Here is a 51,443-nt window from a genome sequence, read left to right as displayed (position 1 = left end):
CCGCGAAATCAAGGAAAGGCCAAAGGGGTTAACAAAAAACCCCCAACCCCCATCCAGACCAACAAAAAACCAAAGCCGGCCCGCAGGGCCCAAAAACCAGAGATAGCCCGCATTAACCCTTCTGTTCGACCCATCGCGCCGCAGGCAAATCAACAACAATCACTATCACCAGCACTAACGGCAAGCACAGCAAACCTCATGGCTACCACTCCCGCAAATCAGCAAGTCGCGCCCGCTTCCCCGGGCCCCATGAAACGCATCATCCTGATCGCCCTCATCGCTGTCGTCGCCGCGGGCGCGACCGGCGCAGGCGTGTGGTTCTTCATGTCGAAGCGCGCTCCGGCCGCCGCCACGGCTGCCGCGCCGGCGCCCGCTCCGGCACCCACGTTTTTCCCGCTCGAATCGATGACGGTCAACCTCCAGTCGGACGACGGCCAGCAGCACTTCCTGCGCATCGGCCTCACGCTCAAGCTCACCGATCCGAAGACGACGCCGGAGCTCACCGAGCACATGCCGGAAATCCGCAGCCGCATTCTGCTCGCGCTGTCGAACCATCATCCCGATGAACTGGCGCCGCTCGAAGGCAAGCACGCGCTCGCCACCGAACTGCGCACGCTGATCGAGCAGCCGACCGACAAGGGCGCGGCGCCGATCCACGTCCAGGACGTGCTGTTCACCGAATTCGTCGTGCAGTGACGCGCTTGCGCACTGCCATCATCCAACGTCACGGTATGCACGAGGAATAAGGAATGGGCCACGAAGAATTCATGTCCCAGGAGGAGGTCGATGCCCTCCTCAAAGGCGTAACCGGCGAGTCCGACTCTGAAGCCGAGCAAAGCGAGCGTGTAGGCGTACGTCCCTACAACATCGCGACGCAGGAACGGATCGTCCGCGGCCGGATGCCCGGCCTCGAAATCATCAACGACCGCTTCGCGCGACTCTTGCGCGTCGGCATCTTCAACTTCATGCGGCGTTCGGCGGAAATCTCCGTCGGTCCGGTGAAGGTGCAGAAGTACAGCGAGTTCACCCGCAACCTGCCGATCCCGACCAACCTGAACCTGGTCCACATCAAGCCGTTGCGCGGCACGTCGCTGTTCGTGTTCGACCCGAACCTGGTGTTCTTCGTGGTCGACAATCTGTTCGGCGGCGACGGGCGTTTCCACACTCGAGTGGAAGGCCGCGATTTCACGCAGACCGAGCAGCGCATCATCATGAAGCTGCTGAACCTGACGTTCGAACACTACGCGGCGTCGTGGAAAAGCGTGCGTCCGCTGCAGTTCGAATACATGCGCTCGGAAATGCACACGCAGTTCGCGAACGTCGCGACGCCGAACGAAATCGTCATCGTCACGCAGTTCTCGATCGAGTTCGGCACGACGGGCGGCACGCTGCACATCTGCATGCCGTACTCGATGATCGAACCGATCCGCGACATCCTGTCGTCGCCGATCCAGGGCGAGGCGCTCGAAGTCGACCGCCGCTGGGTCCGCGTGCTGTCGCAGCAGGTGCAGGCGGCGGAAGTCGAACTGACCGCCGACCTCGCGCAGGTGCCGATCACGTTCGAACAGATCCTGAACATGCGCAAAGGCGATGTTCTGCCGATCAACATCCCCGAGCACATCACGGCGAAAGTCGACGGCGTGCCGGTGATGGAATGCGGTTACGGAATTTTCAATGGTCAATACGCGTTGCGCGTGCAGAAGATGATCAGCGCAGCCGACACGATGAAGGAAGGTGGATATGAGTGATCTGAACGCAAAGCCCGAGGAAGCGCTGAGCGCCGCCGCGGCGCAGGTTGCCGCCGACGCGGCGAGCGCCGAGGACGAAGCGGCGCTCGCCGACTGGGCAAGCGCGCTCGCCGAGCAGAACGACAACACTAGCGAAATCAGCGCGACCACGGCCGGCGTGTTCCAGCCGCTGTCGAAAGTGGCGCCGACCACGACGCGCAACGACATCGACATGATTCTGGATATTCCTGTCCAGATGACCGTCGAACTCGGCCGCACCAAGCTCGCGATCCGCAACCTGCTGCAACTCGCGCAAGGTTCGGTCGTGGAACTGGACGGCATGGCCGGCGAACCGATGGACGTGCTCGTCAACGGCTGCCTGATCGCGCAAGGTGAAGTCGTGGTGGTGAACGACAAGTTCGGTATTCGCCTGACCGACATCATCACGCCGTCAGAACGTATCCGGAAGTTGAATCGATGAAACCGGCAGTCGTTTGTGCCGTGTTGCCTGTGTCGCGTCGCGTATCCAGCCTGGCAATGCGCGCGGTGCTGTCGGCAACGGCCTGCTTCGGCGCGCTCTGCGCTCCGCTCGCCGCGCACGCGGCCGACATGAACGCGGTCAACAACGCAGCGAAGATGGCGTCGACGGTCGGCGCGGGCACTGCGGTTCCGGCGCTCGGCGTCGGCGCGGTATTGCAAACGATCGTCGGCCTCGTGGTCGTGATCGGTCTGGTGTTCGGCTGCGCGTGGCTCGCACGCCGCTTCGGCTTGCAGCCGGGCAGCCGCAGCGGGCTCGTGAAAACGGTCGGCGGCGCATCGCTCGGCGGCAAGGAGCGCGTCGCGGTCGTCGAGATCGGCGATACGTGGCTGGTACTCGGCGCGGCGCCGGGCAACGTGCGTCTGCTTCATACGATGCCGGCCGGCTCGGTCGCGATCGATACGGTCGGCAACGCGCAAGCGGGCACGCCGGGCGGAACAGGCAGCACCGGCAGCACGGGCGCGAACGGCACCACATTGTCTGGCAGCTTCGGCCAGCGCTTTCGCGACGCCTTGAAAGGCGAAGTGAGCAAACGTTTCAACGGGCAAGGCAACGGGGTTCGGTAATGCAGTTCAGTCTTCAATCGGCGCAGTGCGCGTCATCCTCGAGCAACTCATACACGTCGATGACCTCCCGCGCCGCCCGGGCAGCAGTTCGCGGCTTGCGCCGCGCGACACCCGTCGCGTTGCCCGTGGTGTTGCCCGCGATAATGCTCGCGCTGCCCACGCTTTCGTTCGCGCAAACCGCCGGCTTGCCGGCCTTCAACACGAGCCCTGGTCCGAACGGCGGCACCACGTATTCGCTGAGCGTGCAGACGATGCTGCTGCTCACGATGCTGTCGTTCCTGCCCGCGATGGTGCTGATGATGACAAGCTTCACGCGAATCATCATCGTGCTCTCGCTGCTGCGCCAGGCGCTCGGCACGACGACCACGCCGCCTAACCAGGTGCTCGTCGGCCTCGCGCTCTTTCTCACGCTGTTCGTGATGTCGCCGGTGCTCGACAAGGCTTATACCGACGGCTACAAGCCCTTCTCCGAAGGCACCGTGCCGATGGAAACGGCCGTGAGCCGCGGCCTCGCGCCGTTCAAGACGTTCATGCTGCGTCAGACGCGCGAAAGCGATCTCGCACTGTTCGCACGCATCTCGCACGCCGCGCCGATGCAAGGTCCGGAAGATGTGCCGCTGTCGCTGCTGGTGCCGTCGTTCGTCACGAGCGAACTGAAGACCGGCTTCCAGATCGGCTTCACGATCTTCATTCCGTTTCTCATCATCGACATGGTGGTGGCGAGCGTGCTGATGTCGATGGGCATGATGATGGTGTCGCCCGCGACGATTTCGCTGCCGTTCAAGCTGATGCTGTTCGTGCTTGTCGACGGCTGGCAATTGCTGCTCGGCTCGCTCGCGCAAAGTTTTGTTTAAACAACGCGCGCTCGCGTTGTTGTTCACGTCCCTTACGTTGTCGATGCTTCCGGTTGAATCGCCATGAATTCAGAATCCGTCATGACACTCGCGCACCAGGCCATGTATGTCGGCCTGCTGCTTGCCGCGCCGCTTCTGCTCGTCGCGCTGGTGGTCGGTCTCGTGGTGAGCCTGTTCCAGGCCGCCACGCAGATCAATGAATCGACGCTGTCGTTCATTCCGAAACTGCTCGCGATCGCGGTCACGATGGTGATCGCCGGTCCGTGGATGCTCACCACGATGCTCGACTATCTGCGCCAGACTCTCACCAACATTCCGACGCTCGTCAACTGAGCGCCGCGTTGTCCTTCCTGCATCGAGCTACGACGCCGCCATGTTTTCCGTCACCTACGCGCAACTGAACGCCTGGCTCACCGCGTTTCTGTGGCCGTTCGTGCGCATTCTCGCGCTGGTCGCGACCGCGCCGGTGCTCGGCAACCGCTCGCTGCCGCTGCGCGTGAAGATCGGCCTGGCGGCTTTCGTCACGATCATCGTCGCGCCGACGCTCGGCGCGTTGCCGCAAGTCACGGTGTTTTCCGCCGAGGGCGTGTGGATCATCGTCAACCAGTTCCTGATCGGCATCGCGCTCGGCATGACGATGCAGATCGTGTTTCAGGCGATCAGCGCAACGGGCGATTTCGTCGGACTGGGCATGGGGCTCGGCTTCGCCACTTTCTTCGATGCGCAAGCGAGCAGTTCGAGCCAGGTGCTGTCGACCTACATGTACACGATCGCGATGCTGGTGTTCCTCGTGATCGACGGTCATCTGCAGATGATCAGCGCGCTGCTGGCTACTTTCAATACGCTGCCCGTGTCGGCGAATATTCTCGGCTCGCCTGGCTGGCGCACGCTCGCCAACTTCGGCAGCACGATTTTCTCGGCGGGACTTCTGCTGTCGTTGCCGGTGGTCGCCGCGCTGCTCATCACCAACCTCGCGCTCGGCATTCTGAACCGCGCGGCGCCGCAAATCGGCGTATTCCAGATCGGCTTTCCGCTCACCATGCTGATCGGTATGCTGCTTCTGCAACTGATGACCCCCAACATGATTCCGTTTTTTGCGCGCCTCTTCACGGTGGGCATCGATCAGATGGGACGCGTCGCGCTCGGTTTCCGATAAGCCGGGCTTTTCGCGGCAACGCAGCGTAAAAGCAGCACGTCAAATCAACGCGCCAAAAACAGAAAGGGCGGAACCGGCTCACACCGGTTCCGCCCTTCTTCTTTGAGCGGCTCGCCGCCCGCGCGATCAGTTCAGGTACTGGAACAACGAAAAGTTCTGAATCTTCACGAACGCCTGCTGTGCCGTGTCGAACGCGTTCTGCGCCAGCGTGTATTTGCCGACGGTCTTGATCATGTCCGTCTGCGTCAGATCCGACAGGTTGCTCGCCGTTTGCAGCGTATTGTTTTGCGTCACCTTCTGCAGCGCCTGCACTTCCTGCGAGCGTCCGCCCACGGTCGCCGTCGCGGTCACGACGTTGTTGATCGTGTTCTCGAGCTGCGTCATGCTGGTGACGAGCGCGCTCTGGTAGCTCGCCGTCGACGCACCGCCCGAGATCGGCGATTGCAGCGTGCTGATCAACTGGCTCAGGTTCGCGAACACGTCCATGCTGCCTTGCGTGGCTGGCGTGACGGAGAAGCTGTCGCCCGCATTCGGCGCGCCGCTGATCGTCACCGACTGGCCGCCGAGCGTGATCGCCGAGCCTGCGGTGAAGGCTTGCGGGCCGCTCGTCGTGACCGCGCCGGTCGCCGGATCGGTCTGGCTGACGGTGTAAGTCGTCGACGACGAAAAGTTAATCGAGTACGTGTTGTTGTTCGTCGGATCGGTCGGGTTATTGAGGCTCACCGTGCCGATGACGCCCGTGCCCGTGTTAGCCGCGGCCCCCGCCGGAACCGAACTCGTGCCGATGGGCGCGACGCTGCTGAAGATCGAAGTGCCGTTGTCCGAGGTCTGCACGAGGTGCGAGTCGGTGATCTGCACGGCTGGGATGCCGGTGTCGCCCGAATAGGTGACCACGCCGGCCGAGTTCGTGTTGTACGGCTGCGCGCTGCTTTGATAACCGGCGAACAGGTAGTTGCCCTGCGGATCGGTTGCGTTGGCGAGCGTCATCAACTGGCTGCGCAAGCTTTGCAGTTCCGTTGCGATGGAGCCGCGGTCGCCGTTGTTCAGCGCACCGTCGCCGGCGTTCAGCACGAGCGTGTGGACTTTTTGCAGCACGTCGGTCACGCTGCCGAGCGTCGTCGATTCGAGCTGCAGCGACGCGAGCGCCGTGTTCTGGTTGCTCGTGTACTGCGCGAGAGTCGTCGCCGTCGAGCTCAATTGCACGGCCTGCGCCGCGCCGAGCGGATTGTCCGACGGCGTGGAAAGGCTCACGCCGCTCGAGATCTGCGCGTAAAGCTGCGACAACTGAGCTTGCTGATCGCTCATCGTCGCGACGTTCATGGTGAAGTACTGCGTGCTGGAGATGCGCATGTTCAACGCCTCACTGGAAGATGCCGAGCAGCGTCTGGAACAGGGTCTGCGCGGTCTGAATGACTTTGCTGTTCGCCTGATAGAGCTGCTGATACTGAAGCAGATTGGCTGCTTCTTCGTTGATGTTGACGCCCGACACCGACTGCTGCGCGGTGGTGATCTGCGTCACGAGCGAAGCCTGCGCCGTGCTCGAAGTCTGGATCTGATTCGTCTGGTTGCCGATGTCGTTGACGTAGTTCGCATACGCGCCCGTCAGCGTGACCGTGCCGCCGTTCATCGATTTCGCCGTGGACAGGTTCGACAGCGCAAGCGCGTTGCGGCCGTCGTTGTTCGCACCGCTGTTCGGGCCGATGGTGAACTTGTCGCCGGCAGAAGGCACGCCGCTGATCGTCACCGAGACCTTGTCCATCTGGCCGGCCGTCGTGTTGTTGATCGTGAGACTCGCGCCGGTCGCCGACGAATACGGCACGACGGTCGTCGCGCTCGTGATCGGATAGGTTGTTGCCGGTGAACCGGCCACCGTCACCGTCGAGCCGACCGGGAAGCCGGTGAGGCCCGTGCCGTTGTAGGTGAGCGTGGTGGTCGAACTCGGCATCGTGTAGCCGGCCGTGACCGTGCCTTGCGAGATCGCGCCGGTGCCGGTGTTGGTCGACGCGGCCGAGCCCAGAACCGGCGATGCGGCTGCGATTGCGGAGCCGTCCGTGGTCACGGTCGCGAAGCTGTTCAACGCGCCGCGGGTCGGTTCGACCGTGAACGAATCGCCGGGATTCATCGTGCCGGTGGTCGAAAAGTTCAGGCCGTTGATCGGCTGGCTCAGGTTCGCCGCGGAACCGACCACGGTGCCCGTCGAATTGTCGGTCAGCGTGTAGCCCGTGCCGTTGTAGGCGAGCGTGTAGTCGCCGGTGGTCGGCTGCGCGGGGTTCGCGAACGACACGTTGAGCGACGCATTGCCGGTGTTCTGCGTGTTCGCGTAGACGGTCGGGCCGCCGACGGAGAACAGCGCGCCGCCTTGCACGCCCGCAAGCGTGATGCCGAGCGCGTTCTGCGCGTTGACCTGCGACGCGAAGCTGACGGCGATCGCGCCGAGTTGCGCTTCCGCCGGATCGAGCGTCTGGCTGCGGAACGCGAGGAGACCGCCGAGCGTGCCGCCGTCAATCTTGCTGTCCGGCAGAATTTGCGGCGCCGCGGCCGGATTCGCGCCCGCCTGGCCGAGGTACTGCACGGACAGTTCGCTCGAATCGCCCGTCGAAGGCGCTGTACCCAGGTTGAAGCTGTTGCCGCCCGACACGAGCGGCTGGCCGTTGCTCATGAACACGCCGTAGCTGCCGTTGCTGTTGACGACCTGCACGCCGATCAGTTGCGACAGATTCGACACGGCGAGGTCGCGCTGATCCAGCAACTGGTTCGGCGGCTGGCCTTGCGTGCTGGCAGCGGAAATCTGGCCGTTCAACTGCGCGATCTGCTGCGTGTAGCTATTGATCTGCGAAACCGTGTTGCTCAACTGCGTGTTGACGCTTTCGCGCAGCGCATCGTATTGCTGGCCGGCGGCGTTGATCTGGTTCGCGAGCGTCTGCGCGCCGCTCATCGCCGTCTGGCGCGTGGCGAGGCTCGAAGCATTGTTCGAGACGTTCTGCATGCCCGTGAAATAACCCGTGATCGCACTGGCAAGGCCGGCAGTCGGGCTGCCGACCAGATTGTTCAGTTGCGAGATCAACGAGTTGTAGGTGGCCAGCGAGCTGCTGGACGACTGCGCGTTGTTGAGCTGCGTCGTCAGATACTGGCTGTATTGACGCGTGACGGTGACGGTCGAGACGCCCTGCGGCAGGAAGCCCGAACCCGTGTACTGGCCGCCCGTTTCCGCGAAGACCGGCGTTTCAATGGTGTAGCCCGGCGTCGACGCGTTGCTGATGTTCTGGCCGGTCGTCGTGAGTCCCCACTGGGCTGCGTTCAGTCCACTGAGGCCGAGATTGATGAGATTGGACATGCGTCATCCTGAAGGGCGACACCGTACACATGCCGCCGCGTTACTTGAACAGACTGTTTAACGGCTTTTGCGACGGAAAATTGAGGCCATTCACGACGCTTGTGAGACTTTGGTTCAACGTTGATGCAACGTTTGCGAGGCCGATGCGGCGCGGGCCTGCATACACCCCGCGCGCTTCGCTTCTGCTTCGCCTCTGCTCCCGCCCGTTCGTTAGCGAACGAGCGAGCGGCGCTTCATTTCGAGTTGCGTGATGAGACGCTGCAGCGTGTTTTCCGCGCTGCCCGGCAGCGTCAGAAAACGGAAGCCGAGCTGGTAACGCTGCGTGCCGTTGGGCAGCGCGAGCGACCGATGCGACACGAGCTGCAGATCGAGCGACAGACGCCCCAATGAGCCGAGCACCAGTTCGCAGTCGTCCAGACGCGTGCCCATGGGCAGTTCCGCAACACGTTCATCGGCGGTGCGCATGCCGACGCCGCCAAGCGACAGGTCGTGCACTTCGAAGCGGAACGAATCGCCTTCCGGCAGACGGCCGGTGCATACATACGGATCGAGAATCGGTGCGTCGACGCGGAAATACTCGCGGCGTTGCACATAGAACAGCACTTCCGGAAAGTCCGCTTCGAATGCGGGCAGTCCCTCGAAACGCGTCTCGCGCGGCGTGCCTGTGCCGAACTCCATGCGCACGCCCTCGGGCGCCGCGTGAAACTGGCAGCTCGCGGCGGCGAGCAGACCGCGGTTCTGATCCGACAACGCGCCCCAGTCGAACGTGAAGGTGCGGCCGCGCACGTCGACGTCGAGCAGGCGCGTGACCAGTTGGCCGCCCGCATATTGCACGGTGAGGAAGTCGCCCCGATTGACGAGATTGCGCAATTGAACGCCGATTTCCAGCGGATTACGACGGCCGAAATCGTGGGCGCTGTCGTCTAACGGAACGTGCGGCTGCATCTGCGTGTCGGTTTGGCCGTTCGACTGATTGGTTTCCATGGGCTTGCCGGTATGCATGTTCTTGCGGGCACGTGCCAGAGCTCCTGCCGGGGCTTTCGGGCGGTCTTTTTTCTGCGGACCGCGGCACGCGCATTCAACCGGACATTGACGCTTCCGGTATGGGCTCTAACGGATTAGCGGCAGTATCCCGCTAAAATTTAGGGGCGCCCAATGAATTATTTAGAATCGCTTCGCGCAAACGTTAAAGCTCGGGTAACTCGCCGATAACGCGTCGGTAAATCGTCGGCCGTTTCGTCGGCCATTTACAGCCATTTATTGGCCGCGCCGGTATTCACACCCGGTTTCGCGGGTAGACCGGCTGCCCTCCGGCAGCCGGCCTCTTCCGTCTTGTCACGCGCGTGGCCCCGTCGCATGCTCTCTTCAACCCATCTTGTCCATAATCGACATCAGTTTTTTCGCGTAATGCGGATCAGTGGCATAACCGGCGCGCTGCATGCCGTTGGCAAAACCCTTTACGTCATGCGCGGAATTGATGACCTGCGCGTAACGCGGATTACCCTTGAGCAGGCTCGCGTAATCGGTCATGGCTTCCTGATACGAGTCATACGCGCGGAATTTCTCGACCACGCGCTGCGGCTTGCCGTGCACATACTCGGTGGTGAGCGTGGAAACCGTCTTGCCGGTCCAGTCCTTCGTCGCCTTGATGCCGAACACGTTGTGGCTCGTCGTGCCGTCCGCCTTCTTGATCTCGCTCTTGCCCCAGCCGGATTCGAGCGCGGCCTGGCCGATGATGAAGCGCGCCGGAATGCCGGTCGCGGCACTTGCCGCCTGCGCCGGACCCGCGAGCTTGTCGACGAAAGCGTCGACCTTCGGCGAGCTGCCGTCGCCCTTTAACGGCGGCGTGAGCGCGCTGTTGGCCGAGTAGCCCTTGCCCATCGCGAGCTGACCGTTCGCTTGCGCATTGCCGTATGCCTTGGCGAGCGCGTTGAGCGCCGCCGTCTGGCCTTCGTCGCCGCCGCTGCCCCCGCCGAGCGCGTTGGCCATGCCGGCAAGGCCGCCTGCGCCATTGGCTCCATTGGCGCCGCTTACCTGCATGCCCTGGTTGCGCATCAACTGCTTGAGCATCGCGTCGGCCACGCCGATTCCCTTCTGCGACAGATGCTGCGACAACTGCTGGTCCATCATCGACGTGAAGGTGGCCGTGTCGTGCGAGTCGAACGGGCCGTCCTGCGGCGTCGCATCGCGCATGCTCTTGAGCATCATCTGCGTGAAGACCGCGTCGAACTGCTCCGCGGCCACTTTCATGCCGGCTTGCGGCGATGCCTTCGCCTGCGCGCTCAGCTTCGCGAAACCCTGCACGTCGAGCGCGAAGCGCTGGCTGAGATCGTTCGCCGCCGCGGCGGAATTGGTCGTATCCGAATTCATCTGCTGTCTTCCTTAGATGATTTCCAGGTCGGCGCGCAGAGCGCCCGCCGCTTTCATCGCCTGCAGGATCGACATGAGATCCGCGGGCGTCGCACCCAATGCGTTGAGCCCCTTCACGACTTCGGCGAGGTTCGCGCCGGCCGTCACCATCTTGAGCGCGCCGTTGTCCTGCTTCATCTGAATCTGCGACTGCTTCGCGACGACCGTCTGGCCGTTCGAGAATGCGCCCGGCTGGCTCACCACCGGCTGCGTGTTGATCACGACCGACAGATTGCCGTGCGCGACCGCGCAGCTCTGCAGCGTGACCATCTGGTTCATCACGATGGAGCCGGTGCGCGCGTTGAGAATCACCTTCGCGGCTGCTGCGCCGGTTTCACATCAAGGTTCTGCAATTGCGCCATGAAGGCGACCTGCTGCTCGGGATCGCTCGGCGCGCGCAGTTGAATCGTGCGGCCGTCAAGCGCCGTCGCCGTGCCGCCGCCGAATGCGTTGTTCACCGCGGCCACCACGCGCTGCGTGGTGTCGTAGTCCATTTCATTCAGGTCGAGCTGCATCGTGCCCGCTTGCGACACCGAGGTCGGCACCGCGCGCTCGACGATCGCGCCGCCCGCAATGCGGCCCGCCGCCAGCGTATTGACCTGCACCTTGCTGCCGTTCGCGCTTGCGCCCGCGCCGCCGACCGCGAGATTGCCCTGGCCGAGCGCGTACACCTGGCCGTCGGCGCCCTTGAGCGGCGTGAGCAAAAGCGTGCCGCCGCGCAGGCTCTTCGCATTGCCGAGCGACGACACCGTGATGTCGATCTGTTCGCCCGGACGCGCGAACGGCGGCAGCACCGCCGTCACCATCACCGCCGCGACGTTCTTCAACTGGATGTTCGACAGCGACGATTGCTGGTTGCTCGAACCGGCCGCCTGGTTGTTGATCGAGATGCCGAGGTTCGCCAGCATGTTGGCGAGCGTCTGCGTGGTGAACGGCGTTTGCGTGGTCTGGTCGCCCGTGCCGTCGAGACCGACGACGAGGCCGTAGCCGATCAGCGGATTGTCGCGCACGCCCTGGATCTGCACGAGGTCTTTCAGACGCTCCGCATGAGCGGGCGTCGCCGCCGGCAGCGCCGCACACGCGAGCGCGACGAAGGCGAGCGTCCGGCCGATCCTGCCGGCAAGCGCTGAGAAGCGGAATGAAACAGTACCCATGATCACCACGGCGACACGTTAAGGAAGAAGCGTTGCAGCCAGCCCATGTTCTCCGCTTCGTCGACATAGCCCTTCGCGGAGTATTCGATTTTGGCGTCGGCCACCTGCGTGGAGTACACGGCGTTCAGGTTCGAGATCGTGTTCGGATTGACGACGCCCGAGAAGCGCACAAACTCGTTGCCCTGGTTGATCAGCATCTGCTTTTCGCCGCTGACCATCAGATTGCCGTTCGGCAGCACACCGGTCACCGTCACGGTGATCGTGCCGTTGAACGTGTTCGACGCGTTAGCGCCGCCTGTCGAGGTGAACTTGTTGGCGCCGCTCGCGCTCAGGTTCGCCTTGCCGAACAGGCCGCCGAGGAAGCCCGCGGTCGGCACGTCGAAGCTCGTCGTGCCGTTGCGGTTCACGCCCGCGCCGGAAGACTTCGTCGCGTTGACGTTTTCCTGAATCACGATCGTCAGGATGTCGCCGACATTGCGCGGCCGCTGGTCTTCGAACAACGGCCGGCCCGCGTAACCCGGGTTGTAGATCGAGCCGGGCGACTGCGCTTGCGGCGGCATCGGCGGCATGGCCGTCATCGGCTGCTGCGTGATCGGCTGCTTCGGCACGAGGCCGCAACCGCCGAGCGCGGCGAGCAGCGTGAGCTGCACGAGCGCCGCGGCCATGCGCGAACGAACCGGATTACGAGTGAAGTACGACATCTTGATTACCGCCTGTTAATTCCTGCTGGCTACCGCGTTAAATCTGCATCTGGCTAAGCGTCTGCAACATCTGGTCGGACGTCGTCACGGCCTTGCTGTTGATTTCGTAAGCGCGCTGCGTCTGGATCATGTTCACCAGTTCCTGCACCACGTTCACGTTCGATGCTTCCACGTAGCCCTGATTCAACGTGCCCGCGCCGTTCAGGCCAGGCTGCGCGACGTTCGGCGCACCCGACGATGCCGTTTCCGCGAACAGGTTTTCACCCTTGGCGTCGAGACCGGCCGGGTTGATGAAGGTCGCGATCTGCATCGAGCCGAGCTGCTGGCTGTTGGTCGAGCCCGCAACCGTGATCGACACCACGCCGTCGCTGCCGATGGTCAGCGACGTCGCGTTGGTCGGCACCGTGATCGCCGGGATCACCTGGTAGCCGCTCGACGTGACGAGCTGGCCTTGCGCGTTGGTCTGAAACGAGCCGTCGCGCGTATAGGCCGTGGTGCCGTCGGGCATCTGCACCTGGAAAAAGCCCTGGCCGTTGATGGCGACGTCTTTCGAGTTGCCCGTTTGCTGCAGATTGCCCTGCGTGTACAGACGCTCGGTGGCGACCTGCTGCACACCCGTGCCGAGCTGGATGCCGGACGGCAGTTCGGTGTTCTGCGTCGAGTTCGCGCCAGGCTGGCGGACGGTCTGATACAGCAGATCCTCGAACACCGCGCGCGAGCCCTTGAAGCCGTTGGTGCTGACGTTCGCGAGGTTGTTCGAGATCACGTCCATCTGCGACTGTTGCGCATTCATGCCGGTAGCGGCGATGTAAAGTGAGCGATTCATATTCTTTCTCTCTCCAGGGGCGCGTGAGCGGCCCGTTAGCTAAAGCTCAGCAACTGGTTAGCCGACTGATCGTTCTTGTCGGCGCTTTCCAGCAGCTTGGTCTGCATCTGGAACTGGCGCGCGTTGGTGATCATCGAGACCATCGCGCTAACCGGATTCACGTTGCTTCCTTCAAGCGATGCCGGCGCGACCGCCACGGCCGGATCGGCGTCGGCGGGATTGCCGTCGGCGGTGCGAAACAGGCCGTCGTCGCCGCGCGTCAGCGTTTGCGGATCGGGATTGACCAGCTTGAGCTGATCGATCGTCACCACGGCGGTCGGCGGATCGCCGGGCGTGAGCGCGGTCACGGTGCCGTCGTGGCCGATGGTGATCTGCGCGCCCGGCGGCACCGAGATCGGCCCGCCGTTGCCGAGCACCACCTGATTCGTGGCGTTCACGAGCTGGCCGTTCTGGTCGACGTGAAGATTGCCGGCGCGCGTGTAGGCCTCGTTGCCGTCGGCGGTTTGCACGGCGAGCCAACCCGGCCCTTCGATGGCGACGTCGAGTGGATTGCCCGTCTGCTGGATCGGGCCGGGCGTGTAGTCCGCGCCCGGCGTCGACGACAGCACGAAGGTACGCGTGGTGTTGTCGTTGATCGAACTGCCGTCGCCGAACGACATCGGCACGGCGCGAAAAGTCGCCAGCTGCGCGCGAAAACCGGTGGTCGACGCGTTCGCCAGATTGTTCGCAACGATGGCCTGCTGTTCGAGCGCTTGTGTGCTGCCCGACATCGCGGTGTAGATCAGCCGATCCATGATGGGTCCGTCCTGCTCGCTTACAGGTTGATGAGCGTCTGGTCGACGGTCTGCTGCGTCTTGATCGTCTGCGCGTTCGCCTGATAGTTGCGTTGCGCGGTGATCAGGTCCACCAGCTCGCTCGTCAGATCCACGTTCGAGTTCTCGACCGCGCCGCCTTGCAGCACGCCGTGATTGGTCGAACCCGGCGCCGAAATCTGCGCGACGCCCGATTGCGACGTCTGCTGGAATTCGTTGTTGCCGAGGTTCACGAGACCGTTCTGGTTCGAGAAGTTGGCGAGCACGATCTGGCCGAGCGCCGCGGTCTGCTGGTTCGAGTAGTTGCCGGTCAGCGTGCCGTCGGCGCCGATCGTAAAGCTCGTCAGCGTACCGGCCGCGTAGCCGTCGGGCTGCAGCGAGTTCACGCCGTCCTTGCCGCCATACTGCGTGGTGCCGGCAATGTTGAGCGTCAGCGCCTGGGGCGTTGCCGAGCCGTCGGTGGTCGGCACCGAGAAGTTGAACACGTACGGCGTGGTGGTCGCCGTGCCGGAAGCGTCGGTCGTGCCGAGCAGCGTGCCCGACGAATTGAAGTTCGCGTGGCCCACGAGCGACGCCGTGCCCGTCGACACGCCGGCGTACACGTCCCACGTGCCGGCCGCGGTCTTGGCGAAATACATGTTGACCGTCTGCGAACCGCCGAGCGTGTCGTAGACCGTCGTGCTGGTCGAGTAGTTATACGTCGACGAGCTGTTCTGGTTGAAGGCCACCGGCGTCGGCGCGATCGCGTAGCTGTCGCCGGTCGCGGGCACGCCGTTGAACGTGACCGTCTGGCCGTTGCCGAGCGAGATCGGCGAGCCGGCCGTGTAGGTGCCGGTCGTCGAGGTGCCGAGCGTCGTGTCGGTCACCGTGTAGGCCGTCGCGCTGGTGAACGTGACGGTGTAGTTGTCCTTGTTCGTGCCCGACGCCGTGTTGGTAATCGTCGCGCCAGGCGTGGTCAGCGTGCCCGCGTTCGTCGTGGCCGCGGTGACGCTCGGCGTGCCGAGCATCAGCGGGTCTTGCGCATTCAGGTTCAGGCCGGCGGCAATGTTAGTGGTCGCCTTCGGCGCGATGTTCGCGGTCGGCACGCTCAGCGGCACGGTCTGCGCAGTGTTGATGACGCCCGTGCTGTTCGCCGCATAGCCCATCAGTTGCAGGCCCTGCGCGTTCGTGATGAAGCCGTTCTTGTCGAGCTGGAACACGCCGTTGCGCGAATACACGAGCGAGCCGTTGTTCGACAACTGGAAGAAGCCGTTGCCGTTAATCGCGACGTCGAGCGCCTGGTTCGTGCTCGTGATCGTGCCTTGCGAAAACTGCTGCTGCACTTCCGAGAGCTTCGTGCCGATGCCGATCTGGTTGCCCACGGCCGTCGCCACCGAATTCGCGTACATGTCGGCGAATTGCGCCGCGCCGCTCTTGAAGCCAACGGTATTCGCGTTGGCGATGTTGTTGCCGATCACGTCGAGATCGCTCGACGATGCGGACAAACCACTCAAACCTTGTTGGTAACCCATGACGGTCTCCGTGTCTGGAAAGTCGTAACTGACTGAATCTGAATCTGGATCAGAGGATGGCGGCCACGTTGGTCAGCCCGACCGTCGTGCCGTTCGACAGCACGAGGCCCGGCGTACCGTTGCTCTGCATGACGACGCTTTGCACCGTCGAGCTTGCGAGCGTGGTAGCCGTGGCCTGCTGGCCGTTGATCGTGCCGACCGCGCTGATCGTGTAGTTGCCGTCGGGCAGCGCGTTGCCGGCCGAGTCGGTCGGCGTCCAGCCCACCGGAATCGTGCCCGCGGACTGCTTGCCGAGATCGATCGTCTTGACGATCTGGCCCGCCGAGTTCTTCACGACGACTTGCAGGTCGTTCACCGAATTGGCGAGTTGCACGCCGAACGCGCCGGCCTTGCCGCTCGCGACCGACACCGAGCTTCCCGGCGCGAGCACGGTCGAGCCGATCAGCAGCGCGGCTTGCGACTGCTGGCCTGCCGACATCTGCGTCGCGAGCGAGCTCAACGTCGTGTTCAACTGGCTGATGCCGGACACGGTGTTGATCTGGGCGAGCTGCGAGGTCATCTGCGAGCTGTCCATCGGATTGGTCGGATCCTGGTTCTTCAACTGCGCGACGAGCAGGCTCAGGAAGGTGTTCTGCAGATCGGTCGCCGAGGTGCCGGACGTGCCGGACGTCGAACTCGTCGAGCTGCTCGAGCTGGACGCGCTGTTCGTGCCGTTCATCGTATCGAGCAGCGTTTGCGACACGGTCGTGCCGTTGTTGCCGATGGTGGTGCTGGTGGTCAAGGGGCTCTCCTCAGGTTCCGATCGTGAGCGTTTTCAGCATCAGGGTCTTGGCGGTGTTCAGCGTCTCGACGTTGGCCTGGTACGAGCGCGACGCCGAAATCATGTTCACCATTTCCTGCACCGGATCGACGTTCGGCAGCGTGACGTAGCCGTCTGCGTTGGCCGCCGGATTGCCGGGGTCGTAGGCGGTCTTCATCGGCGTCGGGTCGTCGACCACGCCGGTGACCTGCACGCCGCCGACCTGCTGGCCGGAGCCCGTGCGCGCGCCGCCAATCGGCGCAACCCCGAACACGACCTGCTTGGCCTTGTACGGCTGACCGTCCGGGCCGGTCGTGCTGTCGGCGTTGGCGAGGTTCGACGCCGTCACGTTGAGCCGTTGCGACTGCGCCGACATCGCGGAGCCTGCAACACCAAATATGTTCATCAAAGAAGGCATGTTTGCTGACCTTTCCTGCCGGTTAGAGCCGGCTTCAAATGAGTTCCCGTAGCGATTGTTCTTGCGTACTGCGTGTTGCTTTGCGTGCGGACCGTTATCCGGCCGTTAGCCGCTTACGAGCCCGACTGGATCGCCGACAGCATCGTCTTGATCTGGCTCGACAGCACCGTCATGCCCGATTCGAAGTGCAACGTGTTGTCCGCGAACTGCACGCGCTCGGTGTCCAGGTCGACGGTGTTGCCGTCGAGCGCCGGTTGCGTCGGTACGCGGTATTGCAGATTGCGGTAGTCGTCGGGCGAGCCGCCCGCGGGGCTCAACGTCGACTTGCCGGACATGTGGCCCTGCGCGGTCGCCGCCATCGACATTCCGCTCGTCACGCCGGCCGGTTGCGCAAGCGGCAGCGTCGCGGTGTTGGACGCGGTGTGGCCGGCCGCGCCGGTCTTTTTCAGCGCGCCCGCAAGCGACGAAGCGAAGTCGACGTCGCGCGCCTTGTAGCCGGGCGTGTCGGCATTGGCGATGTTCGACGACAGGAGCTCCTGACGGTAAGCGCGCACATCGAGCGCTTCACGTCCAAAGGCGAATTCGGCATCGAGTTTGTCCAGCATAAGAATCTCCGGAGAACGGTCCCGAGGCTTCCCGTGCACCTCGCGTGAGGGCTGCATCGAGCGGGAAAGCCTTTTTGCATGAGGTGCATCTTATGGGCGGCACGCAAGCAGCAATCGGACGAATAACCGGGAAAGGGGGCTTCTATTCAACGTTTGCGCAAAGGGCACGCTCAATAGAATGCAAGGCGTACCGAATGCATTCGATGGAGAACCGCGATGGACCAGCCCACTTTCGATCCGACGCCCCGCGCAAGAAGCGCGGCGGGGCATCGCATGAGTGCGGCCGTGTTGCGCGTGGTTACGAGACTTGTGGTGGGGTCGTCGCTGGCGGTGTCTGTGGCTGGCGGCGTCGCGCTGTTCGCGAATGCTGCGCATGCTGGCGAGGCGGACGGCCCGATCGTGATTGCCGGTCCCAACGAACAGAACCCGGCGGCGCTCGCCGCGCTTGCAGAACGTATGCAGGCGACGCCAGCAAAACGCACGGGCTCGGCGGCCACGCTCGCCGCGGCCACCGCGCAATCGCTGGGCCGTGGCCCGTCGACCCGCGACGCCGATCCATTCGCGCGCGCCGCTAATGCGAGCGGCTCTATTGTCATTGCGGGCGCCGGCGAAACGCCTGCCGCGCCGCAGATGATTCGCACGAATTTCAAGCCGGATGCAAACGGCGTCGTTACTATTCCCGCGCCGGGCCGTGGCGGTTCGGCGAACCTTGGCGATACGGCAAGTCCGACCGACGCGCCCGCGCGCGCCAACGTCAGTATTAATGCGATGCAGGCTTCGCGCCGCGTCGTGCCGGTTGTCGTCACGCCAGCGCCGTCGACGAATAGCGCGAGAGACGCCGCGGGCGTTCAGCCGGTCGCGGTCAATGCGCCGTCGAGCGCGATGAGCCGCGCAGCGGTCGGTGTTTCGGGAACTGCGGCATCGGCGGACTCCTCGGTGAACGACGGCTTCGAAACGCTCGCATCGCGCGGCGAGCCGCCGCAGTTCGGCGCGGACGGCAAACCGGTCGCGCAGCGCTCTAAAGCGTCGGCGAATTCCACGAATACTGCGGCTGCTCGCGTGTCGGCGACGCGGGCCGTTGCATCAGCGGTTGCGCCAGCGGCAACGGTCGCATCCGCGCCCGCGCAGCAGAATCCGCGCACGGCTGCGACTACGATTGCGGCTGCCGCTGCGCAACCCGCGCCGCTCCCCGGCCAGCAAGACCCCGAAGCGATCCGGGCCGTCGCGCTTGCGTTCCTGCAACAGCAATCGGCGGGATTGCCGGGCAAGGTGGACATCACGGTCGCCCCCGCGTTTCCGCGCGGTCTCGCGGCTTGCATGATGCTCGAGCCGTTCATGCCGAGCGGCGCGCGCCTGTGGGGCCGCGTGACCGTCGGTGTGCGCTGCGCGGGCCAGCGTCCGTGGACGATTTATCTGCAGGCGCGCGTTTCGCTGCACGCCACGTATTACCTCGCGAGCCGCGCGATGTCGGCCGGTGAAGTCCTCACCGCCGCCGATCTCGTCGCGCGCGAGGGCGATCTGACGGGCTTGCCGCAGGCCATCGTCACCGACCCGTCGCAGGCGCTCGGCTCGGTCACTTTGACGCGCGTTTCCGCCGGCATGCCGCTGCGCCGCGACATGCTGAAAAGCGCGTCGGCGGTATCGATCGGACAAACCGTGCGCGTCGTCGCGGCCGGCGACGGTTTTGCGATTTCGGCGGAAGGCAGCGCGATGAACAACGCGTCGCCCGGTCAGCAGGTTCGCGTGAAGACCGCCAACGGCCAGGTCATCTCGGGCATCGTCAAGGACGGTTCGACGGTGGAGATTCAACTGTGAAACACAACGATCCGCGCGTGGCGAGCGTTTGCGCCGCGCCGCCCGTATCAGGGCCGGATCGTCTTGATAGACAAGGAAAAAGCTGGAGCGATTGCGCTAAAGTTTTGATCGACGCTTGCCGTTATCAGAATCAAATCGTAGAGGAAGCCAATCGTGAAAGTCGATTCCCAAACCAAGTCGAATCTGCCGACGTTGAAAGATGCCGTGTCCCGCCCGCAGCAAGGCGACGCGGCGCCCGCGAACAGCGGCGCGCAGACCGCGAGCACTGCCTCGCAAACCAGTTCCAGCGGCTCGGGCGACGCCAGCGTCAGCCTGTCGGGTCTGTCGCAGCATTTGCGCAGCCTCGCGGCGTCCGGCTCGGCCGACATCGACACGGCGCACGTCGAGTCGATCAAGCAGGCCATCAAGGACGGCACGCTCCAGATCGACTCCGGCAAGATCGCCGACGGCGTGCTGAGCACCGCGCGCGAACTGTTGCAGAACAAATCCTCGTCGACCGGCAATTAATCGACGCATCGAAGTACGGTGAATGGCCGGGCGGCGTTCGACAAACCCGGCTCGCAAATCCAGCGCGAGCCGCCGTTTTCAGCGAGTTGTTGAGATGAAAGACGCCCTGCTTGCCACCCTCATCGAAGAGTATTCCGCCGTCGAGGCGTTCGCCTCGGTTCTGACGCTGGAGACGAAGGCGCTTACTGCCTTGTCGCCGGTCGAACTGCTGCCCTCGGTCATCGAGAAAAAGACCGCGCTGATCGGCGAGCTCGCGCAGCTCGAGGCCCGCCGCGACGAACTGCTCGCCGGCATGGGTTTTCCGGGCGGCTGGGCCGGCATGGAACTCGCCGCCAGCACGGACGAGCGGCTCGCCGCGCAATGGTCGCTGCTGCAAAAAGCCGCCGAACGCGCGCGCCGCGCCAATACGAACAACGGTGAGCTGATTCGCGTGCGCATGGACTACAACCAGCGGGCGCTGGAAGCATTGCAGGTGGTGGTGCCGAAGAAGGCCGGCTTCTATGGCCCGGATGGTCGTATTCCGGCGCGGGCAGCGGCGGTTTAGATCCCGCCCGGCTTCAGGCCTCTGCGTTTTCCGGCGACGCTGTCGGCGCGCGGGAGCGCGGTGCAGCCTCAGCGTGACCAACGCTAGCCACGGCTAGGGTGAGGCAGGCCACGTCACGCCAACGCCAACCGCGTCACGCCACATTAGCAAATCATCAAAAAGGGCTCGTCGCCACGACGAGCCCTTTCGTTTTTCAATCCCCTCGCGCACTCGCGCTCGCCTTCTCCTTGCACGTTGGCCATCCGGCCAGGTGGCATTAGTCCGCCGCAAGCGATCAAATCTTCCTTTTCCCCAACGAGGTTTTTGCTCCAGCAGCGGTGCCGTTTGCGCCCGTTTCCCAGGCGCCGTCACCCACGGCAGCAAATTCCACTCTAGCGAGGTTGTGTAATCGTGTGTATGATACGAGGAGTGCAGTATGAACAGCGGCGAGGTAGTCAAACTGATTCACGCGGCCGGTTGGCGGCTAATCCGAATATCGGGCAGCCATCACCATTTCCGGCACGCATTCAAAGCCGGGCTCGTGACCATCCCTCATCCAAAAAGGGATCTTCCGCCCGGCACGCTGAACAGCATCTTGAAACAGGCAGGGCTGAAATGAAAAACTTGATCTTTCCGGTCGGCATCGAGGCGGGCGACGCACAGCACGCGTTCGGCGTCGTCGTGCCGGATATTCCGGGCTGTCATTCGGCGGGAGACACGCTGGAAGAGGCTTACGCGAACGCGAAAGAAGCGATCGAGGCGCATCTGGATACGCTGCTCGACGAAGGCTTGCCGATTCCCGAAAGACTGACGCTGGACGAGCATCGGCGTAATCCTGACTACGCGGGTTTCACGTGGGGCTTCGTGACCACCCGGAACATTCCCGCGCTCAAGAAGGCGGTGCGCATCAACATCTCGTTACCCGAGGCGTTGGTGCATGAGATCGACAAATACGCGCAGGCGCACGGCATGTCGCGTTCCGCTTTTCTCGCGCTCGCGGCCGAGCACGAAATGGCGGACGCTTGAGAAGGTGCATGCAACGGGCGCGTGCAACGGCGTGTGCAACGCCCTCGCTTTGCAAATTCTCCGGCACACAACCGGTAACGCTATTGCCTCGCTATTGCGTTGTTACGCCTCGTTATACATCGGCGCGAGGCGGCCGCTCACGTCGCCTCGGCGTTGGCCCAGGCCATTTCACGCAGGCGCGTGCGCAAACGCGCCACTGCCTGGCTGTGTAGCTGACATACGCGCGACTCGCTGACTTCCATCACCGCGCCGATTTCGCGAAGGTTCATGCCGCGCTCATAATAGAGCGACATCAGGAGCTTCTCGCGTTCCGGCAAGCGGTCAATCGCCTCGACGAGCGCCGAGCGCAGGCTGTCGTCGAGCAAGGCCGAAAGCGGGTCCGAGTGATCGACGCAATAGCGGTCGAGAAACGGTTCGTCGTCGGCGGAACGGTCGAAGTCTTCGTAGTAGATCAGCTGGCTGCCGTGCAGGTCCTGCAGCATCGACTGATACTCGTCGAGCGGCATTTGCAGGTGTTCGGCAACCTCCGTTTCGCTCGCCGAGCGGCCCAGATTCTGCTCGACCTTGTGCACGGCCGTTTCCACTTCTCGCGAAGTGCGCCGCAAGCTGCGCGGCAACCAGTCGTTGCTGCGCAATTCGTCGAGCATCGCGCCGCGAATCCGCTGGCTCGCGTAGGTCTCGAACTGCGCGCCCTGATCTTCTTTATAGCGGCTCGCGGCATCGAGCAAGCCGATCATGCCGGCCTGGATCAGATCGTCCAGATCGACACTGGCCGGCATCTTGGCCACGAGCTGCAAGCCGAGCCGACGCACGAGCGGTGCGTACTTCGTCAAAACATCGGCTTGGGAAATCTTTCCCTGAGCGTTATACATCGTGCTCCCCTTGTCCTTGTGCCGCCACTCAGGCGTGCTGCGCAGACGGTTGGTCGGCGTGTTGCGCCGCTGAAACTGTCGCAGGCGCCATCCACGGCGTTTGCGACGACATCGCTGGCCGCATCGGCCAGTACTGCAATTCGGCTGCGAGGTGCCGGAAATCGCGCGCAGCCGGTGTCGACGGAAATGCGTCGACGACACAACGCGACAACTCTTCGGCTCGCGCCATCCGCGCATCGGCGGCAATGCAACCGGCGTCTTCGAGCGCCACCGCGAGGTAGCGGCTGGCCACGCCGGCCAGGTTTGCAAAAGCGGTGTGAGCGTCTTCCACGCTCTGCACGTGATTCACCAGCACGCGAAACTGCGCGATCGCGTGCGCGTAGTGCAGGCGCTTCATGCACGCGTATGCGTCGGTGATCGCCTGAGCGGCCATGCGCGTGACGATCATCACGTCGTGCGCCTGCATCGCGAGCGCCGACAGGTGCCCTTGCTGATCCAGTTGCGCATCGATCAGCACGACGTCGGCCGAGCCATGCAGCAGCACGCCGAACTGCGCCGCGCTATAACTCTCGCGATGCGCACGCGCGGCGGCCAGCACCGAGAAGCCGAGCGGATGCCGCGTGGCGGCGTCGTCGAGCGTCATCTCGCCGCGCATCACCGCGACAAAATTGCCCGCGCCGCGCACGCTGCCGGCGAGCGCGCTCACCGACTTCTCGCCCGTGCGCTCGTCGAGCACGAGCACGTCCTTGCCTTGCTGCGCGAGCGCCGCGGCGAGATTGATCACCGTGGTCGTGCAGCCCGCGCCCATCGACCCGCCGGTCACCGCAATCACGCGCGAGCCGCTGCGCGCGAGGAGGCGCCGCAGTCCTTCTGCCTGATCGGGGACGAGCTTATCCAAAGCGAACCTCATGCAGTTCGGCGGTCGAACGCGCGGAAAGCGCGGAGAGCAACGCGGGCACGTCGTCGTCATGCGGGACGAACGGCGAGTGATCGCGCGGAATGCAGAACGCGCTCTTGAGCAGGAAGCGTTTGGTCGCGACGTACAGGTTTTCCGGCACCTTCTGACCGGTCGACACGTAGTGCACCGGCAGCTTGTAGCGGATCACCGTATCGAGCACGCCGCCCAGGTTGGTGGCTTCGTCGAGCTTGGTCAGAATGCAGCCGGCGAGCGGCTGTTGATCCGGCCCGCGCTGATACGCCTGCACGACTTCGTTGAGCGTGTCGCCGTGGCTCGTTGCGTTGAGCAGCAACAGGCGCTGCACCGGCTGACCGGCGCGGCTCAGCATCGCGATCTGGTCGGAGACGAGGCGATCGCGCTGGCTCATGCCGATCGTGTCGATCAGCACGATGTGCTTGTTGCGCAGTTCGGAGAGCGCGAGTTGCAGGTCGGCGCTGTCTTTCACCGCGTGAACCGACACGCCGAGAATCTTGCCGAAAATGCGCAGTTGTTCGTGGCCGCCGATCCGGTAGCTGTCGGTGGTGAGCAATGCAACCTTGCTGGCGCCGAAGCGCATCACGCAGCGCGCGGCGAGCTTGGCGGTGGTCGTGGTCTTGCCGACGCCCGTCGGGCCCATCAGCGCGAAGACGCCGCCGCGTTCCATCAGCGTGTCTTCGTCTTCCATCACGGGCAGGTTCGAGGCGAGCACCGAGCGCACCCAGTCCATGCCGTCGTCCATGTTGTCGACGTCTTCAGGCAGGTTGTCGACCATCATCTGCACGAGCTGCGCCGAGAAACCGGCGGCGAACAGATGCTTGGTGAGCGCACCGTGCGACGGATTGCGGCGCTGGCGGTCGCCCCACATGAGGCCCGCGAACTGTTCTTCCATCATGCCGCGCAGCGAAGAAAGCTCGCTCATCACGGTTTCCTTGACGACCTGCTCCATGCGCGCCTTGATCGCTTCGGCGACGCCAGCGGGCGTGCGCGCGTCGTCGGTAGAAGACGTGGACGGCGATGAAGACGAAGACGGCGACGGCGCGAATTTCTGCGCAGCGCGGCGCGCGGCCACCTGTGCGGCTTCGCGAGCCCAATCGGGCGTGTTGTCCGCTTGCTGTGCAGTGGCGCGGCCGGGTTCGACGGCAGCGCCGAGGCCCCTGGCCATCGCGGCGGCCGGCGTGATCGCTGCCGGACGCGCGGCGTATTCACCGTGCGATTCGTGCTCGCCGGCGATGCGGCGTGCGTGATCGATCAGCCACGGATTCGACTCGGCCATCGTGCGCGGCCCGTCGACGTCGGAGGCCGAGGCAGCGGATGCGGACGGCACGCCCGCAGCCTTCAGCAGATCGGCGCGCATGTCGTCGTTCAAACGCGCGGCTGCGGCGCGCGCGCTCGGCTGGCCGACGTGGATCTGTTGCGATTGCGGCGCCGGCGAATGCTTCGCGGCCGCCGCTGTCGTGTTCATCGTATTCGCCGCGGCCGTGGCCGCGGATGCGCCCTTGCGCGCGTCGACCTGTGCGGCGGACGGCTTGGCGGCATTCATCGCCGCACTCGGAACGATCCTCGCGGCAGGCTGCGCATCGTGGCCGCCTGCGAGCGCCGGGTCGGCGAAGCCGCCCGCCGTCTCGGTCCCGGCTTCCGGGCTCGCGCCGAACACCGACGAGAACACGTCCGGCATGCCGCTCGCGTACGGATTGGCCTGCATCGGCTGAGCCGCGGACATCGCGCGCGGAGCGGCTTGCGCGGCCACCATATTCGTCGATGCGGAGTGCGCTGCGCTCGCATCGGCGCGCGGAGCCTTCGGCGTGATCGCCGCGAGGTCGCTGTCGGCCAATGCGACGATCTCGACACTGCCGTCGTCCATGGTTCGATTGGACAGCACGACCGCGTCGGCGCCCAGTGCTTCGCGCACGAGACGCAGTGCGTCGCGACTGGTGGCACCGATAAATTTACGAATGTTCAAGCTGGACCCCCGATGAGGTAAACGGACTGACGGACCGGCAACACACCGCTTCCCATTGAGATCATTATTGCGAAAGCCCTCGACCGACGATCGGTGGATAAAGGCCGTTAAACGTGGGTAATTCGGACGATGGACGCACGCCGCGATTAACGCGCTCACGTCGGCACAAGACGCCGCCCCGCGTGCGAGCGTGCCTTGCGAGCGAAGCATGGACTCGCCCATGCATGAGCGGTGCGAAAAGTCAGGCGCGGAAATGAAAACCGGCGCCCACAGGCGCCGACCGATAACTGGAACGTGAAGCCGGATCGCGCGTTAACCGTGCGCGCCGATCAGATTCACGACCTTGATGTTGCGCGTATCGGGCACTTCCGCATACGACAGCACCTTCAACTGCGGCAGGCTGCGGCGCAGGAAGCGCGCGAGCATCGGCCGCAATGCGTGCTGCACGAGCAGCACCGGCGCAAGTCCCATGTTCTGCTGACGGCTCATCGCCTTCTGCGTCTCAGTCATCAGCGTATGCGCGAGGCCGGGCTCGAGGCCAGGGTTGGAACCCGTCGACAGCGCCTGCGACAGCACGCGTTCGAGATTCGAGTCGAGGCCCATCACCTGCATGTCGCCGGTGCCGGGGAACCACTGCTGCGTGATCGCGCGGCCCAGCGCAAGACGCACGGCGGCGGTGAGATCGTGCGCGTCGGTGATCTTCGGCGTATGTTCGGACAGTGCTTCGAGAATCGTGCGCAGATCGCGAATCGGCACGCCTTCTTCGAGCAGGTTTTGCAGCACCTTTTGCAGCGTCGTGAGCGGCAGCGTCTTCGGCACCAGATCGTCGACGAGCGACGGCGTGTCCTTCTGCATCCGCTCGAGCAGCGCCTGCACTTCGCGGCGGCCGAGCAGTTCGGACGCATGCGTGACCACGAGGTGATTCAGGTGCGTCGCGACCACCGTGCTCGAATCGACCACCGTGTAGCCGTACACCTGCGCCTGTTCGCGCAGATTCGTGTCGATCCAGATAGCCGGCAAGCCGAACGCCGGGTCTTGTGTCGGCGTGCCCGGCAGCGCGGCGGAAACCTGGCCCGGATTGATCGCGAGCCACTGGCCCGGATACGCCTCGCCGACGCCCACTTCCACGCCCTTGAGCGCGATCCGATAACCGTTCGGCCGCAACTCCAGGTTGTCGCGAATATGAATGACGGGCGGCAAGAAGCCGATTTCCTGCGCGAACTTCTTGCGGATGCTCTTGATCCGCTTGAGCAGTTCGCCGTCCGAATTCTTGTCGACGAGCGGAATCAGCCGGTAACCCACTTCGAGGCCGAGCGTGTCGATCATCGTCACGTCGTCCCAGCTTGCTTCGGCGTTCTCGACCGGCGTGACCGCGGCCGGCGCGACGTCGACGAGCGCCGTCGTGTTCTTGCGCTCTTCGGCGCGCTTCTTCATCGTGCGGCCGAGCTGGATCAGACCGCCGCCGAGAATCAGAAACGCGAAGTGCGGCATGCCCGGAATCAAACCCATCAGCACGAGAATGCAGCCGGTGATCATCAGCACGCGCGGGTTCGTGAAAAGCTGCCCGGTGAGTTGCGTGCCGATGTCTTCATTCGTTGCCACACGCGACACGATCACGCCCGCGGCCGTCGAAATCACGAGCGACGGAATCTGCGCGACGAGGCCGTCGCCGATGGTCAGCAGCGTGTAGTTCTTGCCCGCCGACGCGAAGTCCATGCCGTGCTGAACCATCCCGACGATCAACCCGCCGAAGATGTTGATCACCATGATGAGCAAGCCGGCGATCGCATCGCCGCGCACGAACTTGCTCGCGCCGTCCATCGAGCCGTAGAACTCGGCTTCCTGCGACACTTCCGCGCGACGCTTGCGCGCCTGCTCTTCGTTGATGAGACCGGCGTTCAGGTCGGCGTCGATCGCCATCTGCTTGCCGGGCATCGCGTCGAGCGTGAAGCGCGCGGACACTTCCGCGATCCGTCCCGCGCCCTTGGTGATCACCATGAAGTTGATGACCATCAGGATGATAAAGACGACGATACCGACCGCGAAGTTGCCGCCTACGAGGAAGTGACCGAACGACTCGATCACCTGGCCCGCGGCGTCAGGACCGGTATGGCCTTCGAGCAGCACGACACGCGTCGATGCGACGTTCAGCGAGAGCCGCAGCAACGTCGAGAACAGCAGCACGCTCGGGAAAGCGGCGAAGTCGAGCGGCTTCATCGTGTACATGCTGACGAGCAGCACCATCACGGAAAGCGCGATGTTGAAGGTGAACAGCAGATCCAGCAGGAACGGCGGCAACGGCAAAATCATCATGCCGAGGATCATGCAGATCAGCACCGGGCCTGCGAGGGCGCGTAAATTGGTGCCGCTCAAGGCATCGGGCCGTCGAGCGAGGAAACCGGCGCGAGCGTTCATGCGGAGGCTCCGTCTTCGTTAGCAGGGTTAAGCGTGTCGGCGGCTTCCTGATCGGCGTCTTCATCCGATACACCGCCCTTGTCGAGTTCCGCGGGCACTTCGAGCTCGGTCGGTGCGACCGGCACGTCGCCGCCTTCGGTCTTGAAGCGCCGCAACTGGTACACCCACGCGAGCACTTCCGCGACCGCGCCATACAACTGGCCGGGAATCTCACGATTGAGTTCGACGTTGTGATACAGCGCGCGCGCAAGCGGCGGCGCTTCCAGCAGCGGCACGTTGTTTTCGGCAGCGAGTTCGCGAATGCGCGCGGCCACGAGGTTCACGCCCTTCGCGACGACCTTCGGCGCGCGCATCTCGCCGTCCGTGTATTGCAGCGCGACCGCGAAATGCGTCGGGTTCGTGACCACGACGTCGGCCTTCGGCACCTGCGTCATCATGCGGCGGCGGGCAATCGCGCGCTGCTGCTGGCGAATCCGGCCTTTCACGTGCGGATCGCCTTCGCTTTCGCGATGCTCGCGCTTCACTTCTTCCTTGCTCATGCGCAGTTTCTTGTGGAACTGCCACAGTTGATACGGCACATCCAGCGCGGCGACGACGAACATGCCCGCGACCGTCATCCCGCAGCACACGGCGATCAGATGCACGGTGTTGGCGAGCGCGAGATGCAGCGGCTGCGTGGCGAGCGCGAGGATCTCCTCGCGCCGGTTCCAGATTGCCGTGCCGCCGATAATGCCCACCACCAGCGTCTTCGCGAGCGACATGGCGAGCTGGATCGGTCCGTTGATCGAAAAAATCTTGCCGAGGCCGGCGATCGGATTCAGGCGTTCGAACTTGGGCTCGAGGCCTTTCGTCGACAGTTGCCAGCCGCCCAGCGCCATCGGCGCGAGCAAGGCGGCCGCGCCCGTGACGGCGAGAATCGGCAGCAAGGCGTAGAGCCCTTCGCGGCTCGCCGCGCCCGCGCCGATCATCATGCGGTGCGTTTCAAAAGCGCCCGCGTGGTCGAACGTGAACGCCGCGCGCAGCATCGCCTGCAAATGCTCGCCGATGCTGTCCGACATGCCCCACACGCCGAAAAAGCCGGCGGCGAGCAGCGCGAACGTCGAAAGCTCCCGCGAACGCGCGATCTGCCCCTCCTCGCGCGCTTTCTGCAAGCGCCGAGGGGTGGCTGATTCGGTTTTTTCGAGGTCGCTTTCCTCTGCCACAAAGCTCTCCGGTTGGGCGAGGCACTGCGCCTCTTTCCAGTGAGAGCGATTATTCCCGCTCGGCGCAAGCACCGATCGGCGGATAAGGAAGGAGAAACCGGGGCTTTTCGGCGGATGGACAAGCGGCGCGCGAAACCGCGCGCCGCCGCAAAAAACAACGCCCGCGCTGTTGAGCGCGGGCGCCGTGGAGAGCCTTCAGGCGTTGCGTTGCCGCAGACTAGCTTGCGTAGGCCACGAACGGCGCCTGGGTGCCGCCGGTCGGCCGCAGGTCGAAGCCGTGATAAACGTGGCGTCCGTAGAAGAACGGCAAACCGAGGTCGAACGCGGCGAGCCCGCCGATCTGACCGGCCAGGTCGTTGAACGCATAGTTGGTGCCGTTACCGAATAGCGTCGACGCACTCTGGATGCCGATATTCGCCACCGCCTGCACGCTGTTCTGGCCGACCAGCGTGATGGAGCGGGTCTGCGCGCCGGACGGGCAATAGAAGCCCGAGAAGTTGCTGCCGCACAGCGTGAGCGAGCTGTCGTTGAAGAAATAGCCGTTTGAGCCCGAATCCAGGAACGCCGTGACCGTGTTGCCGTTGAACACGCTGTTGGTCAGGTCGCCTGCGCCGTCGGTGGTGAAGGTCTGCGCGGAGCCGAGCGCATTGTTCGACTGCGTGCCGATGCCGAATACCAGCGTGCCGGTGGCCGAAGCCGCGCCGTTGTCGCCGATGGGCGGCATTTGTACGATCACGCCGTTGTTGTCGACGGGGAATTTAGCGACCGGATTGGCGACCTGGCTCGCGAGCGGAACCGCGGTGCGCGTGCAAGATGTACCGCCCGGGCACGAGAAGTAATTGCTGTACGTCGCAGCCGTGGACGCGTTCGCGCAGGTCGAGCCGCAATCGTAAAGCGCGGTGCCGATGCCGATGATGCCGTTCGCGCCGAGATCGTTCGCCGTGTTCTCCGCCGAGCCGCTGCCGCAACCCGCCGACGGCGTCGTGCTCGCGGGCTTGTCGCCGATGATCTGCAACGGAACAGCCGCAGTCGTCGTTTCGCCGCCGATGGTCACGGTCGCGGTGCGCACACTGCCCCACGTGTAGCCGTCGGCGAAAGTCGCGCATTCGGCGAGCTGGCCGCCGCTTGTCGACGTGCTGATCGGCAAGCCGGCCTGCATCGTCGAATTCAGCGCCGAATTGACGATGCGCAGACCGAACGAGCCCGTGTCGACCTGAATGTTGTTGATCGTCTGACACGTCGCGGTGCCGGGCACACACACCGTCACGCTGATCGTGGGAATGTTGATGACGCCGGTAACGCCGTGGGCCACCGTGATCGCGACCGTGTTTGCGGCAGTCGCGGCGATCGGCTGCTGCGTCGGGCTGGGCGGCAAGCCACTCGACGAACTGCCGCCCGCGGAGCCGCCTGTCGAGCCGCCGGTTGAACCGGTCGAGCCGCTGCTGGAACTGGAGCCGCTATCGCCGCCGCCACCGCACGCGGCGAGCGCCGACACCAGCACGACGGTTGCCACAACCTGAGTCCAGTCCTTGAGTTTCTTCGCAATGTGCATGGTTCGCATCGTTCGTCCTCGTTACTGGATGTCGGAGCCGCTGACGCCGGCAGGCAGCGCGGGCGGCAGCCACGCGCGGCCGCTGAACGCGCCCATATGGCCGCCGGACTGGACAACGAGGCTGCTCTGATCGACCGCAACGGGGCCGCGTGCGCCGCCGCGCGCGGCGCGCACCGCCTTCACGCCGGCCACGTACTGCGGAAAGTAGCTGCCGAGCAGTTCGTTCAGATCGGGCATTTGCGGGCCGCGCCAGGTGATGGCGAAGACGGTGCCGTCAGTGGTGAGATATTCGCGCACCACCGTGCCGTTGCCGAGCGTGGTTTCACGCACGGTGTACGACGCCGTAGCCGAAGCGGAAGAAGCCGCGCCCGATGCGGAGCGAATCACGGCGCTCGAGGGCTGCAAGGTGCGGGCGGATACCGACGCGTCCGCCGGAGGCGTCATTGGGGCGCCGCCGAGCGCCGCGTGAGCGGACGGCACGGCCGACAACGAACAGGACAACATAAGCGCCGTAACCAGACCGGCGCGGCGTACACGACTGCGCATGACGAGACTCCTCCCTGACTGCTGGCCGGCTTGCGCGTGCTGCGAACCGGCTGCGTTTTAGGCAAATCATAGGGCGCGGAGGGGCCGCATTCTCGAGGAAAACCTCACGATGCAAGCCTCCGGTGACAGCGTTCACCGTCACGCCGCGCCGCTCATTGACCCCATAGTATGCCTGCGGTTTGTGTCCAGAGACAGCACGCGCGCGCAGGAGCGCGGCTTGCTATTCATACTGTTCGGCCGCGCGCCGCGAGGGCGAGGGCCGCTCAGAAACCGAGGCTGGCGAGCAGGTCGTCGACCTGCGATTGATCCTGCACCACGTCAGTTTTGCCTTCCGGATTGATCTGCGGCCCATTCAGCAGATGCTCCGGGCTGCCGGTCGGCGAGACTTCCGCGACGAGGGCCGCGGCATGCGCGGCGAACTGTTCGCGCCGCTCGAGCGCGATGTTTTCGACGAGCACGCCGAGCAACTGCTGCTCGATCAGATACACGACGTCGGTGATCTTCTTGATCACCTGGCCGGTCAGATCCTGGAAGTCCTGCGCGAGCATGATCTCCATGAGCTGCGAGTTGGTCGCGGTGGTCGCCGTGGGCACGCCGCGCAAAAACTCGCGCGTGTCGTTCATGAGCGCGCGCACTTCGGCGCGTTCGATCGGCGCCGAATACCATTGCTCCCAACGCGCGTCGAGTTCGCCGGCGTCTTTTTGCAACTGCTCCTGAATCGGTTTCGCGATGTCGATCGAGGACAGCACGCGCTCGGCGGCCTGCTCGGTCATGTTCGCGATGTACTTCAGACGGTCGCGTGCATCGGGTACGGCTTCCGCCGCGCGCTCGACGTGTTTGTCGAGCCCGAGCTCGCGCATCGAATCACGCAGCGTACGTGTCAGTTGTCCAATGCGGGCGAGGATGCGGTCTGACGCGAAGTCGCCGCTCTCGTTGACCGCTTCGGCGCCAGGCGCATTGGTCGGCAGGTTCACATCAGCTCCCAGTCTTGGCCATCTTCTCGAGAATCTTGTTGAGCTTCTCGTCCAGCGTTGCAGCCGTGAACGGCTTCACGACATAACCGCTCGCGCCTGCCTGAGCCGCGGCGATAATGTTTTCCTTCTTCGACTCGGCCGTCACCATCAGCACCGGCAGATGCTTGAGGTTGGCGTCGGCGCGGATTTCCTTGAGCATCGCGAGCCCGTCGAGGTTCGGCATGTTCCAGTCGGAAATCACGAAGTCGTAGGTGCCGCCGCGCAGACGCGCGAGACCGGCCTGGCCGTCTTCGGCTTCGTCGACGTTACCGTAGCCCAGCTCTTTCAGGAGGTTGCGAACGATCCGGCGCATCGTCGGAAAGTCGTCCACTACCAGAAACTTCATTGCCTTATCCATTTGATTCCCTTTACTTGATTCACGGTGCGGCGTGTGACCGCCTCAATTCGAACGGCGCATCAAACCCGCTGAACGCGATCGCCCATCGACGCAAGACGCGCCATCACGCGCCGGCTCATGTCCGGCAGCGACGCGATTTCGTCGGCCGCGCCAAGCGCAATCGCTTCACGCGGCATGCCGAACACGATGCAGCTCGCCTCGTCCTGCGCAAGGGTGTAGGCCCCTGCCTTTTTCATCTCCAGCAAACCCGCGGCGCCGTCACGCCCCATCCCGGTCAGGATCACTCCGACCGCATTCTTGCCCGCATGCTGCGCGGCCGAACGAAACAGCACATCCACCGAAGGACGATGCCGGTTCACTGGCGGATCGTCCGACAGATGCGCGATGTAGTTCGCGCCGCTGCGGGCAAGCAGCAGGTGAGCGTGGCCGGGTGCGATATACGCATGTCCCGGCAGCACGCGTTCGCCGTGCTCAGCTTCTTTAACGGTAATCCGGCACAAACCATTGAGGCGTTGCGCAAAAGATTTTGTGAAACCGGGCGGCATATGCTGCGCGATCAGCACCGCGGGCGCATCCGGCGGCAACGGCACGAGCACTTCGCGGATGGCTTCGGTGCCGCCCGTCGACGCGCCGACGATGATCAGCTTCTCGGTACTCAGCAGCGGATTGTTGAAGAGCGGCGCGGCGGTAACGGGCGCATGCGCGCCGGCAGCGGGCGCGTGATGCGCCGGCGCCGCCTGGCGCACACGCGCGCGCGCCGCGGCGCGAATCTTGTCGGCGAGCTTTTCCGAATAGTCGAGCATGCCGTCGCGAATGCCCACCTTCGGCTTGGTCACGAAATCCACCGCGCCGAGTTCCAGCGCGCGCAGCGTGATTTCATTGCCGCGCTCGGTCAGCGACGACACCATCACGACCGGCATCGGCCGCAAGCGCATGAGCTTCTCGAGAAAGTCGAGGCCGTCCATGCGCGGCATTTCGACGTCGAGCGTCAACACGTCCGGGTTGTGCTGCTTGATGAGGTCGCGCGCGACGAGCGGGTCGGGCGCGGTTGCGACGACGGTCATATCCGGCTGGCCGTTGATGATCTCCGTCATCAGGCTGCGGATTAGCGCCGAATCGTCGACACACAGTACTTTGATCTTTTGCACAGCGCTCACGCCTCCTCTACGGTTCTGGCGTTAGTTGAATTAGTCGGGCGCGGGGTCGAGCCGAACAGTTCGATGCGCGGCTTCGCTGCGCCGGCGCTGTTTGATGGACCATTCGCGCCGCCTGCGGCACCGAAAAGCTCGACCTTCGGCTTGGCCCCGCCCGAAGCGCCGAACAGTTCGACCCTGGGCCGCGCGGCGGCCGGCGTCGCAAACAGCTCGACGCGCTTTCTCGCGGCGGCAAGCCGTTCGGCGCGCGCTTCGGCGGTCTGCCGCATGAGCGTCTGTTCGCGCTCGGCCACGCTCGGGTCCTGTTGCAGACGCAACTTCTTCACCATCACCTGGCCCGTGCGCGGCATGAAAGCGACCTTGCGCGGATGCGAGCCCTGCAAATCTTCGGCGACGATGCGAATCTTTTCGAGCGCGAGATAGCGGCGCACGAATTCCGAATTGCGATCGCCGATATTAATCGTCGTCATGCCCGCGAGCACCGCGCCGCCGCCGAACACCTTCGCTTCGAAACGCTCGCGCCGGCCGCCGGCTTTAATCAGCTCGTTGATCAGCACTTCCATCGCGTAGGCGCCGTAGCGCATCGAATCCGATGCCGCCTGGCCGACTTCCGCGCCGTCGTCGGGCAACATGAAGTGATTCATGCCGCCGATGCCGGCCGTGCGATCCTGAATGCAGGCCGCGACGCATGAACCGAGCACGGTGACGAGCACCATGTCGTCGTGCGTGGTGTAGAACTCGTTCGGCAACAGCTTCACGCCGGGGCGTTGGAAGTGGTTGTCGTAGTAGAGATTGGTTGCGATAGGCAAGGCGCTGCTCATACCGTCACCCCGCTCGTCGTCGCGCTCGTCGTGCTCGTGGTCGTGCTTGTCGATGCCGTCGTACGTGCCGGCGCGCGTGCGCCCGCTGCATCGCGCGTCAGTTCATACACGGTCTGGCCGCGCAGCCTGAACGCCTGCGTGACATACGTGAAGTTCTCCGAATGGCCGGCGAACAGCAGACCGCCCGACTTCATCAGCGGATCGAAGCGCGAGAGCACCTGCGCCTGCGTCGGCTTGTCGAAATAGATCATCACGTTGCGGCAGAAGATCGCGTCGAACTGCGTGCGCAACTGGTAATCGCGGTCGGTGAGGTTCAACTGCTCGAAGCGCACCATCTGGCGCACTTGCGGACGCACCTTCACCATGCCGGCATGCGCGCCCGTGCCCTTCAGGAAGAAGCGCTTGAGCCGCTCGGGCGACAGGTGCTTCACCTGATCGAACTGGTACACGCCGGCTTCGGCTTTCGCGAGCACCTGCGTGTCGATGTCGGTGGCAAGCACCGTGGCCTGGCGCGCGCCGCTTTCGCCGAGTGCTTCGATCAGCGTCATCGCGATCGAATACGGCTCCTCGCCCGTCGAGGCCGCCGAGCACCACACGGAAACCGGCTGCGCGCGACGCGCGACGAAGTCCGCGAGAATCGGAAAGTGATGCGCCTCGCGGAAGAACGCGGTCAGGTTCGTGGTCAGCGAATTGGTGAACGCTTCCCACTCGGCCGGATCGTTTTCCGCTTCGAGCAGATCGAGATACTGCTTGAACGAATCGAGGCCGCGGGCGCGCAGCCGGCGCGCGAGGCGGCTATACGCCATGTCGCGCTTGTGATCGGAGAGGGAAATGCCGGCGCTGCGGTGAATCAGTTCGCGAATGCGGTCGAAATCCGCGGAGGTGAATTCGAAATCACGTCCCTGTTCGCCGGACCGGGTCGGCTCCGGTCGGTCGGTGCGTTGCTGTGCGCGCGTTGCCATCATGAAAGTTCCTGCCTGCGATACGAGCCATCACGCTTGCCCGACGGACGTACCGGCGAGCAAGGGATTGTTTTTGCGGGGTCGCGCCCGCCCGCAAGTTCCATCACCATGCAGTCGGCCCGCGACACGCCGTAAAAGCGTGCTTCGATGATTCGCGCCCGCTGGCGCGAGATATCGAATGACTGCATGTTTCATCGCCATGTTTAAAAGGTTTCCCAGTCGGCGTCCGATCCCGCCGAGCTTGCGCTCGCCGCTGCGGGACGTGCCGCCGGCTCGAATGCCGCGCGAGGCGTCTTCGGCTTGAGCGCGGGTTCGACGCGTGCGGTGCCTGCTTGTCCAGCGGCTGCTTGCTGGTTGGCCGGAGCCGCTGCTGCGCTGTTTGCGGTCGTCGCGTGAGTTGCCGCATGCGCCGTCGCGTTTGCCGTTGCCGCATGCGCCACCGAGCCATTTGCCGTCGCTTGCGCGGCACGCGGCGCGGCCTTTGCCGCAGGCTTGCGGCTCGTGCTCATGGCACGCGCCTTCACTTGCGGCACGGCCGGCGCGCTCGGAGCACTGAAGCCGCGACCCGAACCGCTGCCAACCTTCCAGCCGCTCAGCACGGCCTGCAACTGACGCGTCTGATCTTCGAGCGACCCTGCTGCTGCCGCCGCTTCTTCGACGAGCGCGGCGTTCTGCTGCGTCACTTCGTCCATCTGCACGACCGCGCGATTGACCTGCTCGATGCCGCCCGATTGCTCCTCGGAAGCCGCGCTGATCTCGCCCATGATGTCGGTCACGCGGCGCACGGCCTGCACGATCTCGTCCATCGTCGTGCCCGCGCGTCCGACGAGTGTCGAGCCGCTTTGCACCTTGTCGGCGGAGTCGCCGATCAGTTCCTTGATTTCCTTCGCGGCGCTTGCGCTGCGCTGCGCGAGGCTGCGCACTTCGCCCGCCACGACCGCGAAGCCGCGGCCCTGTTCGCCGGCACGCGCCGCTTCGACCGCCGCGTTGAGCGCGAGGATGTTGGTCTGGAACGCAATGCCTTCGATCACGCCGATGATGTCGACCACCTTGCTCGAACTGGTCGCGATGTCCTGCATCGTCGTCACGACCTGGCTCACCACGTCGCCGCCGCGCGTCGCGATGTCGGACGCATTCACCGCGAGCTGGCTCGCCTGGCGCGCGTTCTCGGCGTTCTGCCGCACGGTGCCCGTGAGTTGTTCCATGCTCTGCGCCGTTTGCTGCAACGACGCGGCCTGCTGTTCGGTACGCTGCGACAGATCGGTGTTGCCCATCGCGATTTCGCGCGCGCCGGTGTCGATCGACTCGGTGCTGCTGCGCACCGCCGTCACCATCGACGCCATGCTTTCCTGCATCCGCTTGATGCCGGCAAAGAGGCGGCCGATTTCGTTGTGGCTCGTCACCTCGATCGTTTCCGACAGATCGCCCGACGCGATCCGCTCGAAGCATTCGCTTGCATCCTGCAGCGGCTTCACGATCAGGCCGCGCAGCGCGAAGCGCAGGCCGACCACGAGCAGCAGCGCGAGCGCGGAGAACGCGATGATGAGCGTCGTCATCAGCGAAATGTTCGACTGCGCGCCGGCCTGCTGATCCACCGCCTGTTGCTGCAGACTTTTGATGACCGCCGACGCCGCGTTGTCGTAGACGACGAACATCGGGCTGATCTTCGTGTCGGCGATCGCGTGGTACGCGGCCATATCGTTCGCGCGCAGCGCGGCGAACTCGGGCTCCATGCCGTCGCGCACGAGCGTCGTGCGGCGCGCCAGCAGTTCGTCCATCTGCGCCTGGTCGACGCCGGTCTTCGGCGCGTCGAGATAGGTCTGCCAGTTCTTGTTGCTGAAGCCGTACAACTCGACCGCGCGGTCCAGCACCTTCTTCGCGGTTTCGGTGTCGCCCGCCGCGGTGAGCGCGGTGAAGCGATCCAGCGAGACACGCGAGCGCAGCAGATAGGCCGAAGCGTCGTCGAGCGCGTGAATCGCGACGAGGTCGCCGCGCGCGATACGGTCGAGCGAACGGCTCGCGCTGCCGAGCGCCGTCAGCCCAAGCACGCCGACCACCATGGTCAGCGCGACGAGAATGATCCCCACTAGCGTGAGCGATGTGCGAATCGACCACCTGCTTAGCATCTCAATGCTCCCTGTTCCTAACTTTTCTGAACGCCGCGGCGGTTACACGCCAAGCGTTTCGATGAGCGCCATTTCACGGCTCGTCATCAGCTTCTCGATGTCCATCAGAATCAGCATGCGGCCGTCGACGGTGCCGAGGCCCGTCAGATACTCGGTCGTCAGCGTCGCGCCGAACTCCGGCGCGGGCATGATCTGATCGACGGCGAGCGTCAGCACGTCGGACACGCCGTCCACCACCATGCCCACCACGCGATGCGCGACGTTCAGGATGATCACGACGGTCTGATGGTCGTACTCGACGCGGCCCAGATGAAACTTGATGCGCATGTCGACGATCGGCACGATGATGCCGCGCAGATTGATGACGCCCTTGATGAACTCGGGCGCATTGGCGATGCGCGTCACGTTGTCGTAGCCGCGGATTTCCTGCACCTTGAGAATGTCGATGCCGTACTCTTCGGCGCCGAGCGTGAAGACGAGGAATTCCTGACCGCCGGCATCGGCCTGCTGCGCGTCGCGGCGACCATTCGTCGCGTTCGCGACGCTCGAATTGATGGATTGAACTTCTGCCACGTTAGCCCCCAAACGGTTGGGATAAATTGAGTTGAGTGAGTGATACGTCGAGCCGGGCGGACATCATGCGAGGCTCATTGCGCCATGCGCGTTGCGCGATTCGCGGTTCAGCGCCGCCACGTCCACGATCAGCGCGACGCGGCCGTCGCCCAGAATGGTCGCTGCGGAAATGCCGCGCACCTTGCGGTAATTCGTTTCCAGATTCTTCACGACGACCTGCTGCTGTCCCACCAGCTCGTCGATCAGCATCGCAAAGCGGCGCCCCTCGGTCTGCATGATGGTGACGATGCCCTGGGTCGGCTCCTGCTTCGCGCCGTCGACGTTGAACACCTCGTGCAACGCGACGAGCGGCAGATATTCGCCGCGCACGCGCACCACGCGCTCGCCGTTGGCGACCGTGTAGATGTCCTCGGCTTGCGGCTGCAGCGACTCCATCACGAAGTTCAGCGGCAGAATGAAGATCTCGTTGCCGACCTTGACGGACATGCCGTCGAGAATCGCAAGCGTGAGCGGCAAAACGATGCGCGTCGTGCTGCCCTTGCCGGCGTGCGACGTGATTTCCACGTGACCGCCCATCGACTGGATGTTGCGCTTCACCACGTCCATGCCGACGCCGCGGCCGGAGACGTCCGTGACCTGCTCCGCCGTCGAGAAGCCCGGCAGGAAGATGAGGTTCCAGACTTCCTCGTCGGTCATGCTTTCGCTGACCTGCATGCCCTGCTTCGCGGCCTTCGCGAGAATCTTGTCGCGGCGCAGGCCGGCGCCGTCGTCGCTCACTTCGATGACGATGTTGCCGCCATGATGTGCCGCCGACAGAACCAGTTGGCCGGTCGCGTCCTTGCCTGCTGCGCGGCGCGCTTCGACGGTTTCGATGCCGTGGTCGAGGCTGTTGCGCACGAGGTGCGTCAACGGGTCGATGATCCGCTCGATCAGGCTCTTGTCGAGTTCGGTCGCCTGACCGAAGGTGACGAGCTCCACTTCCTTGCCGAGTTTCGCCGCGAGATCGCGCACGAGACGCGGGAAGCGGCTGAACACATAATCCATCGGCATCATGCGGATCGACATGACGGCTTCCTGCAGATCGCGCGCGTTGCGCTCGAGCTGCGCCATGCCGTTGAACAGGCGATCGTGCAGCGCCGGGTCGAACGTGCTGGTGGTTTCCGCCAGCATCGCTTGCGTGATCACCAGTTCGCCGACGAGGTTGATCAACTGATCGACCTTTTCGACGCCGACGCGAATCGAGCTGCCTTCCGCGCCGCCTGCCGCTGCTGCGGGGCGGGCGGCCTTGCGGTCGGAGTCTGCCGCGGCGGGTGCTGCGGCGGCAGAAGCTGCAGGAGCAGCCGCCGGTTTAGCCGCGGCGGGAACCGGAGCCGGCGCTGCGGCCTTCGCAGGCTCGGCTGCGCGTTCCGCCTGCGCCGGCGCTGCCGCCTGCTGCGCCGGTTCGGCAGCCGCTGAGTGTTGGGTGGCGGCCGAAGCCGCCGGTGCTGCTTGCGCCGGAGACGAGGGCTCAGCGTCGGGCGTTCCAGGTTCGCCTTGCTGAGCACCGTCCGCCGGCGCGGTTCCGCGGCCGATCGAAATCTGACTTTCGTCGATCACGAAGCAGCACACGGCGATGATGTCGTCGGACGTGACATCGGTCTGAAGCCACAGCGTGAGATCGCCGCCGCTCTTGACCTGCCCGACGATGTTGCCCAGGTTGCCCAGCTCTTCGGCGAGCAGTTCCTGGTCCTTCGCATCAACGCCCCGTAGCGTAATTTTCAGATGCGGGCCGGCGGCGTCGTTCGCGTCGCCGGCTCCTTCGGCTTGCCCGGTCTGTGCCGGTTCGCCGTCATTCCATTCGCCCGCCGCCTGCACCGCCTGATCGACGACGTGCTCGGGCGCGCTGCCTTCTTCTACTGTTGCGAATTCTTCGATCGGCGCGGCCACCGCGACTTCGACCGGCGCCGCAGCAGCCGGCGCGGCCATGCCGCGGCTTTCCGCGTGCAACTGCTCGAGCTTCGCGCAGATCGCCTTCGCGACCGCGGCGTCCGGCTCGGCGCTCGCGCGGTAGTCGGCGAGCTGGCCCGAGAGCACGTCCTTGGTTTCGAGGAACGTGTCGATCATGTCCTTGCGCAACACGAGTTCGTTATTGCGCGCACGGTCGAGCAGCGATTCGAGGATGTGAGTCGTTTCCGTCAGCGCGGTAAAGCCGAACGTCGCCGCGCCGCCCTTGATCGAATGCGCCGCGCGGAAGATTGCCGCGAGGTCTTCGGGATCGGGATGCGCGATGTCCAGATTGAGCAGCAACTGCTCCATCTGCGCGAGCAGTTCGTCCGCTTCGTCGAAGAACGTCTGATAGAACTGAGTGATGTCGAGTGTCATGCCTGGGTCACCGCGAGAGTTCCTGTCTAGGCCTGGGCTACCTTGCCGCAGCGTCGAGAGCTTCTATAACTTGCTAGGGTTGCGTTATGCGTGATCTGGCTCGGCCAGAGCCGCGACCAGTTCGGTCAGCAGTTCGGGGTCGAGCGGCTTTTCGATCCAGCCGGTCGCGCCCGCTTCGCGCGCCGCGGCCTTGAACGGCTCGCCCGATTCCGTCGTCAGGACGAGGATGGGCGTGTCCGCATAAGCCGGATTGCCGCGCAGCTCGGCGATCAGATCGAGGCCGGTCTTGCCCGGCATGTGCTGATCGGTGAGCACCAGGTCGAACCGCACGGCGAGCGCGTTTTCGAGCCCTTCCGCGCCGTCCGCCGCGAGTGTCACCTCATAGCCGGCCGCCGTCAGCGTCGCGGAAAGAATCTGCCGCATCGATGCCGAATCGTCGATTGCCAGGATATGCCTGATCATGAAAACCTCGCTGCACTTACGCTGTGAATCGCCTGGCTGTCCGCGCCGCTCTGGCGCAGGAACGGCCGGGCGACCGTCTTCCTGTTACTGAGTCGCCGGCGTTGCCGCCGGCACCTTCGGCGCGACCGTCACGGGCGGCGCCAGTTTTTGCAGCAGCGGCTTTGAGCCCGCTGCGTCGTCCGACAAGGTCGTCGTGGTGGAGTCGTCATGGTTGAGCGCCTCCTCGGACTTCCGGTTCAGCACGATGACGCTGATGCGGCGGTTTTCCGGATCCATCGGGTCCGCCTTGTTCAGGTTCTGCGTCGACGCGAGACCGAGTACGCGCATCACCTTTGCTTCGTCCATCCCACCTGCGATCAGCTCGCGGCGCGACGCATTGGCGCGGTCCGCGGACAGTTCCCAGTTGCTGTAACCCTTCTCGCCGCCCGCGTACTGCGCGGCGTCGGTGTGACCCTGCACGATGATCCGGTTCGGCACGTCGTTCAGCGTGTGGCCGATCTCGCGCAGAATGTCGCGCATGTACGGCTCCACCTGATCTCTCGCGGTCGCGAACATCGGCCGCTTCTGCGAGTCGACGATCTCGATGCGCAAGCCGGTCAGCGTCGAGTCGATGCGAATCTGCTGCTTGAACTGGCGCAGCACCGGATTCGCTTCGATCGCCGCCATCAGCTTCACCTGCAAGTCGTGCAAGCGAACCTGCTCGCGACGCTCCAACTCGCCCTGCAACTGCTTCATCGAGTCTTCGCTGCTCTTTGACACCGTGCGCTCGGCGCGATTGTTCGAACCGTCGGTCGAGCGCGTCACGCCCTGCGCGTCGGTCGAGATATCACGGCCGCCGCCCTTCAGAATGCTCGAGTCTTCCGCGCTGCGGTCGCCGCCCCACAGCGTGATCTTCAACGGCTGGTTGAAGTACTCCGCGATGCCCTTCAACTGCACCGTGGATGCCGAGCTCAGCAGCCACATCAGCAGGAAGAACGCCATCATCGCGGTCATGAAGTCCGCATACGCGAGCTTCCAGGCGCCGCCGTGGTGGCCGGCCTTCTTCGGCGCAGCGCGCTTGACGACAATGGCGCGGTCTTTGTCCTTGCTCATCGGTTCGTCCCGGCGCCCTTACTTGGCCTTCACGCGGCGCACGTGCTCTTCGAGCTCGGCGAACGACGGACGCTCGGTCGAGAACAGCACCTTGCGGCCGAACTCGACGGCGATCGCCGGTGCATAGCCGTTCAGGCTCGCGAGAATCGTCACCTTGATGCACTGGAACATCTTGGTCGACTCGGTCACGCGCTGTTCCGCGACGCTCGCAAGCGGCCCGATCAGTCCATACGAAAGCAGAATGCCGAGGAAGGTGCCGACCAGTGCCTGCGCAATCATTTCGCCGAGCACGGCAGGCGGCTTGTCGGCCGATGCCATCGTGTGCACCACGCCCATGACCGCGGCCACGATACCGAACGCCGGCATCGCGTCGCCGACCTTGTTCAGCGCATGCGCGGGCGCTTCGCCTTCCTGGTGATGCGTTTCGATCTCTTCGTCCATCAGACTTTCGATCTCGAACGCATTCATGTTGCCGCCCACCATCAGCCGCAGGTAGTCGGTCAGAAACTCGATGATGTGATGGTCAGCGAGAATCTTCGGGTACTGCGTGAAGATCGGACTCTTCGACGGATCGTCGATGTCCGCTTCCAGCGTCAGCGTGCCTTCCTTGCGCGCCTTGGCGAGCAGGACGTAGAGGAGCGCCATCAGCTCCATGTAGACGTCCTTGTTGTACTTCGCGCCCTTGAACAGGGTTGGAATGACGCGCAGCGTTGCCTTGATCGTCTTCATCCCGTTACCGAGGATGAACGCGCCGACGCCTGCGCCGACGATCATCAGCACTTCAACGGGCTGCAACAGCGCGCCGAGATGGCCGCCTTCCAGCGCGTAACCGCCGAAAACGGACAAAAGCGTCACGAGTGTTCCCACGAAAATCAGCACTGCCGAGCCCTCACAAAGAAGCGACGGTGACCGTCGTTAAACTGGTTTACGGCAACACAGCAGAAAACTTTGACGGAAAAGCGGCTTGCCGCGACGGTGTAAACCAGAGGCGGACGCGGTCGGCAAGGCGCCGCTTGCGGAAGGTTTGGCGCTGGGTTGCGTTGCGCCGGGCGGGCAAGCCCGCGGCATAAGGCGATGAATGCAGGGCCCCGTGGCGGCGACCGCTGCGGGCGCTAGGCGTCGAGCGCCGCGAGGCTCTCGCGGGCGCGGGCGTCGGCGACTTTCTTTGTCTTACCGGCGCGCGATGGCGGCTGGCACAGTCCGCAGACGAACCCATGCTTCGGGTCGTGAGCGTGTGCGACGAAATGTCCGCCGCAGCGGCAGCAGGGCGTGATCTGCAGCATGCCCGAGTCGAAGAAACGCACGAGCGTCCACGCGCGCGTGAGGCTGAGCACGGGTTCGTCATCGTGCAACTGCACGTGCTCGCGATACAGCCGGTAGCTCTTCACGATCGACTGGATCGTCGCGCAGCCGCCATGATCGGCCATGAAACGGTAGATGTTGTAGAACAGCGAGGAGTGAAAGTTTGGCTGCCAGGTCATGAACCAGTCGGTCGAAAACGGCAGCATGCCCTTGGGCGGCGAAACTCCTTTCAGTTCCTTGTACAGCTTGATGAGCCGGTCGCGCGACAGGCTCGTTTCCGCTTCGAGCAGTTGCAAACGCGCGCCGAGTTCGATCAGTTCGATGGCCAGGGTGATTTCCTTGACTTCGAGCACCACACTTTTATATGCCATCCTGCTTGCGTCCCGTCCCGATTGCCTTGCCGAAGCTGCGAAACGCCATTCAGCCGAGCTGCTCGACCGGCTGGCTGGCCATCAGAATCGCGGAATGCGCCTGCGCGACGGCGCTGGACTTGCCCTTGTCCGCGAGTGCGGAGAGCACGGCATGATCGTCGAAACGGAAACGGCACAACACCTGATTGGACGCCGCGAGCTTGACGGTCTGCGCCAACGAGAGGTTGGCGAGCACATCGGCTAGCTGGTCCGAGATCCCCATGCGAAACATGCCCATCGGCTTGTCTTCGCGAAGCAGGCGCTGCGCGAGCAGGAGATAAGACAGGTTGACTTCTCTGATCTCATTGAGCATTTCGCTTGTCGCGCTCATGATTCCCCCGGGGTGTATCTGGCTGGTCAGGCCGTTACGGAAACGTTTGCTCGGACGCGCGCACTTAAACGCACGAATCGGCTCGTTTCTGGTCTTGCGGCCATTGTCGCCAAAGGGGGAGCGAAACAAAATCGGACAGACACCCAGCTTGTTTGACGGATTAATCCGTCATTCGTGTAGGAATTTTTCCTACTTTGCCAGGTTGGGAGAGAAAGGAATGAGACTGCGCGATGCCGCGCGGCGACTCTTTATGCGCGGCGAATACTTAGCGCCCGAGGATTCGGCGTAGATGAACTAAACGGTGAGTTTTGCGGAGCCGCGCCTCGCACCGTACGACGGTGAGCCGGATTATAAGGTCTTTTCACCACTGCGTAATATTTTGTGCGGCCGGAGCGGGCTCGCGGCTTGCTACAGGGGAACGCGCCGTTTACCAGCGCCGTCGGGAGCTTGGGCTGAAATTGGCCTGTGAGCGCCCAGCGACGGGCGTTGGCGCGTGTAACGTCTCGTGTTTCGCGCTGTAACAACGTTAAGCGTTTGAAAAATAACTCGAATTGGCGCGGCCGATCCCGATAATGAAGCTAAGGGATAACCCGATGCAGATTCGGAGCACCCCCGGGCGGCGGCTTACCGCGCCCAACCGTCCGTCAGGCATTCGCTCCCCGCTCGACTCGAGCGCTGTTGTGCGAAGCCGTGTCAAACAGGAGAAACGCATGCGAATCGCACAAATTGCGCCGTTGTATGAAGCAGTCCCGCCGAAGCTCTACGGTGGCACCGAACGTGTCGTGTCCTACCTCACCGAGGCATTGGTCGACGAGGGCCACGACGTCACGCTGTTCGCAAGCGGCGACTCGGTGACATCGGCGAAGCTCGATGCGTGCTGGCCTCGTGCGCTGCGCCTCGACCCGACGATTCGCGACGCGCTCGCCCCGCACATCCTGATGATGGAAAAGGTGCGCCGGGTCGCGCACGAGTTCGACGTGCTGCACTTTCACCTCGACTACATGCCGTTCCCGCTTTTTTCGACGATGGACACGCCGTTCGTGACCACGCTGCATGGCCGCCTCGACCTGCCGGAGCTGCAGCCGGTGTTCGATGCGTTCCCGGGCGCGCCGGTCATCTCGATTTCGGATTCGCAGCGGGTGCCGCTACCGCAGGCGAACTTCCTGAACACCATCTATCACGGTCTGCCGGAGCAGCTACTCACGCCGCAGACGCACAAGAAGCCGGAATACCTTGCGTTCCTCGGCCGTGTTTGTCCGGAAAAGCGCGTCGATACAGCCATCAAGATCGCTGCACAAAGCGGTTTGCCGCTGAAGATCGCCGCCAAGGTGGACAAGGCCGACCAGGATTACTTCAAGCGCGAGATCGAGCCGCTGCTGTCGCAGGCGCATGTCGAGTTTGTCGGCGAAATCAACGAGGCGCAGAAGCCGGAGTTTCTGTCGGGCGCCAAGGCGCTGCTCTTCCCGATCGACTGGTCCGAGCCGTTCGGCCTCGTCATGATCGAGTCGATGGCCTGCGGCACGCCGGTGATCGCGTTCAACCGCGGCTCGGTGCCTGAAGTGATCGATCATGGCGTGACCGGCTACATCGTCGAGGACGTGCAAGGCGCGGTGGCCGCGCTGCAGCGTCTGGACGAGCTGTCGCGCACGGAAATCCGCGCGCAGTTCGAGCGCCGCTTCAGCTCGAAGACGATGGCGCGCAACTACGTGGACGCGTATTCGGCGCTGATCGAAGCCGCGCGCCGGCCGGTTCTGCGCCAGGTCGCAGTGGGCTGATAACGGCGAGCGCCGCGCGGCGTGTCACGCGCGCGGCGCTTTAAACGGACGAGCGTTCCGTTGCCGATACAACTGATTCGCTACCGGCGCTTTCGATTCATTGAAAACCGCGCACATTTTTCCATGTGAATCGTTTGCGCGGACGATAAGCCGGTCTTATCGCGCTACTTTTAAGAAAAGCCGCCTGGCAAAGGCGGCTTTTTTAATGGCGCCGTGGATGCGCTTCCACATCCGATTAGCACAGTGGAGTAAACACGCAGCGGCGTTGGTCCTTCAATCCGCTTTCGCGCTCACTCGCAAGCAACTCAGCTCGCGCCAATCAGAAAACGTTCGCGGTTCTTGCCGACGATCCACTTGGGCGGTTTGCCGCGGCCGCTCCACGTATTACCCGTTTTCGGGTCCTGATATTTAGCCGGCAGCGGCGCCTTCTTGGGCGGACGGCCCCGCTTGGCGGCCACTGCAAAGCCGAGGTCCTGTGCAGTCAGGCCATATTCGGCGATTTTTTGGCGGATGTCGGCTATCACATTGTCAATTTCCGTGCGACGAGCTTCTTCTGCTTGTGCCTGCAATTTGGCGATCTGCGCCTTGAGGTCTGCATATTGAGACATTCCGGTTCTCCCCTTTTAGAACTCATTCGCCTCGCAGACTAACTGTAATTATAAAAATTCGCAATGGATAACATTACCCATTAAGCGAGCTATCTTCTGATAATTATTAAACATAGCTCAATTGTAAAACGGCTTTATCCCGTAATAACTGGTAAAGCCAGCCGGCATTGACGATTCTTGACACTCGATTGGCCACTCTTTCCCTAGAATTGAACGTTCCCAGCACGCGCCCGCGCCGGCCGTGCGTTCACGCTCCGTGCTTCCCGAGCGTCAATTATTTTAGGATACCCAAACATGCAGTTGTCAAAGCGCCTTGCCGCCGAGTTGTTCGGCACATTCTGGCTCGTGCTCGGGGGCTGCGGCAGCGCGGTTCTCGCCGCGAACTTCGCCGGTCCGGTGCATGGTCTCGGCATCGGTTTCGTCGGTGTGTCGCTCGCTTTCGGGCTGACGGTGCTGACCATGGCCTTTGCGATCGGACACATTTCGGGCTGCCATCTGAACCCGGCAGTCAGCGTCGGCCTGACGGTGGCCGGCCGCTTCCCGGCTCGCGACCTGCTCCCGTACATCGTCGCGCAGGTGGCGGGCGCAGTGCTGGGCGCCGCGGTGCTCGCGCTCATCGCGTCCGGCAAACCCGGCTTTGACCTGGTCGCGAGCGGCTTCGCGAGCAACGGCTACGGCGACCGCTCGCCGGGCCATTACTCGCTCGTCGCGGCGTTCGCCTGCGAGGCGGTCATGACCGGCTTCTTCCTGTTCGTCATTCTCGGCGCGACCGACAAGCGCGCGCCGGCCGGCTTCGCGCCGATCGCCATCGGCCTGTGTCTGACGCTGATTCACCTCGTTTCGATTCCGGTCACGAACACGTCGGTCAACCCGGCGCGCTCGACCGGCCCGGCGCTGTTCGTCGGCGGTGCCGCGGTGGATCAGTTGTGGCTGTTCTGGATCGCGCCCATCATCGGCGCGGTGGTTGCCGGCCTGGTGTATCCGCTGATCGCGGAAAGCCGCGGCGGCAATGCGCAGAAACTGGCTCTCGACTGATCGAGGCCGATTGTCTGAGTGAGCAAAGCGGGCGCTGCGGCGCCCGTTTTGTTTTTGGGCTTACGTCGCAACCATTCGATTTGATTAATCCGTTATACAGATGTAAGCCGCGATTACGCGTTGCACGCCGCGACGCTGCTTCGGCGTAACGGCGGAGTGCTTGTGGCGGCGTTCGAATAGGCTCGCGGCCTGCGCCGACAGCCTTTCCGTCGTCATCACCCGGCGCCAGGCACCGCACGAGCGCAAACTCGCCGTTCCTCAGATCCTGCGGAGTTGCTTGCAGTCCGTAACATCTGGTCGCAGTCCCGGCCGACCGGATTGCGTAGATTGGACCTGTGCGACAAACATCTGTCGCGTCACAGCAGGCCTCTTGCAGGAGAAAAACATGAAACGCATCGTCACTCAATTGCTGGTTGCCGCGGGCCTTGCAGCAGGCGCATGCGGGGTCGCGCAAGCGCATACGGATCTCAATATCGGCGTCTCGCTCGGCGCGCCGGTCTACACGCGGCCCGCCCCGGTCTATGCAGCGCCGCAACCGGTGTACTACGGCAACGGCGGCTGGGGCCATCGGTACGATCGCGGCGACTACTATCGCGGCGACCACCGTTACGAGCGCGGCTGGAACCGGAACGACCGCCATTGGGGTTATGACGACCGCGGCCGCGGCGATCGTGGCGACCACGACGGACGCCGCGGCGGATGGCGTGACTGATTGCGATACTGATGGCGCGACCGATTGCCGGCCCGGAAACGAACGTGACCTGAGCTAGCCGGGCTTCACCGACTGGCCCGCATCCGCGAAAGCAGATGCGGGCCAGTGCCGTTTGCAGCCCGAGGCGCTAGGTCATCAGTTCGTCGTCGATTGAAAAGAGCTTGCGCAAGTGGTGCGCGACGCCCGCTTCGAAGTTATTGCCGATGCGCGGCACGTTGGGCAGGCGCGTGATCAGGTCGGGATTGGCGTTGTTCATCATGAACGGATGGCCGGCTGTTTCGAGCAGGTCGATGTCGTTCATGTTGTCGCCGAAAGCCACGCAGTGCGCGGCATCGACGCCCACGCGCTCGAGCACGATCTGCAGCGCGCGTCCCTTCGACACATTCGACGTCATCACTTCAAGACAGTCCGGCAGCGAGTACGTCACGTAGAGCGCGTCGCCGAATTCGCGCGCGAGGTTCGCGGCCACTTGCGCGAGGTCCGCCGGGTCGCCGATATAAAGCACCTTGGCGATGTCCACGCCGTCGTGCGCCAGCAGTTCGGCCACTTCGTAGGTGAAGCCCGAATCCTGATGAAACTTGAGCAGCTCGGGCGCGTCGCGGTCGATCAGCCACGCCTGATCGGCGAACAGGTTGACGATCACGCGACCGTGCGCGCCGACAATCTCCGGCTGCACGAGGCGTTGCACGATAGTGGGCGGCAGATCGTCGGCGTGGATCACGGTGTTGTCCGGCGCATGGATGCGCGCGCCGTTCGACGTGATCAGATACGGCTTGATGCCGAGGATGTCGCGAATGCCCGCGACATCGCAGAAATGGCGGCCGGTGGCGATCACAAACTGCACGCCGTCACTTTCGAGCTTGCGCACGGTGGCGACCGTGAAGGGGTCGACCTGGTGATCGGCATTGAGCAGCGTGCCGTCGAGATCCGTGGCGATGACTTTGTACATGGCGAGATGGCAGGCAGCTTGGAAGGCTGTATTTTACCGTCGATGCCTCGGTGTTCGGCTGGCAGGTTGGGCTTCAAGGTTCGGCTTCAAGTTCCACGTCGAAGTTCGGCTCCAAGGTTCGCCTTTAGGGCTCTGCTCCGAGCTTCGGCTCCGCCTCAACCCTCACCCGCCAGCCGCCCGGCTTCGCGCTGCGCCAACCGCAAGCCGCCGTGCGCGGAATCCGCCAATGGCTCGCGCAAGCGCGGCTGATAGGCCTGCGGCACGTATTCGCGCAACGGCGCGCCCAGCCCGCCGCACAACGCAATCGGCAAACTCGCCGATGGGTCGAGCGCCGCGATCATCTTGCCGATTTCAACGCCCGCCGCGCCGAGCAGCCGCGCGGCAAACGGATGCGTGCGGTGCGCGATCACGACCCGCGCGAGACTCGCGTACGCCGTCTGATTCGCCTCGCAAAGCCACACGGTAAGGGCGTCCCGATCGCTCGCGCCGACGTGCGCAAGCAGCGCCTGCGCGAAGTCGTCGTTGGGGCCGCGGCCGTCGAGCGCGTGCTGCGCATGGACGATGGCGCGCACACCGAGCCAGGCGCCGCTCGCTTCATCACCCGACGGAAAACCGTAGCCGCCCACAATCCGGCATTCGCCGCCCTCATGATCCGCCGCTGCCGCGATGCTGCCCGTGCCGAGCGCGACAATCACGCCGTGGGCGCCCCCGTGCGCGCCGAGCAGTGTCGTGTACGCATCGCTTTCGACGGCGAGTCCGGCCAGCGCGGGCGCCTGCGCGAGAAACGACGCCGCCAGTCGCGGTTGTTCACGCCCGCGAGACCGCAACCGAGCACGCAGCGCGACCAGTCGAGCGCAACGCCGGCGTTCGCGAATGCCTGCTCGCAGCCGGTCGCAATGGCAAGCCACGCACGTTCGACGCCAAGCCCCAAGCCCGACGGCCCGCTCGCCGCCTGCGCCAGTTCGCGCCCCTGCGCGTCGGCGAGCACGATGCGGGTGCCGGTGCCGCCGCCGTCGACGCCGATCAGAAATGGGTCTTTGTTCATCGATTGATATGCGTTTCGTGGGAAATAGGCATAGCGTGGCAGGTCCGTTTCGATCCGGCAATTGGCCGAATGGCCAGCTTGCGGCGCTCATGCGTTCGGCTATGCTGGCGAGCGACATCACAACGGGGAGCGCTAAATTGACACAGCGATGCAACTGGGTATCGAGCGAAGCGCTCGCACATTATCACGACGCCGAATGGGGCGTGCCGTCCCGCGACGACCAGCATCTCTTCGAACTGCTCGTGCTCGAAGGCGCGCAGGCCGGCTTGTCGTGGTCCACGATTCTCAACAAGCGGGCCGGCTACCGGCGGGCATTCGCGGACTTCGACATCGACAAGGTTGCGCGCTTCACGCCGGCGCAGGTCGAGAGGCTCGTCGTGGACGAAAGCATTGTGCGCCATCGCGGCAAGATCGAATCCGCCATCACGAATGCGCGCGCCGTGCAGCAGATTCAGGCGGAGCATGGGTCGTTCGCCAACTTCATCTGGTCGTTCGTCGATAACACGCCGATCCAGAACGAATGGGCATCGTACAAGGAGGCGCCGGCATCGACGGAAGTGTCGGATGCGCTCAGCAAGGCGCTGAAACGCTATGGCTGCAAGTTCGTAGGCTCGACGATCTGCTACGCGTTCATGCAGGCGGTCGGCATGGTCAACGATCACGAGGCAACTTGCATGTGCCGCGCCAGGTGTGCAGCGCTCGGCAAGAAGGGACGCGCGCGTAAAGCCGGTTGAGGTTGGGGCGTTCAATCGGCGACTCGTATAGCCGCTCTGGCCGACGGAGCATCGCTTTATCGCAACGGCCTCGCTCGCAACAGTCCCCTTGCGAGATCATCACACGCCCGTCCGCATCAGCTATCCGGTAAAGCCCTGCTGTGCTTATCGCCGGTGCCGGCCGTTATACGGTTATGAGCGGTCACAAGCAGCAGTGACCGCTGCGTTCGCCGCCGCAACGCCGGCGCAAAGCGCTCCTCGGACTCGCGCGAATCTTCGAATTGAGGACGTTTCGCGATGCTAGTCGGGGTTTCGCCAGCGAACGCAAGCGGGATACTGGAATCAGCCGCTCAATAACGAGTAACGACCGCGTCGCATAGCGAAACCATCATGAAAACTCTTACCTTCCTCACCCATCAGGACATTTTCGACCAGGCCGTCAGCCATCTCTTCGGGCAAAAGCGCGCGGCGCTCCTGCCGCGCGGAGGCGGCGCTTACCGCGGCTATTGCGGCGGCTGCCCAGTCGGCAACTTCATCAAACTGCGCGATTACATGACGGCCATGGAAGGCGTGCCCGTGCGCTATATCGGCAAAACGCCCGTCGCGGCGCCCGCTTACATGGACGCCGGCATCGCCGCTCTGCGCAAGGCGCTGCTGCGGTCGCGCATCAATGTGTACGATCAGGAGACGATCGATCTGCTTAGCTGCCTGCAAAACGTGCACGATGTGTTCGGCACGTGGGAATGGGATGACCGCTTGAATTCGATTGCACGCCAGTTCGGTCTGTCGGCGCACATGCTGAAGAACGCGGCTTAACGCTACAAGGCGCGCGCCGCAGCCCGCGCCAACTCGCGAGGCAACCTGGCGCCCATAAAG

The 51,443-nt window shown here is 64.0% G+C and carries 51 protein-coding genes and 2 pseudogenes; 17 read left to right on the top strand and 36 right to left on the bottom strand.

What is annotated here, in order from left to right; translation table 11 throughout:
* Positions 1-198: 198 nt before the first annotated feature.
* The 7 genes from fliL (at position 199) to fliR (ending at position 4,841) form a co-directional block, all read left to right on the top strand.
* Complete coding sequence (gene fliL, locus BGRAMDRAFT_RS21535; protein WP_006050938.1) at positions 199-696, top strand: flagellar basal body-associated protein FliL; 498 nt, start codon at positions 199-201, stop codon at positions 694-696.
* Positions 697-749: 53 nt separating this feature from the next.
* Positions 750-1,748, top strand: a complete 999-nt coding sequence (fliM, locus tag BGRAMDRAFT_RS21530; protein ID WP_006050937.1) for a flagellar motor switch protein FliM — start codon at positions 750-752, stop codon at positions 1,746-1,748.
* Positions 1,741-2,208, top strand: coding sequence for a flagellar motor switch protein FliN (fliN, locus tag BGRAMDRAFT_RS21525; protein ID WP_006050936.1), 468 nt, complete (start codon positions 1,741-1,743; stop codon positions 2,206-2,208). Before fliM ends, fliN begins: the two co-directional genes overlap by 8 nt.
* Positions 2,205-2,831, top strand: a complete 627-nt coding sequence (gene fliO, locus BGRAMDRAFT_RS21520; RefSeq protein WP_006050935.1) for a flagellar biosynthetic protein FliO — start codon at positions 2,205-2,207, stop codon at positions 2,829-2,831. The genes fliN and fliO overlap by 4 nt, the downstream gene beginning before the upstream one ends.
* A gap of 59 nt (positions 2,832-2,890) precedes the next feature.
* Positions 2,891-3,685 (top strand): flagellar type III secretion system pore protein FliP, encoded by a 795-nt coding sequence (gene fliP / locus BGRAMDRAFT_RS21515; RefSeq protein WP_374709670.1) that lies wholly within the window; start codon positions 2,891-2,893, stop codon positions 3,683-3,685.
* Positions 3,686-3,748: 63 nt separating this feature from the next.
* Positions 3,749-4,018, top strand: a complete 270-nt coding sequence (gene fliQ / locus BGRAMDRAFT_RS21510) for a flagellar biosynthesis protein FliQ (protein ID WP_013340831.1) — start codon at positions 3,749-3,751, stop codon at positions 4,016-4,018.
* A 40-nt stretch (positions 4,019-4,058) separates the two neighbouring features.
* Positions 4,059-4,841 carry a flagellar biosynthetic protein FliR gene (fliR, locus tag BGRAMDRAFT_RS21505; RefSeq protein WP_006050932.1) on the top strand — a complete coding sequence of 261 codons (783 nt, stop codon included), beginning with the start codon at positions 4,059-4,061 and terminating at the stop codon, positions 4,839-4,841.
* A gap of 126 nt (positions 4,842-4,967) precedes the next feature.
* Here fliR and flgL read toward each other — a convergent pair whose 3' ends face one another.
* From flgL to flgB, 12 genes and pseudogenes are all read right to left on the bottom strand, one after another.
* Positions 4,968-6,191 (bottom strand): flagellar hook-associated protein FlgL, encoded by a 1,224-nt coding sequence (gene flgL, locus BGRAMDRAFT_RS21500; protein ID WP_006050931.1) that lies wholly within the window; start codon positions 6,189-6,191, stop codon positions 4,968-4,970.
* Positions 6,192-6,201: 10 nt separating this feature from the next.
* The gene (flgK, locus tag BGRAMDRAFT_RS21495) at positions 6,202-8,175 is read right to left on the bottom strand and encodes a flagellar hook-associated protein FlgK (protein ID WP_006050930.1); all 1,974 of its coding nucleotides are present in this window, start codon (positions 8,173-8,175) and stop codon (positions 6,202-6,204) included.
* 210 nt (positions 8,176-8,385) lie between these two features.
* A complete protein-coding gene (locus BGRAMDRAFT_RS21490; protein WP_029970940.1) occupies positions 8,386-9,159 on the bottom strand; it encodes a flagellar brake protein in 774 nt (257 codons plus the stop codon).
* Positions 9,160-9,540: 381 nt separating this feature from the next.
* On the bottom strand, positions 9,541-10,545 hold the full coding sequence (gene flgJ, locus BGRAMDRAFT_RS21485) for a flagellar assembly peptidoglycan hydrolase FlgJ (protein ID WP_006050928.1): 1,005 nt from the start codon (positions 10,543-10,545) through the stop codon (positions 9,541-9,543).
* A 12-nt stretch (positions 10,546-10,557) separates the two neighbouring features.
* A pseudogene (locus BGRAMDRAFT_RS21480) lies at positions 10,558-11,738 on the bottom strand (flagellar basal body P-ring protein FlgI).
* 2 nt (positions 11,739-11,740) lie between these two features.
* Positions 11,741-12,439: a flagellar basal body L-ring protein FlgH gene (flgH, locus tag BGRAMDRAFT_RS21475; protein ID WP_006050925.1), complete on the bottom strand. Its 699-nt coding sequence runs from the start codon at positions 12,437-12,439 to the stop codon at positions 11,741-11,743.
* 37 nt (positions 12,440-12,476) lie between these two features.
* The gene (flgG, locus tag BGRAMDRAFT_RS21470; protein WP_006050924.1) at positions 12,477-13,265 is read right to left on the bottom strand and encodes a flagellar basal-body rod protein FlgG; all 789 of its coding nucleotides are present in this window, start codon (positions 13,263-13,265) and stop codon (positions 12,477-12,479) included.
* Positions 13,266-13,300: 35 nt separating this feature from the next.
* A complete protein-coding gene (gene flgF / locus BGRAMDRAFT_RS21465) occupies positions 13,301-14,059 on the bottom strand; it encodes a flagellar basal-body rod protein FlgF (RefSeq protein ID WP_006050923.1) in 759 nt (252 codons plus the stop codon).
* 20 nt (positions 14,060-14,079) lie between these two features.
* Positions 14,080-15,588 (bottom strand): flagellar hook protein FlgE, encoded by a 1,509-nt coding sequence (locus BGRAMDRAFT_RS21460; protein WP_006050922.1) that lies wholly within the window; start codon positions 15,586-15,588, stop codon positions 14,080-14,082.
* Between the two features lie 49 nt (positions 15,589-15,637).
* On the bottom strand, positions 15,638-16,369 hold the full coding sequence (gene flgD / locus BGRAMDRAFT_RS21455; protein ID WP_006050921.1) for a flagellar hook assembly protein FlgD: 732 nt from the start codon (positions 16,367-16,369) through the stop codon (positions 15,638-15,640).
* 10 nt (positions 16,370-16,379) lie between these two features.
* A complete protein-coding gene (flgC, locus tag BGRAMDRAFT_RS21450) occupies positions 16,380-16,805 on the bottom strand; it encodes a flagellar basal body rod protein FlgC (protein ID WP_029970946.1) in 426 nt (141 codons plus the stop codon).
* Positions 16,806-16,918: 113 nt separating this feature from the next.
* Positions 16,919-17,410, bottom strand: a complete 492-nt coding sequence (gene flgB / locus BGRAMDRAFT_RS21445; protein WP_006050919.1) for a flagellar basal body rod protein FlgB — start codon at positions 17,408-17,410, stop codon at positions 16,919-16,921.
* A gap of 216 nt (positions 17,411-17,626) precedes the next feature.
* Between flgB and flgA the strand changes: the two genes are divergently transcribed.
* The 5 genes from flgA to BGRAMDRAFT_RS21425 all read left to right on the top strand — a co-directional run bounded on the left by flgA (position 17,627) and on the right by BGRAMDRAFT_RS21425 (position 21,281).
* Positions 17,627-19,225: a flagellar basal body P-ring formation chaperone FlgA gene (flgA, locus tag BGRAMDRAFT_RS21440; RefSeq protein ID WP_006050918.1), complete on the top strand. Its 1,599-nt coding sequence runs from the start codon at positions 17,627-17,629 to the stop codon at positions 19,223-19,225.
* Between the two features lie 153 nt (positions 19,226-19,378).
* Positions 19,379-19,732, top strand: a complete 354-nt coding sequence (gene flgM, locus BGRAMDRAFT_RS21435) for a flagellar biosynthesis anti-sigma factor FlgM (RefSeq protein ID WP_006050917.1) — start codon at positions 19,379-19,381, stop codon at positions 19,730-19,732.
* 94 nt (positions 19,733-19,826) lie between these two features.
* On the top strand, positions 19,827-20,276 hold the full coding sequence (locus BGRAMDRAFT_RS21430) for a flagella synthesis protein FlgN (RefSeq protein WP_006050916.1): 450 nt from the start codon (positions 19,827-19,829) through the stop codon (positions 20,274-20,276).
* Positions 20,277-20,691: 415 nt separating this feature from the next.
* Positions 20,692-20,874, top strand: coding sequence for a type II toxin-antitoxin system HicA family toxin (locus BGRAMDRAFT_RS33835; protein WP_006050915.1), 183 nt, complete (start codon positions 20,692-20,694; stop codon positions 20,872-20,874).
* Positions 20,871-21,281: a type II toxin-antitoxin system HicB family antitoxin gene (locus BGRAMDRAFT_RS21425; protein ID WP_006050914.1), complete on the top strand. Its 411-nt coding sequence runs from the start codon at positions 20,871-20,873 to the stop codon at positions 21,279-21,281. The genes BGRAMDRAFT_RS33835 and BGRAMDRAFT_RS21425 overlap by 4 nt, the downstream gene beginning before the upstream one ends.
* 137 nt (positions 21,282-21,418) lie before the next feature.
* On the opposite strand, the gene BGRAMDRAFT_RS21420 is transcribed toward BGRAMDRAFT_RS21425, so the two are convergent.
* The 21 genes from BGRAMDRAFT_RS21420 to flhD form a co-directional block, all read right to left on the bottom strand.
* A complete protein-coding gene (locus BGRAMDRAFT_RS21420) occupies positions 21,419-22,153 on the bottom strand; it encodes an RNA polymerase sigma factor FliA (RefSeq protein ID WP_006050913.1) in 735 nt (244 codons plus the stop codon).
* A 28-nt stretch (positions 22,154-22,181) separates the two neighbouring features.
* Positions 22,182-23,051 carry an AAA family ATPase gene (locus tag BGRAMDRAFT_RS21415; protein ID WP_006050912.1) on the bottom strand — a complete coding sequence of 290 codons (870 nt, stop codon included), beginning with the start codon at positions 23,049-23,051 and terminating at the stop codon, positions 22,182-22,184.
* Positions 23,044-25,050 (bottom strand): flagellar biosynthesis protein FlhF, encoded by a 2,007-nt coding sequence (gene flhF / locus BGRAMDRAFT_RS21410; protein ID WP_044021572.1) that lies wholly within the window; start codon positions 25,048-25,050, stop codon positions 23,044-23,046. Before flhF ends, BGRAMDRAFT_RS21415 begins: the two co-directional genes overlap by 8 nt.
* A gap of 312 nt (positions 25,051-25,362) precedes the next feature.
* On the bottom strand, positions 25,363-27,465 hold the full coding sequence (flhA, locus tag BGRAMDRAFT_RS21405) for a flagellar biosynthesis protein FlhA (protein ID WP_006050910.1): 2,103 nt from the start codon (positions 27,463-27,465) through the stop codon (positions 25,363-25,365).
* Positions 27,462-28,667, bottom strand: coding sequence for a flagellar biosynthesis protein FlhB (gene flhB / locus BGRAMDRAFT_RS21400; protein WP_006050909.1), 1,206 nt, complete (start codon positions 28,665-28,667; stop codon positions 27,462-27,464). The genes flhA and flhB overlap by 4 nt, the downstream gene beginning before the upstream one ends.
* 217 nt (positions 28,668-28,884) lie before the next feature.
* Positions 28,885-30,228 carry a DUF3443 domain-containing protein gene (locus tag BGRAMDRAFT_RS21395; protein ID WP_006050908.1) on the bottom strand — a complete coding sequence of 448 codons (1,344 nt, stop codon included), beginning with the start codon at positions 30,226-30,228 and terminating at the stop codon, positions 28,885-28,887.
* A 12-nt stretch (positions 30,229-30,240) separates the two neighbouring features.
* Positions 30,241-30,765 carry a DUF2844 domain-containing protein gene (locus tag BGRAMDRAFT_RS21390; protein ID WP_006050907.1) on the bottom strand — a complete coding sequence of 175 codons (525 nt, stop codon included), beginning with the start codon at positions 30,763-30,765 and terminating at the stop codon, positions 30,241-30,243.
* Between the two features lie 263 nt (positions 30,766-31,028).
* On the bottom strand, positions 31,029-31,739 hold the full coding sequence (cheZ, locus tag BGRAMDRAFT_RS21385; RefSeq protein ID WP_006050906.1) for a protein phosphatase CheZ: 711 nt from the start codon (positions 31,737-31,739) through the stop codon (positions 31,029-31,031).
* Position 31,740: 1 nt separating this feature from the next.
* A complete protein-coding gene (gene cheY, locus BGRAMDRAFT_RS21380; RefSeq protein WP_006050905.1) occupies positions 31,741-32,136 on the bottom strand; it encodes a chemotaxis response regulator CheY in 396 nt (131 codons plus the stop codon).
* A gap of 59 nt (positions 32,137-32,195) precedes the next feature.
* Positions 32,196-33,284, bottom strand: coding sequence for a protein-glutamate methylesterase/protein-glutamine glutaminase (locus tag BGRAMDRAFT_RS21375; RefSeq protein ID WP_006050904.1), 1,089 nt, complete (start codon positions 33,282-33,284; stop codon positions 32,196-32,198).
* A gap of 5 nt (positions 33,285-33,289) precedes the next feature.
* Complete coding sequence (gene cheD / locus BGRAMDRAFT_RS21370) at positions 33,290-34,111, bottom strand: chemoreceptor glutamine deamidase CheD (protein ID WP_006050903.1); 822 nt, start codon at positions 34,109-34,111, stop codon at positions 33,290-33,292.
* Positions 34,108-35,076 (bottom strand): CheR family methyltransferase, encoded by a 969-nt coding sequence (locus tag BGRAMDRAFT_RS21365; RefSeq protein ID WP_006050902.1) that lies wholly within the window; start codon positions 35,074-35,076, stop codon positions 34,108-34,110. Before BGRAMDRAFT_RS21365 ends, cheD begins: the two co-directional genes overlap by 4 nt.
* Positions 35,073-35,261: a hypothetical protein gene (locus tag BGRAMDRAFT_RS21360; RefSeq protein ID WP_029970958.1), complete on the bottom strand. Its 189-nt coding sequence runs from the start codon at positions 35,259-35,261 to the stop codon at positions 35,073-35,075. Before BGRAMDRAFT_RS21360 ends, BGRAMDRAFT_RS21365 begins: the two co-directional genes overlap by 4 nt.
* Positions 35,262-35,276: 15 nt before the next feature.
* Positions 35,277-37,199, bottom strand: a complete 1,923-nt coding sequence (locus BGRAMDRAFT_RS21355) for a methyl-accepting chemotaxis protein (RefSeq protein WP_006050901.1) — start codon at positions 37,197-37,199, stop codon at positions 35,277-35,279.
* A 42-nt stretch (positions 37,200-37,241) separates the two neighbouring features.
* Positions 37,242-37,772: a chemotaxis protein CheW gene (locus tag BGRAMDRAFT_RS21350; protein ID WP_006050900.1), complete on the bottom strand. Its 531-nt coding sequence runs from the start codon at positions 37,770-37,772 to the stop codon at positions 37,242-37,244.
* Positions 37,773-37,835: 63 nt separating this feature from the next.
* Positions 37,836-40,133: a chemotaxis protein CheA gene (gene cheA / locus BGRAMDRAFT_RS21345; RefSeq protein ID WP_006050899.1), complete on the bottom strand. Its 2,298-nt coding sequence runs from the start codon at positions 40,131-40,133 to the stop codon at positions 37,836-37,838.
* An 84-nt stretch (positions 40,134-40,217) separates the two neighbouring features.
* Positions 40,218-40,595, bottom strand: coding sequence for a response regulator (locus BGRAMDRAFT_RS21340; protein WP_006050897.1), 378 nt, complete (start codon positions 40,593-40,595; stop codon positions 40,218-40,220).
* A gap of 84 nt (positions 40,596-40,679) precedes the next feature.
* The gene (motB, locus tag BGRAMDRAFT_RS21335) at positions 40,680-41,687 is read right to left on the bottom strand and encodes a flagellar motor protein MotB (RefSeq protein WP_006050896.1); all 1,008 of its coding nucleotides are present in this window, start codon (positions 41,685-41,687) and stop codon (positions 40,680-40,682) included.
* An 18-nt stretch (positions 41,688-41,705) separates the two neighbouring features.
* Positions 41,706-42,566 carry a flagellar motor stator protein MotA gene (gene motA, locus BGRAMDRAFT_RS21330; protein WP_006050895.1) on the bottom strand — a complete coding sequence of 287 codons (861 nt, stop codon included), beginning with the start codon at positions 42,564-42,566 and terminating at the stop codon, positions 41,706-41,708.
* A 233-nt stretch (positions 42,567-42,799) separates the two neighbouring features.
* Complete coding sequence (gene flhC, locus BGRAMDRAFT_RS21325; protein ID WP_006050894.1) at positions 42,800-43,360, bottom strand: flagellar transcriptional regulator FlhC; 561 nt, start codon at positions 43,358-43,360, stop codon at positions 42,800-42,802.
* Positions 43,361-43,409: 49 nt separating this feature from the next.
* The gene (flhD, locus tag BGRAMDRAFT_RS21320) at positions 43,410-43,730 is read right to left on the bottom strand and encodes a flagellar transcriptional regulator FlhD (RefSeq protein ID WP_006050893.1); all 321 of its coding nucleotides are present in this window, start codon (positions 43,728-43,730) and stop codon (positions 43,410-43,412) included.
* Positions 43,731-44,440: 710 nt separating this feature from the next.
* Here flhD and BGRAMDRAFT_RS21315 point away from each other — a divergent pair.
* Positions 44,441-45,505, top strand: coding sequence for a glycosyltransferase family 4 protein (locus BGRAMDRAFT_RS21315; RefSeq protein ID WP_006050892.1), 1,065 nt, complete (start codon positions 44,441-44,443; stop codon positions 45,503-45,505).
* Positions 45,506-45,810: 305 nt separating this feature from the next.
* Here the strand turns inward: BGRAMDRAFT_RS21315 and BGRAMDRAFT_RS21310 are convergent, their stop codons facing one another.
* Positions 45,811-46,113, bottom strand: a complete 303-nt coding sequence (locus tag BGRAMDRAFT_RS21310; protein ID WP_006050891.1) for an H-NS histone family protein — start codon at positions 46,111-46,113, stop codon at positions 45,811-45,813.
* A 294-nt stretch (positions 46,114-46,407) separates the two neighbouring features.
* On the opposite strand from BGRAMDRAFT_RS21310, the gene aqpZ reads away from it, so the two are divergent.
* Together aqpZ and BGRAMDRAFT_RS21300 are read left to right on the top strand one after the other, a co-directional pair.
* Positions 46,408-47,148, top strand: a complete 741-nt coding sequence (aqpZ, locus tag BGRAMDRAFT_RS21305) for an aquaporin Z (RefSeq protein WP_006050890.1) — start codon at positions 46,408-46,410, stop codon at positions 47,146-47,148.
* A gap of 385 nt (positions 47,149-47,533) precedes the next feature.
* A complete protein-coding gene (locus tag BGRAMDRAFT_RS21300; protein ID WP_006050889.1) occupies positions 47,534-47,860 on the top strand; it encodes a PXPV repeat protein in 327 nt (108 codons plus the stop codon).
* A gap of 127 nt (positions 47,861-47,987) precedes the next feature.
* On the opposite strand, the gene BGRAMDRAFT_RS21295 is transcribed toward BGRAMDRAFT_RS21300, so the two are convergent.
* On the bottom strand, positions 47,988-48,809 hold the full coding sequence (locus tag BGRAMDRAFT_RS21295) for a Cof-type HAD-IIB family hydrolase (RefSeq protein ID WP_006050888.1): 822 nt from the start codon (positions 48,807-48,809) through the stop codon (positions 47,988-47,990).
* 155 nt (positions 48,810-48,964) lie between these two features.
* Positions 48,965-49,854, bottom strand: a pseudogene (locus BGRAMDRAFT_RS21290) (glucosamine kinase nucleotide-binding domain-containing protein).
* Positions 49,855-49,955: 101 nt separating this feature from the next.
* On the opposite strand from BGRAMDRAFT_RS21290, the gene BGRAMDRAFT_RS21285 reads away from it, so the two are divergent.
* Positions 49,956-50,588 carry a DNA-3-methyladenine glycosylase I gene (locus tag BGRAMDRAFT_RS21285; protein ID WP_006050885.1) on the top strand — a complete coding sequence of 211 codons (633 nt, stop codon included), beginning with the start codon at positions 49,956-49,958 and terminating at the stop codon, positions 50,586-50,588.
* Positions 50,589-50,957: 369 nt separating this feature from the next.
* Positions 50,958-51,383, top strand: coding sequence for a hypothetical protein (locus tag BGRAMDRAFT_RS21280; RefSeq protein WP_006050884.1), 426 nt, complete (start codon positions 50,958-50,960; stop codon positions 51,381-51,383).
* Positions 51,384-51,443: the final 60 nt, after the last annotated feature.

The organism is Paraburkholderia graminis C4D1M, from assembly GCF_000172415.1.
Lineage (GTDB): Bacteria > Pseudomonadota > Gammaproteobacteria > Burkholderiales > Burkholderiaceae > Paraburkholderia > Paraburkholderia graminis.
Note: the sequence above shows the minus strand (reverse complement) of the source record. Positions and strands in the feature narration are given on the sequence as shown.

Excerpts from the sequence above, each read along its gene's own strand:
- aqpZ (WP_006050890.1), top strand. The coding sequence starts at position 46,408 with ATGCAGTTGTCAAAGCGCCTTGCCGCCGAGTTGTTCGGCACATTCTGG.
- BGRAMDRAFT_RS21425 (WP_006050914.1), top strand. The coding sequence starts at position 20,871 with ATGAAAAACTTGATCTTTCCGGTCGGCATCGAGGCGGGCGACGCACAG.
- flgB (WP_006050919.1), bottom strand. The coding sequence starts at position 17,410 with ATGCTGGACAAACTCGATGCCGAATTCGCCTTTGGACGTGAAGCGCTC.
- BGRAMDRAFT_RS21310 (WP_006050891.1), bottom strand. The coding sequence starts at position 46,113 with ATGTCTCAATATGCAGACCTCAAGGCGCAGATCGCCAAATTGCAGGCA.
- cheY (WP_006050905.1), bottom strand. The coding sequence starts at position 32,136 with ATGGATAAGGCAATGAAGTTTCTGGTAGTGGACGACTTTCCGACGATG.
- flgL (WP_006050931.1), bottom strand. The coding sequence starts at position 6,191 with ATGCGCATCTCCAGCACGCAGTACTTCACCATGAACGTCGCGACGATG.
- BGRAMDRAFT_RS21460 (WP_006050922.1), bottom strand. The coding sequence starts at position 15,588 with ATGGGTTACCAACAAGGTTTGAGTGGTTTGTCCGCATCGTCGAGCGAT.
- BGRAMDRAFT_RS21395 (WP_006050908.1), bottom strand. The coding sequence starts at position 30,228 with ATGCGAACCATGCACATTGCGAAGAAACTCAAGGACTGGACTCAGGTT.
- flgJ (WP_006050928.1), bottom strand. The coding sequence starts at position 10,545 with ATGAATTCGGATACGACCAATTCCGCCGCGGCGGCGAACGATCTCAGC.
- fliL (WP_006050938.1), top strand. The coding sequence starts at position 199 with ATGGCTACCACTCCCGCAAATCAGCAAGTCGCGCCCGCTTCCCCGGGC.
- BGRAMDRAFT_RS21285 (WP_006050885.1), top strand. The coding sequence starts at position 49,956 with ATGCTGGCGAGCGACATCACAACGGGGAGCGCTAAATTGACACAGCGA.
- BGRAMDRAFT_RS21360 (WP_029970958.1), bottom strand. The coding sequence starts at position 35,261 with ATGCAGTCATTCGATATCTCGCGCCAGCGGGCGCGAATCATCGAAGCA.
- BGRAMDRAFT_RS21295 (WP_006050888.1), bottom strand. The coding sequence starts at position 48,809 with ATGTACAAAGTCATCGCCACGGATCTCGACGGCACGCTGCTCAATGCC.
- BGRAMDRAFT_RS21430 (WP_006050916.1), top strand. The coding sequence starts at position 19,827 with ATGAAAGACGCCCTGCTTGCCACCCTCATCGAAGAGTATTCCGCCGTC.
- flgA (WP_006050918.1), top strand. The coding sequence starts at position 17,627 with ATGGACCAGCCCACTTTCGATCCGACGCCCCGCGCAAGAAGCGCGGCG.
- flgF (WP_006050923.1), bottom strand. The coding sequence starts at position 14,059 with ATGGATCGGCTGATCTACACCGCGATGTCGGGCAGCACACAAGCGCTC.
- fliO (WP_006050935.1), top strand. The coding sequence starts at position 2,205 with ATGAAACCGGCAGTCGTTTGTGCCGTGTTGCCTGTGTCGCGTCGCGTA.
- fliN (WP_006050936.1), top strand. The coding sequence starts at position 1,741 with ATGAGTGATCTGAACGCAAAGCCCGAGGAAGCGCTGAGCGCCGCCGCG.
- BGRAMDRAFT_RS33835 (WP_006050915.1), top strand. The coding sequence starts at position 20,692 with ATGAACAGCGGCGAGGTAGTCAAACTGATTCACGCGGCCGGTTGGCGG.
- flhA (WP_006050910.1), bottom strand. The coding sequence starts at position 27,465 with ATGAACGCTCGCGCCGGTTTCCTCGCTCGACGGCCCGATGCCTTGAGC.
- flgG (WP_006050924.1), bottom strand. The coding sequence starts at position 13,265 with ATGAATCGCTCACTTTACATCGCCGCTACCGGCATGAATGCGCAACAG.
- cheA (WP_006050899.1), bottom strand. The coding sequence starts at position 40,133 with ATGACACTCGACATCACTCAGTTCTATCAGACGTTCTTCGACGAAGCG.
- BGRAMDRAFT_RS21420 (WP_006050913.1), bottom strand. The coding sequence starts at position 22,153 with ATGTATAACGCTCAGGGAAAGATTTCCCAAGCCGATGTTTTGACGAAG.
- BGRAMDRAFT_RS21490 (WP_029970940.1), bottom strand. The coding sequence starts at position 9,159 with ATGGAAACCAATCAGTCGAACGGCCAAACCGACACGCAGATGCAGCCG.
- BGRAMDRAFT_RS21365 (WP_006050902.1), bottom strand. The coding sequence starts at position 35,076 with ATGATGGCAACGCGCGCACAGCAACGCACCGACCGACCGGAGCCGACC.
- motB (WP_006050896.1), bottom strand. The coding sequence starts at position 41,687 with ATGAGCAAGGACAAAGACCGCGCCATTGTCGTCAAGCGCGCTGCGCCG.
- fliQ (WP_013340831.1), top strand. The coding sequence starts at position 3,749 with ATGAATTCAGAATCCGTCATGACACTCGCGCACCAGGCCATGTATGTC.
- fliM (WP_006050937.1), top strand. The coding sequence starts at position 750 with ATGGGCCACGAAGAATTCATGTCCCAGGAGGAGGTCGATGCCCTCCTC.
- BGRAMDRAFT_RS21355 (WP_006050901.1), bottom strand. The coding sequence starts at position 37,199 with ATGCTAAGCAGGTGGTCGATTCGCACATCGCTCACGCTAGTGGGGATC.
- fliR (WP_006050932.1), top strand. The coding sequence starts at position 4,059 with ATGTTTTCCGTCACCTACGCGCAACTGAACGCCTGGCTCACCGCGTTT.
- BGRAMDRAFT_RS21280 (WP_006050884.1), top strand. The coding sequence starts at position 50,958 with ATGAAAACTCTTACCTTCCTCACCCATCAGGACATTTTCGACCAGGCC.
- flgK (WP_006050930.1), bottom strand. The coding sequence starts at position 8,175 with ATGTCCAATCTCATCAATCTCGGCCTCAGTGGACTGAACGCAGCCCAG.
- flhC (WP_006050894.1), bottom strand. The coding sequence starts at position 43,360 with ATGGCATATAAAAGTGTGGTGCTCGAAGTCAAGGAAATCACCCTGGCC.
- BGRAMDRAFT_RS21390 (WP_006050907.1), bottom strand. The coding sequence starts at position 30,765 with ATGCGCAGTCGTGTACGCCGCGCCGGTCTGGTTACGGCGCTTATGTTG.
- cheD (WP_006050903.1), bottom strand. The coding sequence starts at position 34,111 with ATGAGCAGCGCCTTGCCTATCGCAACCAATCTCTACTACGACAACCAC.
- flgH (WP_006050925.1), bottom strand. The coding sequence starts at position 12,439 with ATGTCGTACTTCACTCGTAATCCGGTTCGTTCGCGCATGGCCGCGGCG.
- fliP (WP_374709670.1), top strand. The coding sequence starts at position 2,891 with ATGACCTCCCGCGCCGCCCGGGCAGCAGTTCGCGGCTTGCGCCGCGCG.
- flhD (WP_006050893.1), bottom strand. The coding sequence starts at position 43,730 with ATGAGCGCGACAAGCGAAATGCTCAATGAGATCAGAGAAGTCAACCTG.
- flgC (WP_029970946.1), bottom strand. The coding sequence starts at position 16,805 with ATGCCTTCTTTGATGAACATATTTGGTGTTGCAGGCTCCGCGATGTCG.
- BGRAMDRAFT_RS21300 (WP_006050889.1), top strand. The coding sequence starts at position 47,534 with ATGAAACGCATCGTCACTCAATTGCTGGTTGCCGCGGGCCTTGCAGCA.
- BGRAMDRAFT_RS21340 (WP_006050897.1), bottom strand. The coding sequence starts at position 40,595 with ATGATCAGGCATATCCTGGCAATCGACGATTCGGCATCGATGCGGCAG.
- BGRAMDRAFT_RS21315 (WP_006050892.1), top strand. The coding sequence starts at position 44,441 with ATGCGAATCGCACAAATTGCGCCGTTGTATGAAGCAGTCCCGCCGAAG.